The 57,671-nt window shown below is 39.9% G+C and carries 46 protein-coding genes and 4 pseudogenes (2 of these 50 cut by a window edge); 37 read left to right on the top strand and 13 right to left on the bottom strand.

Annotation, left to right across the window (positions count from 1 at the left end; all coding sequences use genetic code 11):
* Together CVD28_RS25700 and CVD28_RS25695 are read left to right on the top strand one after the other, a co-directional pair.
* Window positions 1-30: the 3' portion of a hypothetical protein gene (locus CVD28_RS25700; RefSeq protein WP_101597515.1), read on the top strand. Its footprint begins 372 nt before the window's first position; 30 of the gene's 402 nt are visible here — the last part of the coding sequence; the start codon falls outside the window, past its left edge; the stop codon is at window positions 28-30.
* Between the two features lie 169 nt (window positions 31-199).
* Entirely contained in the window at window positions 200-6,559 is a 6,360-nt protein-coding gene (locus CVD28_RS25695; RefSeq protein ID WP_101597514.1) for an immunoglobulin-like domain-containing protein, read from the top strand.
* Between the two features lie 681 nt (window positions 6,560-7,240).
* Here CVD28_RS25695 and CVD28_RS25690 read toward each other — a convergent pair.
* Both CVD28_RS25690 and CVD28_RS25685 read right to left on the bottom strand, forming a co-directional pair.
* Window positions 7,241-8,476: an IS110 family transposase gene (locus CVD28_RS25690; RefSeq protein WP_101597513.1), complete on the bottom strand. Its 1,236-nt coding sequence runs from the start codon at window positions 8,474-8,476 to the stop codon at window positions 7,241-7,243.
* Window positions 8,477-8,975: 499 nt separating this feature from the next.
* A complete protein-coding gene (locus tag CVD28_RS25685) occupies window positions 8,976-9,176 on the bottom strand; it encodes a cold-shock protein (protein WP_101597512.1) in 201 nt (66 codons plus the stop codon).
* Between the two features lie 803 nt (window positions 9,177-9,979).
* Between CVD28_RS25685 and CVD28_RS25675 the strand changes: the two genes are divergently transcribed.
* Window positions 9,980-10,174, top strand: coding sequence for a hypothetical protein (locus tag CVD28_RS25675; RefSeq protein WP_101597510.1), 195 nt, complete (start codon window positions 9,980-9,982; stop codon window positions 10,172-10,174).
* Window positions 10,175-10,239: 65 nt separating this feature from the next.
* On the opposite strand, the pseudogene CVD28_RS25670 reads toward CVD28_RS25675, so the two are convergent.
* Window positions 10,240-10,757, bottom strand: a pseudogene (locus tag CVD28_RS25670) (IS110 family transposase); the annotation flags it as partial.
* Between the two features lie 662 nt (window positions 10,758-11,419).
* Here CVD28_RS25670 and CVD28_RS25665 point away from each other — a divergent pair.
* The 22 genes and pseudogenes from CVD28_RS25665 to CVD28_RS25550 all read left to right on the top strand — a co-directional run bounded on the left by CVD28_RS25665 (window position 11,420) and on the right by CVD28_RS25550 (window position 33,310).
* On the top strand, window positions 11,420-11,545 hold the full coding sequence (locus CVD28_RS25665) for an FbpB family small basic protein (RefSeq protein ID WP_101597509.1): 126 nt from the start codon (window positions 11,420-11,422) through the stop codon (window positions 11,543-11,545).
* Between the two features lie 280 nt (window positions 11,546-11,825).
* Window positions 11,826-12,434: a transglutaminase-like domain-containing protein gene (locus tag CVD28_RS25660; protein ID WP_101597508.1), complete on the top strand. Its 609-nt coding sequence runs from the start codon at window positions 11,826-11,828 to the stop codon at window positions 12,432-12,434.
* 269 nt (window positions 12,435-12,703) lie between these two features.
* Window positions 12,704-13,186 (top strand): DUF2975 domain-containing protein, encoded by a 483-nt coding sequence (locus CVD28_RS25655; RefSeq protein WP_018392447.1) that lies wholly within the window; start codon window positions 12,704-12,706, stop codon window positions 13,184-13,186.
* An 11-nt stretch (window positions 13,187-13,197) separates the two neighbouring features.
* The gene (locus CVD28_RS25650; RefSeq protein WP_017153334.1) at window positions 13,198-13,413 is read left to right on the top strand and encodes a helix-turn-helix domain-containing protein; all 216 of its coding nucleotides are present in this window, start codon (window positions 13,198-13,200) and stop codon (window positions 13,411-13,413) included.
* 48 nt (window positions 13,414-13,461) lie between these two features.
* Window positions 13,462-14,709 (top strand): DUF4153 domain-containing protein, encoded by a 1,248-nt coding sequence (locus tag CVD28_RS25645; protein ID WP_101597507.1) that lies wholly within the window; start codon window positions 13,462-13,464, stop codon window positions 14,707-14,709.
* 171 nt (window positions 14,710-14,880) lie between these two features.
* Window positions 14,881-15,113 (top strand): annotated as a pseudogene (locus tag CVD28_RS25640) (SDR family oxidoreductase); the annotation flags it as partial.
* Window positions 15,114-15,348: 235 nt separating this feature from the next.
* Window positions 15,349-15,891 (top strand): IseA DL-endopeptidase inhibitor family protein, encoded by a 543-nt coding sequence (locus tag CVD28_RS25635; RefSeq protein WP_101597506.1) that lies wholly within the window; start codon window positions 15,349-15,351, stop codon window positions 15,889-15,891.
* Window positions 15,892-17,031: 1,140 nt separating this feature from the next.
* Window positions 17,032-17,586, top strand: coding sequence for a sigma-70 family RNA polymerase sigma factor (locus tag CVD28_RS25625; protein ID WP_374702569.1), 555 nt, complete (start codon window positions 17,032-17,034; stop codon window positions 17,584-17,586).
* Window positions 17,587-17,591: 5 nt separating this feature from the next.
* Complete coding sequence (locus CVD28_RS28980; protein WP_257985982.1) at window positions 17,592-17,726, top strand: hypothetical protein; 135 nt, start codon at window positions 17,592-17,594, stop codon at window positions 17,724-17,726.
* Between the two features lie 191 nt (window positions 17,727-17,917).
* Window positions 17,918-19,135, top strand: coding sequence for a hypothetical protein (locus tag CVD28_RS25620; protein WP_101597504.1), 1,218 nt, complete (start codon window positions 17,918-17,920; stop codon window positions 19,133-19,135).
* Window positions 19,136-19,590: 455 nt separating this feature from the next.
* Entirely contained in the window at window positions 19,591-19,962 is a 372-nt protein-coding gene (locus CVD28_RS25610) for a VanZ family protein (RefSeq protein WP_101597502.1), read from the top strand.
* A gap of 102 nt (window positions 19,963-20,064) precedes the next feature.
* Window positions 20,065-21,087, top strand: a complete 1,023-nt coding sequence (xerS, locus tag CVD28_RS25605; RefSeq protein ID WP_257985981.1) for a tyrosine recombinase XerS — start codon at window positions 20,065-20,067, stop codon at window positions 21,085-21,087.
* An 843-nt stretch (window positions 21,088-21,930) separates the two neighbouring features.
* A complete protein-coding gene (locus CVD28_RS25595; protein ID WP_101597499.1) occupies window positions 21,931-22,635 on the top strand; it encodes an ABC transporter ATP-binding protein in 705 nt (234 codons plus the stop codon).
* Window positions 22,635-23,774: an ABC transporter permease gene (locus tag CVD28_RS25590; RefSeq protein WP_101597498.1), complete on the top strand. Its 1,140-nt coding sequence runs from the start codon at window positions 22,635-22,637 to the stop codon at window positions 23,772-23,774. Before CVD28_RS25595 ends, CVD28_RS25590 begins: the two co-directional genes overlap by 1 nt.
* Window positions 23,775-23,807: 33 nt before the next feature.
* A complete protein-coding gene (locus tag CVD28_RS25585) occupies window positions 23,808-24,836 on the top strand; it encodes a potassium channel family protein (protein ID WP_308315127.1) in 1,029 nt (342 codons plus the stop codon).
* A gap of 4 nt (window positions 24,837-24,840) precedes the next feature.
* The gene (gene pepV, locus CVD28_RS25580) at window positions 24,841-26,256 is read left to right on the top strand and encodes a dipeptidase PepV (RefSeq protein ID WP_101597496.1); all 1,416 of its coding nucleotides are present in this window, start codon (window positions 24,841-24,843) and stop codon (window positions 26,254-26,256) included.
* 172 nt (window positions 26,257-26,428) lie between these two features.
* Window positions 26,429-27,292, top strand: a complete 864-nt coding sequence (gene dat / locus CVD28_RS25575) for a D-amino-acid transaminase (RefSeq protein ID WP_101597495.1) — start codon at window positions 26,429-26,431, stop codon at window positions 27,290-27,292.
* A gap of 204 nt (window positions 27,293-27,496) precedes the next feature.
* On the top strand, window positions 27,497-28,048 hold the full coding sequence (gene thpR / locus CVD28_RS25570) for an RNA 2',3'-cyclic phosphodiesterase (RefSeq protein WP_101597494.1): 552 nt from the start codon (window positions 27,497-27,499) through the stop codon (window positions 28,046-28,048).
* 93 nt (window positions 28,049-28,141) lie between these two features.
* Window positions 28,142-29,131: an NERD domain-containing protein gene (locus CVD28_RS25565; RefSeq protein WP_101597493.1), complete on the top strand. Its 990-nt coding sequence runs from the start codon at window positions 28,142-28,144 to the stop codon at window positions 29,129-29,131.
* The gene (locus tag CVD28_RS25560; RefSeq protein ID WP_101597492.1) at window positions 29,103-30,101 is read left to right on the top strand and encodes a diacylglycerol/lipid kinase family protein; all 999 of its coding nucleotides are present in this window, start codon (window positions 29,103-29,105) and stop codon (window positions 30,099-30,101) included. The genes CVD28_RS25565 and CVD28_RS25560 overlap by 29 nt, the downstream gene beginning before the upstream one ends.
* A gap of 4 nt (window positions 30,102-30,105) precedes the next feature.
* Window positions 30,106-32,259 carry a type I pullulanase gene (pulA, locus tag CVD28_RS25555; RefSeq protein WP_101597491.1) on the top strand — a complete coding sequence of 718 codons (2,154 nt, stop codon included), beginning with the start codon at window positions 30,106-30,108 and terminating at the stop codon, window positions 32,257-32,259.
* 274 nt (window positions 32,260-32,533) lie between these two features.
* Window positions 32,534-33,310 (top strand): phosphotransferase family protein, encoded by a 777-nt coding sequence (locus tag CVD28_RS25550; protein ID WP_101597490.1) that lies wholly within the window; start codon window positions 32,534-32,536, stop codon window positions 33,308-33,310.
* A gap of 3 nt (window positions 33,311-33,313) precedes the next feature.
* Here CVD28_RS25550 and CVD28_RS25545 read toward each other — a convergent pair whose 3' ends face one another.
* Window positions 33,314-33,592: a YtzH-like family protein gene (locus CVD28_RS25545; RefSeq protein WP_101597489.1), complete on the bottom strand. Its 279-nt coding sequence runs from the start codon at window positions 33,590-33,592 to the stop codon at window positions 33,314-33,316.
* Between the two features lie 450 nt (window positions 33,593-34,042).
* Between CVD28_RS25545 and trmB the strand changes: the two genes are divergently transcribed.
* Together trmB and CVD28_RS25535 are read left to right on the top strand one after the other, a co-directional pair.
* Window positions 34,043-34,681 (top strand): tRNA (guanosine(46)-N7)-methyltransferase TrmB, encoded by a 639-nt coding sequence (gene trmB, locus CVD28_RS25540; protein WP_101597488.1) that lies wholly within the window; start codon window positions 34,043-34,045, stop codon window positions 34,679-34,681.
* 158 nt (window positions 34,682-34,839) lie between these two features.
* Window positions 34,840-35,688: a YtnP family quorum-quenching lactonase gene (locus CVD28_RS25535; RefSeq protein ID WP_101597487.1), complete on the top strand. Its 849-nt coding sequence runs from the start codon at window positions 34,840-34,842 to the stop codon at window positions 35,686-35,688.
* A gap of 126 nt (window positions 35,689-35,814) precedes the next feature.
* Here CVD28_RS25535 and CVD28_RS25530 read toward each other — a convergent pair whose 3' ends face one another.
* Together CVD28_RS25530 and CVD28_RS25525 are read right to left on the bottom strand one after the other, a co-directional pair.
* The gene (locus tag CVD28_RS25530) at window positions 35,815-36,135 is read right to left on the bottom strand and encodes a PepSY domain-containing protein (RefSeq protein ID WP_101597486.1); all 321 of its coding nucleotides are present in this window, start codon (window positions 36,133-36,135) and stop codon (window positions 35,815-35,817) included.
* Window positions 36,136-36,627: 492 nt separating this feature from the next.
* A complete protein-coding gene (locus CVD28_RS25525; RefSeq protein WP_101597485.1) occupies window positions 36,628-37,023 on the bottom strand; it encodes a hypothetical protein in 396 nt (131 codons plus the stop codon).
* A gap of 391 nt (window positions 37,024-37,414) precedes the next feature.
* On the opposite strand from CVD28_RS25525, the gene CVD28_RS25520 reads away from it, so the two are divergent.
* The gene (locus tag CVD28_RS25520; RefSeq protein ID WP_180954313.1) at window positions 37,415-37,888 is read left to right on the top strand and encodes a glycine/sarcosine/betaine reductase selenoprotein B family protein; all 474 of its coding nucleotides are present in this window, start codon (window positions 37,415-37,417) and stop codon (window positions 37,886-37,888) included.
* Between the two features lie 418 nt (window positions 37,889-38,306).
* Here the strand turns inward: CVD28_RS25520 and CVD28_RS25515 are convergent.
* Window positions 38,307-38,495, bottom strand: a pseudogene (locus CVD28_RS25515) (IS3 family transposase); the annotation flags it as partial.
* A 293-nt stretch (window positions 38,496-38,788) separates the two neighbouring features.
* Between CVD28_RS25515 and CVD28_RS25510 the strand changes: the two are divergent.
* From CVD28_RS25510 to CVD28_RS25500, 3 genes are all read left to right on the top strand, one after another.
* Window positions 38,789-39,862 carry a M42 family metallopeptidase gene (locus CVD28_RS25510; RefSeq protein ID WP_101597483.1) on the top strand — a complete coding sequence of 358 codons (1,074 nt, stop codon included), beginning with the start codon at window positions 38,789-38,791 and terminating at the stop codon, window positions 39,860-39,862.
* Entirely contained in the window at window positions 39,855-40,376 is a 522-nt protein-coding gene (locus tag CVD28_RS25505; protein WP_101597482.1) for a DUF84 family protein, read from the top strand. Before CVD28_RS25510 ends, CVD28_RS25505 begins: the two co-directional genes overlap by 8 nt.
* 332 nt (window positions 40,377-40,708) lie before the next feature.
* Window positions 40,709-41,326 carry a CAP domain-containing protein gene (locus tag CVD28_RS25500; protein WP_101597481.1) on the top strand — a complete coding sequence of 206 codons (618 nt, stop codon included), beginning with the start codon at window positions 40,709-40,711 and terminating at the stop codon, window positions 41,324-41,326.
* A 66-nt stretch (window positions 41,327-41,392) separates the two neighbouring features.
* On the opposite strand, the gene CVD28_RS25495 is transcribed toward CVD28_RS25500, so the two are convergent.
* Complete coding sequence (locus tag CVD28_RS25495; protein ID WP_101597480.1) at window positions 41,393-44,008, bottom strand: ABC transporter permease subunit; 2,616 nt, start codon at window positions 44,006-44,008, stop codon at window positions 41,393-41,395.
* On the bottom strand, window positions 44,005-44,898 hold the full coding sequence (locus CVD28_RS25490) for an ABC transporter permease subunit (RefSeq protein WP_101597479.1): 894 nt from the start codon (window positions 44,896-44,898) through the stop codon (window positions 44,005-44,007). The genes CVD28_RS25495 and CVD28_RS25490 overlap by 4 nt, the downstream gene beginning before the upstream one ends.
* A 281-nt stretch (window positions 44,899-45,179) precedes the next feature.
* Between CVD28_RS25490 and CVD28_RS25485 the strand changes: the two genes are divergently transcribed.
* The gene (locus CVD28_RS25485) at window positions 45,180-45,377 is read left to right on the top strand and encodes a ChaB family protein (protein ID WP_101597478.1); all 198 of its coding nucleotides are present in this window, start codon (window positions 45,180-45,182) and stop codon (window positions 45,375-45,377) included.
* A 357-nt stretch (window positions 45,378-45,734) separates the two neighbouring features.
* On the opposite strand, the gene CVD28_RS25480 is transcribed toward CVD28_RS25485, so the two are convergent.
* Both CVD28_RS25480 and CVD28_RS25475 read right to left on the bottom strand, forming a co-directional pair.
* Complete coding sequence (locus tag CVD28_RS25480) at window positions 45,735-46,175, bottom strand: YtoQ family protein (protein WP_101597477.1); 441 nt, start codon at window positions 46,173-46,175, stop codon at window positions 45,735-45,737.
* A 235-nt stretch (window positions 46,176-46,410) separates the two neighbouring features.
* Window positions 46,411-48,525, bottom strand: coding sequence for a methyl-accepting chemotaxis protein (locus CVD28_RS25475; protein ID WP_101597476.1), 2,115 nt, complete (start codon window positions 48,523-48,525; stop codon window positions 46,411-46,413).
* A 358-nt stretch (window positions 48,526-48,883) separates the two neighbouring features.
* On the opposite strand from CVD28_RS25475, the gene CVD28_RS25470 reads away from it, so the two are divergent.
* Together CVD28_RS25470 and CVD28_RS25465 are read left to right on the top strand one after the other, a co-directional pair.
* Window positions 48,884-49,195: a thioredoxin family protein gene (locus tag CVD28_RS25470; protein WP_101597475.1), complete on the top strand. Its 312-nt coding sequence runs from the start codon at window positions 48,884-48,886 to the stop codon at window positions 49,193-49,195.
* A gap of 102 nt (window positions 49,196-49,297) precedes the next feature.
* Window positions 49,298-50,101, top strand: a complete 804-nt coding sequence (locus CVD28_RS25465; RefSeq protein WP_101597569.1) for a DUF1444 domain-containing protein — start codon at window positions 49,298-49,300, stop codon at window positions 50,099-50,101.
* Window positions 50,102-50,195: 94 nt separating this feature from the next.
* Here the strand turns inward: CVD28_RS25465 and CVD28_RS25460 are convergent, their stop codons facing one another.
* Entirely contained in the window at window positions 50,196-50,501 is a 306-nt protein-coding gene (locus CVD28_RS25460) for a chemotaxis protein (RefSeq protein WP_101597474.1), read from the bottom strand.
* A 2,247-nt stretch (window positions 50,502-52,748) separates the two neighbouring features.
* Between CVD28_RS25460 and CVD28_RS29450 the strand changes: the two are divergent.
* The 3 genes and pseudogenes from CVD28_RS29450 to murC all read left to right on the top strand — a co-directional run.
* Window positions 52,749-54,155, top strand: a pseudogene (locus tag CVD28_RS29450) (DNA translocase FtsK); the annotation flags it as partial.
* A gap of 116 nt (window positions 54,156-54,271) precedes the next feature.
* Window positions 54,272-55,369 carry a nicotinate phosphoribosyltransferase gene (locus tag CVD28_RS25450; protein WP_101597472.1) on the top strand — a complete coding sequence of 366 codons (1,098 nt, stop codon included), beginning with the start codon at window positions 54,272-54,274 and terminating at the stop codon, window positions 55,367-55,369.
* A 231-nt stretch (window positions 55,370-55,600) separates the two neighbouring features.
* Window positions 55,601-56,899: a UDP-N-acetylmuramate--L-alanine ligase gene (gene murC / locus CVD28_RS25445; RefSeq protein WP_101597471.1), complete on the top strand. Its 1,299-nt coding sequence runs from the start codon at window positions 55,601-55,603 to the stop codon at window positions 56,897-56,899.
* 220 nt (window positions 56,900-57,119) lie between these two features.
* On the opposite strand, the gene CVD28_RS25440 is transcribed toward murC, so the two are convergent.
* Window positions 57,120-57,671: the 3' end of an aminopeptidase gene (locus tag CVD28_RS25440; protein ID WP_101597470.1), read on the bottom strand. The gene runs 564 nt beyond the window's last position; only the last 552 of its 1,116 coding nucleotides appear in the window; its start codon lies off the right edge, out of view; the stop codon is at window positions 57,120-57,122.

Here is a 57,671-nt window from a genome sequence, read left to right as displayed (position 1 = left end):
AATTCCTACATCAAATTGATCAATAGCTAATCATTGAAAGAGCACCGTTTAGGGTGCTTTTATTTTTTATCGTTAATAATTTAGTTACCTTAAAAAGTGCCAATATTTTACATGAATAACAAAGTATATCCAAATAGATCGGTAGTATTGTATAATTTCTCTATGAAAATAGGAAATTATACCTAATGGAGGAAAATTAATGATTTCTGCAAGAAAAATATTTAATATATGTTTGATACTCTTGCTAGTTGCCTTAAATATTCCGGTGCGAACCATTGCTGCTGTAACGGAATCCACCACAATCGGAGCAGTTGCAGATGGTTCCTGGGATGATTTAGGACCACTCATGGAAGACCAATTAAATTATGCAGGTGTATCAGGGGTAGAGTATGGAATACAAAAATCCGCTATTCAATTTGCGATACCTGCTAAAGGGGCGGATACCTATATATCCCGAGCCGTACTCAGAATTCATATTTCTCAGGTTAATAGCGATGTTTCCGGAGAAGATAATTTGCCCTTTATCCGTTTATTTGGTTCAGAAAATGACTCATGGAGTGAGCAAGACCCTGGTTCATTCCCTCTGGATTCAGAAGAACATCCATTACTTACAGCAGGCCCGCCTTCAATAGGTATAAAGGAGTTCGTTGTCACAGATTTTGTACAAGAACAATATGTGAAAGATCAAAAAGCAACGTTCGCTTTACTTGGTAGAGATGTACCAGTCGATGGTCATCGAAGAGAATACTTCTTTTTATCTAATCAAAGTAATAAAGGACCAGAACTGCTACTTGAATATGGAACTGTCGAGGACCAGCCGGCAGCTACAGCTCCTAGTGTAACCAATACGGAGACAATGGAGGATACACCAAGCAACAGTAATTTAGTTATTACCCCTAATTCCAATGAAGCAGTCACCCATTTTAAGATAAATGGAATTACAGGGGGTAGATTGTATAAAAAGAATGGAACGACTGAAATCACGAATGACCAATTTATTACCAAGGCTGAAGGTTTTGAGGGACTTACATTTACTCCGAATTCAAATGCGCACTCTCCAAATGATACATTTAAGTTCAATGTTTATGCCGCATATGATGAAACAGGAGCAGGGTTAAGTCCAGCAAAGGAAGCCATTATAACCGTGCATGAGGTAAATGATGAACCGGTTCCGGTGAATGATACTTTGTCACCCATAGGAGAATCTTCGGGTGAGCGATCCATTCCATTTGCAGAGATACTTGCTAATGATGATAAGGGAGTTGCCAATGAGAGTTTCCAGAGTCTAACCATTGTGTCAGTTCGTAATGGGAATGGTGGTACAGCACGGATAGAGGGAACAAACGTGGTATTTACTCCCGCTAGTAATTATAGCGGACCCGCTAGTTTTACTTATAAAGTGAAGGATAATGGAACCACCATGGGAACACCTGATACTAAAGTAAGTTCTGCTGAGGGAACGGTCTCATTCCAGATTGACCCAAGAGCTGATGACCCTACTGTAGAAAACGCTGAAACCAATGAAGATACTCAAACAGAAAGAGGGCTGGTAATTACTGCACCTGATATTGCCACAACCCACTATAAAATAACGGAAATTACAGGTGGTCTTCTATATAAAAATGATGGTACCACACCTATAACTGACGGTAGCTTCATCACTAAAAGTGAAGGACAGGCGGGTTTAAAATTCAGTCCAACCCAAGATGCAAATGGAACTGCTGGATTTGGATTTAAAGTGCAAGCAGCCCCTGGAACAGACAATACGCGGTTAAGTAACCCAGTTACATCTTCAATCATTGTAAATGAAGTAAACGATGCACCTGATGCCGTGGATGATACTTTACCAGACCTCATTGAGGATCCAGGAGTTCAAAGAATTCAAATATCCGAATTGTTTCGTAACGATTCCAAAGGACCTGCAAATGAAAGTGGGCAAGATTTAACAATTAAGTCTGTAGAAAATGCAGTTGGAGGCACTGTCACTACTGAAGGAAATGAGATTCTATTTACACCAAACGAGAACTATTCAGGAACAGCAAGTTTTCAGTACACCGTTGAGGACAATGGAACCACAAAGGGTGTTTTGGCACCTAAAACAGATGAAGCGACTGTATCGTTTACAATCAAACCAGTAACTGAAAAGCCGACCGTGACTCCTGCGACAAGTGAAGAAGATGACTGGAATCCAAACGGTCTTAAAATCACCCCGAATGCAGCTGATGGTGCAGGGGTGACGCATTTCAAAATCAGCGGAATCACCGGTGGAGAGCTGTATATGAATGATCAGACTACCCCCATCTCAAATGGTCAATTTATTACCAAGTCAGACGGTGATGCTGGACTGAAATTCAAACCGGAAGAACATGCCAATACACCAGCGGGTGATTCATTTTCATTTCAAGTTCAAGCCTCACTGGATAACGCAGGCACCGGGCTGAGTGAAGCGGCTCAAGCAATCATCACGGTCAGCGAAGTCAACGACAATCCGATAGCGGTTGATGACACGCTGACAGCCGTAGCCGAAAATTCAGGTGAGCGTCAGGTCGATGTGGATAAGCTTCTTGAGAATGACAAGGAAAAACCTGCGAACGAAAACGAACAGACCCGACGAGTCGTTAGTGTTGGAAATCCGCAGGGGGTCACCGTAAGACTGGATGGAAACACAGTCTATGCTACTCCTGAGCAAGACTTTCGAGGTCAGGCGAGTTTCGAGTATACGATTAGAGATAACGGAACCACAAACGGTGCGGCTGATCCTAAGACTGCAACCGGGATTGTCAGTTTTACAGTAAAAGCACGTGCAGACCGACCGAGTGTGACGGACGTGACAACAGAGGAAGATACCGAAAGCAGCGCGTTAATTATTACACCTAGAAGTGCTGGTGGTTCTACTGCTACTCATTTTAAAATCACAGGTATTTCAGGTGGCGAGTTGTATCACACAAACGGCATCACTAAGATTTCAAACGGCGACTTTATCACGGTAACAGAAGGTAAGGACGGGTTGAAGTTCAAGCCGAGCAGCAATATGCATGGTACTACCGGTTTTGGTTTTAAAGTACAGGCAGCACCAAGTCCGGACAATAGCTTGCTAAGTGAGGAGGTTGAAGCGGTGATTACCATCACCGAAGTCAACGACCCGCCGAAAGCGGCAGATGACACTCACCCCGATGTGGCTTTGGGAACAGATAAAGTGATCTTCCCGTTCACTGCATTTACCGGAAACGATAGTGTAGGACCTGAGGATGAACAACAATGGCAGACCCTTACCGTCACAGATGTAGTAGCTATCCAAGGGGGAACGGTCAGTATTATTGATGGGAAGGTGGAGTTCGCTCCCGAACCAGGCTATAAGGGGGACGCTTCCTTCACGTACACCATTCAAGACAATGGCCGGACGAACGGTTCCGATCAACCAAAGAGCGATTCAGCTACCATGAGCTTTACAATCGTTGATAAGACGAAACCGGCTATCACGTTACATGGTGATTCGACTGTCTATGTGTTAAAAGGTTCAGCTTATGTGGAACCAGGATATACGGCAAACGACGAATCAGACGGTGATCTGACTAACCTTGTGACCGTCTCCGGTACGGTGGATACCACTCAGTTGGGGACTTATACGTTGCGGTACAACGTCACTGACAGCAGCAATAATCCAGCTTCTGAAGTCACACGAACAGTACGCGTTGTATCGGCAGACTTAAGTGAGTTAACGGTTTCTGATGGAACTTTAACACCGTCTTTTAACCCGAGCGTAGTGAATTATGATGTAGCCGTTCCATATAACACAACAAATATAAGTTTCACAGCGAGTACTTTGGATCCAGCAGCCAGTGTAACAATTGCTGGGGAGAACAAGGGAAACAGCGGTACGCACACGGAACCTTTAAGTCAAGAAGAGACTACTTTTCCAATCGTAGTAAATGTGGGCGGAATTTCAAAGACATACACGGTGAAAGTTTCTCGTAAGATGACGCCAGCAGAAGCGGTAAGTGATGCGAAAGCGGACTTAACCATAGGGTATGCAAGTGGGGACTCTGCAAATAGTGTAACGCAGAACGTAACGCTTTCATCAACAGGAACCAATGAAACCCAAATTACCTGGTCTTCCAGCAAACCCAACTTGATTGCAGCTGATGGAACCGTTCAGCGTCCAACCTTTACGGAAGGCGACCAAACTGTCACCTTGACTGCGACGATTTCCAAAGGAGATGCTTCCGATACAAAAACATTTACTCTACTTGTGAAAGCAAAATCCCAAACACACCTAGAGGCGGTTACGGAGGCAAAATCTCAATTAGCCATTGGATATTCTGGAAATGATCATGCAGAAAATGTAACATCCAACCTTACACTTCCTATAACAGGAGGCTTTGGCACGCTGGTTAGCTGGTCTTCCAGCCATCCCAACCTGATAGCATCAGATGGGAAGTTAAATCGACCTTCATTTACAGAAGGTGATCAGACAGTTAGCTTGACTGCCAATATTGCAAGAGGTGATATTTCTGATACCAAAACATTCACTGTCACCGTTAAAGCATTGGCTCAAACAGATGCCGAAGCAGTGGATGCTGCTAAGTCAGCTTTAGAAATCGGCTATGCACCTGATGACAGTTCGGATAGAGTCACACAAAATGTAACTCTTCCAACGACTGGTTTGCACGGAACAGAGGTAAGCTGGTCGTCGAACGGCCAAAATGTCATTACAACGGATGGGAAGGTTTCGCGTCCTCCGTATTCAGATGCCGACCAAACCGTGACGTTAATCGCTACCATCACCAAAGGGGGAGCGACGGACGAGAAAACATTTACAGTAAAAGTGCTGAAATTGGCTCCTTCCATCAATGCTGATTTGAGTAATTTAACTTTATCGAATGGCACGTTAACTCCTGCATTCAGTCAAAATAAGATTCAGTATAGGGCTACCGTTTCTGCTTCCGTCAACAAGCTTACCCTTGTGCCAACGGTAGAGGATACAGGAAAAGCCACTGTTCTTATAAACGGGAATTCTCCATCATCACCAGTTTCCTTACAGGTGGGAGAAAACACCATTCATATTGTTGTTACAGCTGAAGATGGTGTTACGAAAAAAACGTATTCCGTGATAGTTACAAGGGATGAGCCCGACACAGGGACAGGGGGAGCCACTCCGCCTTCTAACACGGAAGAAATAAAAGTCGACGTTGATGCTGGGAATGGCACAAATTTAACCCAGACACCCATTACCCGTACAACCGAGCCGAATGGAACCATAAAAGATCATGTAAGAATGACAGATAATATAGCAAAAGAAACAGTAGAAAAAGCTATTCAACAAGGTACGGATACAGCCAGAATCGTCATTCCAGATCCAGCTGATAAAGTCTCTGAAATATTGGTGGAAATTCCAAAAACGGCTTTATCAGAAATTAACAAAGGGAAAATCAATTTAGAAATTACTACTCACAACGTTACTATTTCCATTCCGACGGATTCTTTGGATAGCTTCAGTGACAATTTGTACTTCCGGGTCGTGCCGGTAAAGTCCAATGAACAAAAACAGCAATTAGTGGAGAGAGCCATGAAAGAAGAATTGATAAGGGATATAGCCCAAGACAACACAGTTAAAGTATTGGGACGCCCTATGGAAATCGAGACGAATATGCAAAGCAGGGAAGTCACACTGGTTCTTCCATTAAAGGACAGCTTGCCTGCAGATCCTGCCGAAAGGCAAAAAGTCATTGACAACCTTGGCATTTACATCGAACACAGTGACGGTACGAAAGAATTTATGCAAGGACGCCTTGTGAAGACCAACAAGAGGGAAGAGGGCCTTGAATTTACCGTTAAGAAATTCAGTACCTTTACGATGATCTATATGGAAGGCTGGAAGGAACTGTTTGATAACCAACAGGTACAGTCGCATGTTCCATATATCAGTGGCTTTGATAACCAAACATTCCGTCCGAATGAACAGGTTAAGAGATCCCAGATGGCAGCCATGCTTACGCGTAACTTAGAAAAAGAAGTTAAAATGAATACTAAACAAGGGTATAAAGATGTTCCAAAGAACCATTGGGCATATTCAGCGATCATGAAGGCCAAAAGCACCGGAATCATGCTGGGTGTATCAGGAGAAAAATTCAACCCGGAAGCCACCATCACTCGTGCTCAAATGGCGGCTATATCGTATCGGTGGATCCAACAGGAATGCAAAAAAGACAACACCGCTTTCAATAGTTGTTCTTCCTTAAATAACTTCAAAAAAGTAGTTTTTTCTGATGTTTCATCCCGTCACTGGGCGTCAGAAGCTATACTTTTTATGAGACATTCTGGAGTTATGAGTGGTTTTACAGGCAATGTATTTAAACCGGAAGAATCACTAACAAGAGCCCAAGCGGTTGTCGTGTTAAACAGACTTTTTAAACGGGGACCATTACACAATGTAAAGACTCAAACGTTTAAAGATGTTCCAACATCGCATTGGGCATTCAAAGATATTGAAGAAGCAGCAAGAAACCACCAATATAAAATCAGCCCAAATGGAGAGGAAACGCTAGTAGAAAAACGTTAAAAATAAAAGCATAATGGAAAGGAGGATGGGTCTAAAGCCTATTCCTCCTTTTTTACTTCTCGGAAGTTAATAAAATGTAGCAGATTAGAAAAGAGGGGAAGCTAGCTTAAGTCCTGTATAAAGAAAGGACTGGAGTAAGGCAGTACCTTTCTATAGGGAGCTTTAATTGAAGATCTTTTCATACAATAGTCAGCGATAAGTAGCCAATTGCATTAAGTAAAAAGGAGAAAAAGCCGCCAAATAATGGCGGCTTACTCAGTTCTATAACTTTTAACGATAATTTATACCCTATTTTATCAACTTTAATTATACAGGCAAGCTTTCCAGGTCACGACTGAGTTGTCACTGGACAAAAAAATGTACTGATACAACTAAGTCGTGACCTAAAGGTGGAGAAAATACCAATCAAATACGTTTCCTGAATTTTTATATTACAACTCAGTTTTGACCTGAATTTTTGATTATCAATTAATTCGGTGACAACTTAGTGTGACCTGAGGTTGAAGATCCAGCTGCCGTACCAGGTGGCTTTTTCTTATGGAACTAAACCAGCTAATAGCTTGTCAATATTTTTCATTAAAAACTTAAAATATCTCATGTTATACTAAAAAAGTGCATACCAAATAACCTTCCGTTACTATGTTTTTGGAAGGTTTTGAGCTATTTAGTTTAATTTAGTCTTTAAACTATATCTTGGAAAGTCGTTTTGTTTTTTAAAAGGGCAAATATCCAGTGTAAGAGTTTATTTACACAAGCAATCACAGCTACTTTAAAAGGTTTTCCTTCTTCACGTTTCTTATCATAGAACTCTCGTAATTTCTTATTACGAGGAATAATGTCATCACTTGTTTTGCTTTTACGACAGTCACGTATTGCACAACGAACAGCCATATATAAGGCGTGACGAAGCCTACTGGATCCTCTTTTTGTGATTCGATTCTTGGTGGCTGTAAACTTACCGGATTCAAATACACTGGGGTCAATTCCAGCGAAAGCTACCAGCTTTTTAGGATCAGTAAATCGATCTATCTCACCAATTTCTGAAATGATCGTTGCAGCGATCTTTTCTCCGATACCAGGGATAGATTTGATAATATTATATTCTTCAACTTCTTTTGCGAGGGCATCTATCTCTGACTCTAACTTGGATAGGTGCTCTTTGTATTGAAGAATGATGTTTATATACATACCAAGACTTAAAATATGACTCTGGTACAAAGTCTTTTCAAACGGATTTCGTTTTGCGGCAGCTTTAAGTTGAATAGCTTTTTCATTAGCCCATCTGTATGAACGACTTTTACATAATTTTGCGATTCTGTCAGCTATGGTTTCTTCACTTGCCTCTAATATATCTTCAGATGAGGGAAACTCTGAAAGAGTTAAAAGTGATACTACTGAATATAAGTCACCAAAAACCCCTCTATATTCAGGAAAGATCTGGTCCAGAATGGCTTGAAATTGTAGCTTTGTTTGGATTAATACCCCAGTTATATTCTCGTGCTGTCTTGTTAGATTTCGAAGGTTTAATAGTTGAATTCCTCGCTTTTTACATGGCTCTAGATCCTCTTTATAAAACATTTCGCAGAGAAGGTAAGCATCAACAGCATCTGTCTTTACTTTCCGAAGACTTGAACTTTTAGCCTTATAAGAAATCAATGGATTAATAATAATCATTAAATATCCACGATTCTCTAGGTATTGAACAACAGAGGAATGATAATGTCCGGTTGCTTCTAGAACAACTGGTGGTTTTTTACCTGTTTCTCTCTTAACTTCCTCAAGAAAATCTTCAAGTAAACTAAGACCTTCTAGAGTATGAGAAACTTTAAAACTCTTACGATATGGTTTGCCTTTATCTAAAAATGCTTGAACCTGACTTTCCCCTTTTGAAATATCCAGACCAATGACTGGATTCATTTCTAAATCCTCCTCCTAAACTAGTAATTTGCCAGTACCCCTAATTCCTCCATGCAGTGTCACAGCTTCGCTTGTTATACGAGATCTAAGTCCCAACCAGCCTCAATCATGTTTCTACAAGTAGGGGGCGAACCGTTTAGCTGACGGGGGCGAAGCCCCATGGGCAGTTATGTTCTACCCTGGCTACTGTAATAATAAGACCATATGAAAAATGGTCAACCAGAAATATCTGGTGACCTTATAATACGAACGGGGCAGGTTAGTGAAATATGAAAGTATAAAATGTACGAAAAGAAAAAATAAATAACTGTATACATTCCGCATATTGTCAATCCAGTATGTTATACTGTAAACAAACCTTTGAAGCTTTAAATCTTTTTTTATTACCTGTACTATTTCCCTACTCGAACGTTGAGTAGGGTTTTTTATTGAGTATTATACAGAGAACATAAAAAAACAGGCTCTAAATAAAGAGCCTGTTTGTATAATCGATTTAAGATTAAGCTTTTTGAACGTTAGCAGCTTGAGCTCCACGAGCACCTTGCTCAACGTCAAACGTTACTTTTTGACCTTCGTCTAAAGTTTTGAAGCCTTCACTTTGGATTGCAGAGAAGTGTACGAATACATCGTCTCCATTTTCACGTTCGATAAAACCAAAACCTTTTTCTCCATTAAACCATTTAACTGTACCTTGTTCCATTTTTGTTGCCTCCTAGTGCGTTAAACACAATGTATTACTATCCTTGCCCAAAGTGATTCTCAAGACGAAAAGTCGATATTCATACTATCCCATTACACCGAACAAAAATAATTCTTCCTTATCATAACAGGATACTGAAAAATTTGCAAATCATTGAGGCTTTAACTAAAGTAGTACATTTATATAAGCGTTATAAAGCAAGGTCGTTTTAGTCTTTGTTCTTTAACTACCATGGAACAACGATTTTATTTTCCATCTCTGTGATGCATCTCTGCTGCATGGGTGGTTAACGGGTGATTTACTCCAGTTCCGGCTGCCCTGTGTAAAAAACCATTATTTTTTATGAGTGTGGCTTCTAAATTGTTATTTATCAATTTATCTATGGCTAGGGCAGCTGATTCTACGTCAGTGTAAAGTTCAGAATGCTTACTTTCCAAGAAAGTAATTAGGAAAAACTATGCAATTTTTCCTTTTTAATAGTAACTGAACTAGGCACCGTACTTTTAGAAAATGTTTGAGTGATTTCACAATCACAAAAGTAAATTAAATCCTGTCACAAATTATTAATTTTATCTAAGTCCATTTTAAAAGTCAATCCTACCTATTTATTAGGCATCAAAATCTAAAACTTGTCATTCAACTACTTCTCTAAAGAATATAGAAAGCTTTCCGGCGGGAATGCCTTTCTATATTCCCAAAATAATTTAAGGGAAAGCAACGAAAATAGGATATACATGCCATATATGTTAATATTAAAAAGGTAATATCATTTTCATGATATTAGCAGGAAGGTGTGTGTTAATTTGCATGAAAAGATGATTTTCGCAAATAACCAAAAAGAGTTAGATAACAAAATTGAGCAGATTCAACATGGATACGAGGAAAAGTATCCAGATAAAAAGGTAGAGATTGAATTCCTGAATCCTCAGATACACGATATTGAATTTACTAAAAATTTTACCACTCAAATGATTATTGGTATTAAAATGGTAGGATAAGAATAGAATGAACTTTAGGCATCCATTTACGTTTGCTAGTTTTTCAGGCTCCTTTTCGCATCAGCGATGGCATTAAGCATATTCCGAGCTGAAGCACCCATCACATCAGAAACAACAGAGTCCAGCTTGATGTTGGATCCTCCTAACATCTTTTGGATGCGATTGTGCTGTCGAGCGAGTTCTTCAATGATACTCCGCTGATAGCGTACGAGTTCCCGCAATTCACGCTGATTTCGATCAGGAATATAGCTGGCTTTAAGCAATCCTTGACGAAGAAGTTTGGCAATCCACTCTGCATCTTTCACATCCGTTTTTCGACCGGTAACAGCCTTCATATGCTGGGCGTTTACAACTAAGAACTCCAAATCCTCATCCTCAAGAAGATTTACAATGGGTTTCCAGTAGACACTTGTACTTTCATGGCAACATGTGTACAACCGTGCTGTTTAATCCAATCGACCAATTGTAATAGAAACACAGTTTTAGTAGAAAACGTTTGAATCTCCTTTCCTTCTGGTGTGATAATACACGCAGTGGTGTTGTCCTTGTCGACATCCATACCACACGCTCTTTCAATATCCATTGAAAAACATCCTTTCTAACGGCCAAAAATAGTTGAGGCTGGTGCAGCAACCAGAATGGGATTAATCTACCATGTGTGCTTCCCGTAAGGGAGCGACAGTCAGTAGTGCACCTTGGTGGAGTCAGACTAACGGGTGGGCTCTCACGCACCATGACCCTCCTCTCGAGCCGTAGAAACAGTATTGACGGTATGTAACCATTTTCATTATCGGTGGTGAATCGCTGATCTGTGCGATTCATGGATGGATAACGGGCAGGTTAGTGGATGAAAAAATAAAGGATAATTGATTCCTTGGTAATGTGAAAATGGCCGCTTCAATAAAGCCACTGATTCTGTATATTAAGAAATTTCACAGGAGTTCCTAACAGCTTTAAGAAATGATTAACCCTATACAGAAAGAATCCGATTGGAAATTCAATCGGATTTTTTTCGGTTTGTCGAAAAAGTGATTTCAAAATAACAAAAAACATTCCGACTTATCCTGGGTATATAGACTAATGTGATAATTTTCGATTTTTTTCAACAAAATGTGATATTTTTGATATAATAGTCCTAGGTATTTTACAAATTAATTAAAATAATCAGCAGCTTTATATAAATTCAACATGCGATATATATTTGTTGAATAAATCTAGGTATGTAGAAGATTGGAGTGAGTCTTAATGCGAAAAAATATAAAATCATTTCAAGAACTAATAAAAATAAATAAACAAGAATTACTTAATGACAGTAAAGCTATTGAAAAAATAGAAAAACGAATTGAAAAGCGTCATGAAATAAAAAATTAGCTGAATACTAACTATTTTTATTAGAAGCGATCAGATCAACGTCTGATCGCTTTTTTATAGAAAATATTTGTCAAGGTAAAGAGATGTCTGTGAATTTTGTGAACAAATGTACTTAAACAAACGGGTGCTTATGTTCCAGATCAGCTGCCAAACCAGGCAGCTTTTCTTATTCCACAAAAGGGCAGGATAGTTTAAGAATCAAACTAACAAATTCAATGATTTGTTTTGTATAATAATAAATATATTTATATAATTATGCAAATTGACGGGAGTGGGGATATTGAATTTTATTTGTGAGTCTGACAAATTAGATGATTATTTACTCGAATTAAATGAAGTTAATTATTCTAACCCAATTATAAAAAAGAAAGCAGATGAACTTTTCAATCCATTTCAAACGGAAATTGAAAAAGCAAAAGTAGCTTTTGAATTTGTTCGTGATGAAATTTCTCATTCTTGGGATATTCAATCGAAACGAGTTACTTGCAATGCTTCGGAAGTATTAGATTTTAAAGAGGGAATTTGCTATGCTAAATCGCATCTATTAGCGTCTTTATTGCGTTCACAGGGTATACCAACAGGTTTTTGTTATCAAAGATTGATGTTGTTCGATACTCCAGAAAAAGGCTATTGTATTCACGCCTTAAATGCTATTTTCTTTAAAACACTTAATAAATGGATTAGGGTAGATGCCCGTGGTAATAAAAAGGGAATTGATGCCCAATTTTCAATTGAAGAGGAAAAATTAGCTTTTCCTATTAATGAGAAACTCAACGAAAAGGTTTATCCAGTTATCTACACTAAGCCTCATTTCAAAACAGTGTCTGTTTTAGAAGAACATACGAATGCATTAGAAATGTATAAACATCACTTACCTCAGAGTTTGTAGTTGTTTCACTAACGGGTGCTTATGTTGAAGATCCAGCTGCCGAACCAGGCTGCTTTTTCTTATTGCACTAAAGGGGCAGGTTAGCTGTACAAGTTATAAATTTAATGGTTTAAAGTTATAGAGCATTTCTTTGAATGAGGAATGCTTTTTATTTTTGCTTAAAACAAAAATATACAATAAAAATATTATTTAAATTAATAAAAATTTATTGTAAAACGATAAAATAAATATTAAAATCAAAATCAGAATAAATAAGTGAGGTGCTTTTTATGGAAAAAGTAACAACGTTGTTTTTAAAAATAGCTGTTATTCTTTTAGGAGTCCCAGTTCTTGCTCTGTGCATCTTTTTGGTACCTGAGATGGCGAACCTTGCAGCAAAGTTGCTTCCAGAGTTTGCTTTTATAAAATATCTCGTTTTCATCGCTTTTGATGCATCGGCGATACCTTTTTACTTTGCTTTGTATCAGGCTTTCAAACTCTTACGCTATATTGACAAAAATAAAGCTTTCTCCGATTTATCTGTAAAAGCTTTAAAGAAAATCAAATACTGTGCCATCACAATCAGTATTTTGCATGTGCTAGTTTGGCCGCTCTTCTATATCTTTGCGGAAGTAGACGACGCACCAGGAGTTATCTTTGTCGGATTGGTTGTTCCTTTTGCTTCGATGGTTATCGCAGTCTTTGCGGCTGTTCTCCAAAAACTTTTACAAGAAGCAATTAATATCAAATCAGAAAATGATTTAACGGTCTGAGGTGAATAACAATGGCAATTATAATCAATATTGATGTGATGTTAGCAAAAAGGAAAATGAGCGTAACAGAACTTTCGGAGAAGGTTGGAATAACAATGGCGAACCTTTCTATATTGAAAAATGGAAAGGCAAAAGCGATTCGATTATCCACTTTAGAGGCAATTTGTAAGGCTTTAGAATGTCAGCCTGGAGATATTTTAGAATACAAAAGTGACGAAGACAGTTAAACCTTGTGGAGGAAACTTAGTATAACAATTATTAGGGGAGGTATGTCTATGGACACTAACAATTTGGTTATTGAAAATATTGCTAACCCTCATGAGCTGGAGAGAATGTATAGAAAAGACCCGAAAGCTTTTAAAAAGTCATTCTCACAAGCATGGGAACAAAATCCTGATTCTCAGGTTCTTGGTGTTTGGTATGAAAGATTGCATTTCAAGGAGACGGCAAATACAGAAAAATCTTCCTTTCTTCAAAAAGGTTTCTTATTCATGGGCATTTTAGCCATTTTGGCCGGGATAAGCACCAGGATCATTTTCCATTTTGTCGAACAGGAAGCAATTGCTCCAATTAACCTGGCTTTTGGTATAATTCCCTTTATTGCTGCCTATTTTGTTTACAATAATACTCCGAAAAAAAGTGTTATTTATTCCCTTGCAGCGTTGTTCCTAATTTCCGGGTTTTATCTTAACATGCTGCCATTAAATTATAAAGACAGCATTATCCTTGCTTATTTACACCTTCCCATATTCTTATGGGTATTGGTAGGACTTGCATTTACAGGAAATGAATATTCAAAAGGCAGTACAAGATTAGCCTATATTAAATTTAATTTGGAATATTGCATTCTCTACGCCAGCATGGCAGTTAGCGGAATGGTACTAGCAGCATTAACCATGCAGTTATTTAGCTTTGTTGGCTTGGATATAGAAGACTTCTATTTTAGTAATGTCGTTTTATTTGGTGCTGCCGCTCTCGCGATTGTAGCTGCATACCTGGTTTCAATGAATCTCAAACTTGCAAAGAATATTACACCATATATAGCTAAAATTTTTAGTCCTCTTGTCCTGGTCACATTGTTGGTCTATCTTATAACGGTTATATGGGTCGGAAAAAGCCCATTCTTTGACCGCAATTTCCTGATAGCCTTCAACGGAATACTCCTTGGTGTATTGGCCGTTACCATATTTTCCATTATCGAGAGCGACTCAGACGAGAAAAAGAACATTTCAGATTATATAAATTTTGCCCTAATTGTTCTTGCGCTTATCATTGACAGTGTGGCTTTGTCAGCCATCGTGTTCAGACTTTCTTCTTATGGGATTACGCCTAATAGACTTGCTGTTTTAGGAGTAAACATACTTATCTGGGCAAATCTAATTTGGATTATGCTCTCCTATATGCGTTTTCTACAAAACAAATCCGGACCTTCAACTATCCAAGATGCCATTACTAAGTATTTGCCGGTCTACGGACTTTGGGCAGCTTTCGTTACATTTACCTTTCCTATAATTTTTAATTAGAAAGCCTCTGTTAATGTAATGAAAAGCTAATCTTGTAACGTATAAAATCCTTAGAGCCGATATTATGCAGCTTTTTAGACAAGTTGCATAGTTTTGGCTTATTTTCATTACTAAAGTTAAAAAGAGGGTATTCAAACTAGAAACATAATATATTGTTGCAACTGGATTCTAGAAGGCGGTTCAGCCGATTATAGGATATTGGATGTCACCAAAAGGGGTCAAATGGAGGGAATCATTAACTATGCGAAAAAACATTTGGACAAGTTGATGTTATCGTGAATAACGCAGGTGTCATGCCCCTCTCAAAACTTGAAGCTCTAAAGGTTGACGAATGGGATCGTATGATTGACGTGAATATTCGCGGCGTCCTTCATGGCATTGCAGCAGGGCTTCCGATTATGGAACTGGAACGTTTGCATATGGAAAACGCGTGCTTAAAAAAGTTGAATGCCTGATTTAGTAACTCCCTATAGAAAAACAATAAAGAATTAGGGAATCTAGTAGACCATCGTAGCAGATGGTCTAATTGTATTAGCCCAGTTGTTGGAACGCCTTGGACATAAATATTATGTCTATAAAATTGTAACCTTTAGCGTTTTCGTTCGTCTTATTTGTGAAAACATTTTTGGAGGGATACTTATGAAAAAAATCTTTATTCTTTTAATGACAGCTTTCGCATTATTTACTTTTAGCATTGGTGCTTCAGCACAATCCAGTGGTGATTTATCAAGTAGTAAAGCAAAGCAAATTGCCTTAAGTGCTCATTACCATCATTGGAATGTAATGAATGGACACATTAGCAACGTAAAAAATTCAAAGTGCTATTCTGGAGCAGTTAAGATTAAAGGAACTGATTATCGTTACTTCTGTAGTGAATTAGACACGAAAAAAGAATTAACTACTTACCTAAATGAAGTTTTTACATTGAATTCAATAAACAAGGCAATTAAACAATATTCGTTTATTGAATATAAAGGTAAGCTAATGCAACCGAACGCTGATGGAGGAACTATACTTCAATGGGAAAAGGCCACAAATAAACTTATCTTTTCTAAAAAAGATGTCCGCCAGTTTGAGTTTACAGTTCCTTATGGAAAAACGGTTAAGTATACAAAGAAAAAAGTTACTTTTGTTAAGGTTAATAATAAATGGCAAATAAATGACCTTAGTGCTGTAAGATAGATTGCACCTCCAATTTTTGGAGGTTTTTTTATGTGTGCCAGGCATGGCAACTATCTAGGTGGTGAAAGTCCTCTGTGGGGGTACACATCGACCAACCACTAAGGAAGCGCAAGGTACTTATCGTGAGGTAAGGGCTGGAGAAAGCGTGAAATAAAATCTTAGATCGACGTACAGAAATCTGATACTAAGGCTTTATAAAGGGATGAGCTCCATAACAAGTTAAAGTCCAAAAGATGTGCGTAACTTTGTAGAGTAAATCAGGCGAGTAAAAGAGGAAAAATAGTATCTTACCCTGGGAGGTCTTGTGGATGTACAGTAGTACAGTCGAAAAAGGTTTGTCGCAAGAAGTCAGCAGAAGCCATAGCCCTTTTGCATAGTAAAACACGCAAACTTCCATTTCAAAGGATAAAAATAGATTACATGCAGCTGTAAAACTGGTCAGGGACTTGACCAGTTTATTAATGTGAAAAAATGTATTTATTTACTGGCAAGAGGATAATTCGCCAGTCTTGTCCGTGAAAATAACAAGCGGGAGAAGTGGGTCCCTCATTTATTTAAGTTTAGAAAATTATAAAAAAATTCGGTCACAACATTCTAGGGGGCTGAGAGCTGGAGCTGGAGATAGATACACTGCATTCATTATCAACAACTAGAAGCCTTCACAACATTGGTCATAAGCCAATTGCTTCGCAAGGCAAAAAGCGCCTTCTGTCACCTTTGTCTTATGCTTGTCGGGCAAAACAGGGCGCTTTCACTTTTGTTCATAAGTGATCTGTTTTCTTGGAATACTGGTGCTTCCCCATCTCTGCATTTTGTTCTGCCAAGATATTTTTGACGGTATTTTTCATTATTATTTTCAGGCTTTTTATCAGCATCTTTTGTTTGTAGGGTTGGATTTAACCATGTTTAGCACTCCCTTCACCTTATATTGAGACTAATGTGAGCCTAAGAGTTTGATGTTATGTATGCTTTTAGAGTTACCTGTTGATGTGCAGTCAGGAAGGGTGGGTTTTAAGAAAATCATATTTGTATTTCTTCAATCTTTTAAATGGCTGGATTTTGTGGTTATAAGTTCGGTCGAGTAAATATTTAGAAATTTTTACAACCACACTGCAATCTTATCGTCTAACTAAAGAAAGGATGATTCAATTGATTGAAAGAGAGAGGCCATTAATGGATAGGAACGATGAATTCAGCAATGAAGATAGGCTGGAATGGCTAATGAATGAGTATGGACAAAGTATTACCCGTTTAGCCTTTACCTACACAAAGAATAAGCAGCTATTGGAAGATATAGCCCAGGAAGTCTTTATCAAGTGTTATCAAAAGCTGGATGGGTTTCGGCATGAAGCCTCATATAAAACTTGGCTTTACCGCATAACTGTAAACTTATGTAAAGATAGGCTCAGATATTGGGCATATCGGAATATTGTTTTTACCGACATATTTAATAAATGGAGCAAAACAACGGATTCACCTGAAACAGAATTAATCCAATACGAAAATAGCCGGTTAGTTTCTGAAAAAATACTTACCCTGCCAGTAAAATATCGGGAAGTAATTATTTTATATTACTATGAGGAACTGACCTATAATCAAATTTCTGAACTGTTAAATCTGAACTTGCCAACAATCAAGTCCAGATTGCATCGAGCCCGTCTTTTATTAAGAAAATTGCTTGAAAGGAGTAAGTAAGTAAGATGGATAACATGTTCGATAATTTGAAGGAAAAAATGAATGAAACGGTATTGTTGATATTAGTTTTGATGAGAAGCATAAACAAAAAGTTAGGCGGTCTATCAAGAGTGCAGAAACAAAAAGGCGATTCAAGCTAAAACCGCAATTTGACCTTTTGCTTAGCATCTGCGTTACATGCTCGTTTATTGTCGGGATAAGCTATTTCACCGCAAATAAATTGGGATTTTTTCAGGGAGACTCTGCAAGTGAAGAAAAAGTTCCTGAAATGAACCAACCACAAAATAGTACACAATACATACCTCCAAAACAGGAGGAATCCTACAAGGATATGACGAAAGAACAGATTCAATTGAAGCTATTAAATTCAGTTGACTACTTTCATACGGCAGCCGGGAAATTTGAAACCCTTTATGTGCATGACGATAACTCTGAAAGTACTTCTGTTGTAGAGTATAAGGTAAGCATAAAAAACAAAATAGGCGGATATGACAAAGGTACCGATATTTATCCTGACAATAAAGGGAGAAGAACACATGAAGCCATATTTAATGATCAGAAAGTCTGGCTCCTTCGAGACGATTCTATCATTGGCAAGATATTTCAAGAACATGATCATGAATGTACACCGGACCAGGGTACATTAACCATTAATGATGTTTTTATGACCAATGAGGCAGGAGTAATTGAAACAAGATTAAGGGAAAGGCCACCCGTAGGCGATGCAGGTTTAACATTGTTTCCTTATGAAATGGTCGCAATCTATACAAGAGACAATGATCGTTGGAAAATTGAAAAACAAAATGAAGAAGTTTTAGGCCATAATACAATCGTTTTAACGGGCAAGCCGGATAAAAAGGCCGTAAGAGGAATGAGAGCTGAAACATTCCGTTTTTGGGCAGATAAAGATTCGGGTGTGTTAGTTAAATATGAGACTTACGATATCAATGGAAATATAACAAGCTATCTGCACCCGGAGAGTCTTCACATCAACATTCCGATTGATACAAAAGAGTTTATTCCTAAACTCGAAGGTTATAAAAAGTTAGCAAAAAGAGGAATGGAATATAAAGATCCACGGGAAAAAGACATTAAGGTATTGGCAATTGCGGATGATGAAGCAACGAAAAACGTGTTAAATATACTTAAAAAGCATATTCCGTTCTTTTACGAATTTACTAACAGGGACCTGCAGCTGTTCTCTGCAAGCTATGAAAAATATATAGATGATAAGCATGGCTATGTAAGCTATAGCTATAAAAAGGATCCTGATGAAGTGGGATCAGGTACAAAGCTGCTGTTCACCCGTTGCTATGATAAAGATACTGTTGTCCGTTCGTGGGGGGAATTTGATACTGAAAAAGGGGACCGGATAGATCAGTTTAAAATAAATGATATCGAGTGGGAGAGTTTTAAAATTCACGACAATAAAGATACCCATTTTATTGGAAGAAAAGGCGATTATATTTACGAGATAGTCAGCCAGAATATCAGTTATGAAGAGGTTAGGCTTTTATTGAAGTCATTTAATCTAGCTTTTTTGAATTAAAATGATTGGTAAAAAAGGGGCATTCCGCTGTCCCTTTTCAGTTTGTAGAAGATAAGTAACACAAGGAGGAAACAGGAGAATAAGGGTTTCACTGGAGTGAACATTAAGGGAGAGATTAAATTTTGAAAAAATTTATTGGCATTCCTTTATTATGTATCATCGCGATCGATGTATGCCTGTATCGGCCTTCACATTATTACACATACGACTATTTAGTCCAAAGAATGAACTTTATTATATCAGACCTTTTATTTCTTTTGGCCGTAAGGGGAATCTATAGGAAACTAAAATATCTGCAATTCAGGAATATTCTAGGGCAAATCTTGTTTGCAAGTTTTTTTATCTACTTGTTTTTTGTGTATAGAATGACGATATTCCCTTTTCCGCTACTTATGTTTTTTGGATTTGCGGGAGATGCGGGACAGTTTACTGAAACAACGAGATTCATTAAATAGATGATAGAATCTCACGTCTGGTTCAATTTTATTCCGTTTAAAACAATACGTTTAGACCTTTTTCATAATACATTTCATTTAGCCGGCAATTTGCTGCTGCTTGCCCCATTAACCTTTTATCTATTGATTTTTTATCCGAAAGATAAAATAGGCAAATTATTGTTTATTGTATTTATCACTTCGGTGAGTATAGAAACCATTCAATTCATTTTGACTTGTAGTTCCAGCTTGTTCACCAATACATATTATCGGGGCTTTGATATAGATGACATCATTTTAAACACAGCGGGCGGATTAGGGTTAGGAATGATCATGAAACTCCTTAAGTTGTCAAAGGCAGTTCAAGAGGGACACGATGCACCGGGGAAATAGGAGAAAAAAGGAAGAGGGTAATTTCCTCTTCCTTTTTAATAAAAGTTATTGATGCCCAAGCTGAAATGAAGCAGCTACTTGCTTTAACTTCAGGGACATTTGGTGGAACTCATTATACTCTATGCTATTTGGACGGTACATGACTTTAAAATATTTTTTGAATGGCTTATTGCTGAAGGTATTGCCGAAGTTAAAGATATTAAAGAGATTCCATTAAGTAGCCTGGAGCACCTTAAATTAGATCAGGCAAAGAACTTTTTTAAATATTTACAGAGGCGCGATATTCCGATTAATAAAAAAGAAACAAAAAAACCTGAGAAGGTATCCATTAACCGAAAAATATCCGCTCTCCGTTCTCTCTTCAAATATCTAACAACCCAGACGGAAAATGAGGATGGGGAGCCTTACTTCTACCGAAATGTAATGCAAAAAATTGAAGTAAATAAAATAAAGGAAACACTAGGAGCCCGGGCAAACAAAATATCTACTAAAATCTTTCATGATGAAGATGACCTTAACTTTCTCGATTTTCTAAAAAACGGTTATGCAGCAGAACTGCCTGAGAAATCAAAGGCTCTATCCTACTTTAAACGTGATAAGGAAAGAGATTTCGCTATAATATCCCTATTTCTCGGAAGTGGAATTCGTGTAAATGAGCTAGCCAGCCTTCGTCTAAGGGATTTAGATTTTGTTGAATGCCAGATAAATGTAATTCGAAAAGGAGGAAAAGCGGATACTGTACCCGTTGCCCCCCCTTCTATGAAAGATTTACAGGAATATCTAAAGGTTCGCGCTATACGTTATCATGCCGATACTGATGATCTAGACTATGTATTTGTAACAAAAACACATAATACTGCCTCTCCCCTTTCGGTTCGGGCGATTCAGCAGCTAGTCAAGAAGTATACCAAAGCATATAAAGTAAATAAATCCATGTCGCCTCATAAACTAAGACATACATACGCCACACACTTAATGGAAGAAACCGGAGACATTCATCTTTTAATGCGACAGCTTGGGCACAGCTCGACAACAACAGCAGCTCTATATTCAAATCCGGAACAGGAAAAAGCTAAACAAGCTGCAAGATTAATGGGAAATCGAAGAAATAATACAGAAATATAATAACGGAGTCAGGGTCAGTAAGATTGCAAGTTTGACATTCAAGGATATCGATGTAAGGGAAACAAAGCAGACACAGCCATTTTATTTGCCACCGCTTTAGATGATTTAAAGGAATATTTACGTGTAAGAGAAGTTAAATACCCTGGAACTAAAGACATTCAATATATTTTTCTTTGAAGATATGGGGGTAGCTGCAGCCTCTTATCTGCAGAACGATTCAAGATTTAGTAAACAAATATACCAAGGCTTATAACGTACAAGATGAGTTCTCTTCTGGAAAAGCGTTGAGTTCACATAAATTGCGCCACTCATTTGCCGGTGACTGGATTCGAAATGGTGGCAATATCATTGCTCTACGTGACCAAAAACGACACAAAAATACACCAATCTTTCTACAGAAGAAAGACGAGCGTTTATGGAAGAACTGGAACGGAGTCGGTTAGATTCCGCTGTAAAGTAAATATTCAGACCCAGACGCGTCGGCAGCCCCTCCTCCTTCCGCTCGAGCGACGTTCTATTTGATAGAAAAAGCGATCAGACGTTGATCTGATCGCTTTTTTCGGAAATCGTTACTATTTATGATGCTGCGTTTTTTATTGCACCAAATAGAAAAAAGTGAACCCTATCTGGCCGGATAGGGTTTTCTTTTTCGGATTAGAATGTGTGTCACGGCTTATTCTGGTTGTAATGGGTCCTTAACCGTTTACCATTTAGTTAAATTAATTTGTTTTACTATTTTCTTATTACTATATACGTCTATTTAATTATCTGCTTAACCCTTCTGTTATACTATATATGAAACTTTTTCCATCCTATAGGTGTAGGATAAGCGGGGGGAAGACTATGAATTTACTCGAAATAAAAATCGATCAAGCTGGATATGAGAGCGGGAAACCAGTAATAAATGACTTAAAGTTCGATCTAAAACCCGGGGAAATGGTAGGGGTAATTGGCCCAAATGGGGCGGGGAAAAGTACCACTATTAAAACCATCCTCGGGCTGATTGAAAACTGGAAGGGAACAGTTGCTTTTTCGGAAAATTCCCGATATTCATACATACCGGAACGGCCAATTTTTTATGATGAACTAACCTTTAAGGAGCATATCGATTTTATAGGGGCAGTGGAGGGGATTGAAGATAGCATTCTAGAGGCCAGAGCGGCTGAATATCTAAAAACCTTCAAGATGGAGGACCATATTCATGAGCTTATGACTACCTATTCAAAAGGGATGCAGCAAAAAGCGCTTCTCATCCTGGCATTTATCACTCAACCGGAAGTTTATATTATTGATGAACCTTTTATCGGCCTTGATCCAGATGCCATGAAAATTCTGCTTTCATTTCTTAAGAAAGAACAGGAACGCGGGGCAGGAATCCTGATGTCCACCCATGTGCTTGATACGGCAGAACGTGTATGTGACAGATTTATCATGATCAAAAATGGACAATTAAAGGCAAATGGGACCCTTACCGAAATCAGGGAACAGTGCTCCATGCCGGAGGCGACACTTTATGAGTGTTATCACTCTATTGCAGGTGAACCATAATGGACTTTCATATCTTTTTAGGCCGGCTCATCAGGGAGTGGAAATTTCAGTATGGTGTAATAAAAACAATTGCAGACTGGACGATTCTGCTATATCTATTTATACCTGGCGCTGCTATCGGAACTATGATCTACCGCAGCTGGTGGGTTGACCCTCCGATCTGGAGCCTTGAAATGCCTCTCGAAGTTTACTATATCGTTTTATTGCTGCTTACATTCCTTGGCCAATACCGGACATTTACGGAAGAGGCTGATAAAGTCTTTCTGGCCAAACATAAGCCATTATATACAGGAATGAAGAGGTGGGGATACCTTTACTCTGCGGCTTCTCAGGTGCTGGGTATTACAGCAGCAGTGCTGATTATGCTACCATTACTGCTGAATATCCATAATTTTTCTTTAAGCGATTCAGCTGCGCTGGCAGCCTTTTTCATTGGGATTCGGCTGCTGATATCATCCGTAAAAGTATATATTTCTAATATTGAAAGCGTCTGGAAAAGAAAGCTGGCATCCCTCGCTATGTATAACGCAGCAGCAAATTTTGCTGTTTTAATATTATGGGAGCCGGCATGGCTTATGTTTATTGAGGGTGTTATATTTGGAGCGGCTTCTGTTTTCCTTTATTATCCCCGAACAAAATTGTCAGGATATATTGATCAAGAAGTAGCTATAGAGAGGAAACAGCGGGTAAAATATATTAATCTGATTTTTACAATGGCTAATGAGATAGAAAACTCTAAAGTCGTTACAAAAAAGAAACCGCTTCTTTACAGAAACTCCAAAAGGATGTATAGAAAACGCCATCCATTAAATGGCTTTAAAGAGTTGTTTTTTAAGCTGTTTATCAGGGATTTCGGGACATTAGTAAGCTATTATCAAATCGTTGCTGTCATCGTAACGGCTATTGTCATTCTTCCGCCGCTATGGCTCAAGCTCCCGATATCCCTTGGATTATTGCTTGTTCTCTATTTATGGCTGTTAAACATCTGGGATAAGCTAACGCTGGCTAATCCGCTGACTAAAAAATATCAGTATAATGAGGCTTTTTTGAAGGCAAGAAATCAGGCAGCCGGAATATTAATGGTACCTGCTGTTCTAGTGGCTGGAGCTGTCTTTTGCGCTGTGCTGGTTTATTTCTAGTCTTGGTCTAACAATTCTTGAAACGGAGGAGGAATCCATATTTTATTTCAAAAATTGTTCAGGAAATTACTAAATTTGAATAATTGGTTTTTGTTTTTTGCGAGCATTATTCTGATAGGTGCCAGCACAGTTCTGATGAAGCTGCTTGAACCTAAAACCTTTCCTTTTCTATTCGATTCCTTCTGGTGGGTCATGACCACAGTGACAACGGTTGGATATGGGGATTTTTATCCGGTTACAGTAGCAGGCAGGATATATGCGATCTTTTTATATTTTTTTGGCATTGGCCTGATTGGGGTTGTTATTGGTAAGCTGGTCGAAAGCCTTTCGTTTTTTCGATTGCTTAAAGAGGAGGGTAAGATGCAATATTTAGGGGTAAATCATATAGTGATGATCGGATGGTCAGGGAAGGTGCAGCATGCGATTGCCGAATTGCTGGATTCAGATAGTCGTATTGAAATTGTTTTGATTGCTTCTCTTGAAAAAACGCCAGTTAATAATGAACGGATCCATTACATACAGGGAGAGCCTGCAGATGAAGAAATTTTGCAGAAGGCCAATGTGAAAAAATGCCGCAGCATTATCATTTTTGTTGATGAAACAATTAAAGAGCCAAAACTCGCTGATGCAAAGTCACTAATGGCTGCCACTGCAATTAGCAAGTATGCAGGAGATCTGCATATTACCGTAGAAGTGTTAGAAGAAAAGCATATCGAGCTGTTCCGCCATGTATCAGTGGATGAATTTGTTGTTTCTGATGAAACCATTTCCCATTTAGCCGTCCAGGCTGCCTTGTCTGCAGGGGCTTCAAAGCTGTTTAGTCAAATGCTCAGCAGGAGTGTCGGGGATGATGTATGTCAAATACCGATTCGTCCAGAATGGAAAACGTATAGGGATGCATTTACTTACCTTGCTGAACAAGGTGCGACACTAATTGGCGATAAAGAAAGCCTGAATATTGCCTCCAAGCTTGACGAGGCTCTTCCTGAAAAAGGAGAACTCTTTGTCATTTGCAACGATGAATGTTATGAGCACCTAGTAAAAAACAATAGCAGGAGATGAAGACATGAGTAATATTAATTGGCTTAAAGAGGCAGAAAACCGCCGTGAGGATTATTTACGGGATACGGTTAAATTGCTGCAGATCAAAAGTGTACTGGATGAGGAAAATGGCACCCCGGACGCACCTCTAGGCAAAGGGATTCAAGAGGCGCTGGAATACATGCTGAACTTGGGAGAGAAAGATGGGTTTAAGGTCAAAAACACAGATAACCTTGCGGGGCACATTGAAATGGGTGAGGGGGATGATCTGGTCGGAATCCTTTGCCACCTGGATGTTGTACCTGAGGGGGATGGCTGGTCCTCTGACCCGTTTGCTGCTGAAATAAGGGATGGGAAAATTTTTGCGCGTGGAGCCATTGATGATAAGGGGCCGACAATGGCTGCTTATTATGCAATGAAAATAGTTAAAGAGTTGGGCGTCCCTTTAAACAAAAGGGTGAGGATGATACTTGGAACGGATGAAGAGACCGACTGGAGATGTGTAGATCGGTATTTTGAAACTGAAGAAATGCCGACGCTCGGCTTTGCTCCAGATGCAGATTTTCCAATCATTAATGCAGAAAAAGGAATTTGGGATCTGAAAATGAAGCAAAATCCGGCTGGGAACGATCACAACGAAGGGGAACTGCAGGTAGAGGAGTTCACTTCCGGCAGAAGAGTAAACATGGTGCCTGACCATGCTAAAGCAAGGTTAAAAGGATCTTCAGACATTCGGGAACTGCAATTATCATTCAATCTATTTCTGCAGGAGCATTCGCTGCAAGGGGAAAGTTCTATTGAGAATGACGAAATAACCCTTCAATTGAAAGGGAAATCCGCACATGGAATGGAGCCGGATAACGGTATCAACGCCGGTTTATTGTTATCCCAATTTCTTTCAGGGCTAGAACTGTCCGGCCAAGCAAAAGAATACTTTCATTTTGTCGCGGATTACATTGCCGGGGACTCAAGAGGCAGAAAAATGAATCTGGACTTTTCTGACAGTGTCACTGGAGAACTAACAATGAATGCCGGCATTTTCAGCTATTCAAAACAAGATGGCGGCAGCATTAGTTTTACCGTTCGTTACCCTGTAACATTTGAATGGGAAAACGGGAGAAAGCAGCTGGAGGCATTGCTTAAGGAAAAAAAGTTTAGCCTTGAAACCTTAGGCAATTCAGCGCCGCACCATGTAGATAAAGAGAGTTTCTTAATCCAGACTCTCCAAAAGGTTTATGAAGAACATACGGGAGAAAAGGCAGAGCTATTAAGCATTGGCGGCGGAACGTATGCCCGTTCTCTTGAGGCGGGGGTAGCATTTGGCCCGCTATTTCCTGGCAGTATGGATAATGCCCATCAAAAGGATGAATTTGTTGCAATTGATGATATTATTAAAGCAACAGCAATTTATGCTCAGGCCATTTATCAATTAGCTAAATAAAAGGATATGTTAAGTGTTTTTTCAAGCAGCTACTTCAATGTCCTGCGGGAGAGCGGACCAGGGGAGACCCCACTTGCAGTAACGCCGGGGAGGGTCCCGGACCGCCAATAGAGCAGAAATCAACAGGCAAGGTTAACAGAGCTAAAAAAAGGGAAAAAGGGAGCGGAGCACAATGGGGAAAATGATATTGAATGGAGCCATAAAAGAACGGACAGAAATAAGAATTGATCTGGAAGACCGCGGCTATCAATTCGGAGATGGTGTCTATGAGGTTATCCGAGTATATAACGGCATCCTTTTTACAGCAGATGAACACTTGAGCCGGCTGGAGGAAAGCGCCAGAAGCATCCATTTGACTATGCCGTTTAGCCCTAAAGAGATAAAAGAACAGCTATTAGAGCTTGTCAAAGAAAGTAAACTTGATACAGGCATCATTTATCTTCAGTTGACAAGGGGGGTATCGCCGAGAAATCATTTATTTCCTGGGGCAGAGGTAGGACCTGTATATATTGCGTATACACGGGAGCTGGCAAGCCCTGCCCAAGCAATGGAAAATGGTGTTAAAGCCATGACTGTTGAGGATATTCGCTGGCTCCGCTGCGATATAAAAAGCCTAAACTTATTGCCCAATCTGCTTGCAAAGCAAAAGGCATCGGAAAACGGCTGCTTTGAGGCTCTTCAGCACCGGAATGGAACCGTTACGGAAGGAAGTTCTTCAAACGTTTCGATCGTTGTAAATGGCGAGGTAAAGACCCATCCGGCAAACAATTTAATTCTAAACGGAATCTCGCGGCAGGTTATGCTTAGACTATGCACGGAAAATCAGATTACTGTAAAAGAAGAATGCTATACCGTTGAAGACCTGCTAAGCGCAGATGAAGTATTTTTAACTGGAACAACAACTGAGGTTATGCCTATCGTTGAAATTGATGGCAAAAAGATTGGCAATGGAGCACCAGGACCTGTCACCCGCCAGCTGCAGTCTCTTTTCAAAGCAGAAATCGAAAAACAATGCGGTCAAACCGCTGCTATTTAAGGAATCATCCTCCCGGCCATTTTGATGTTTTGGCCGGGATTTTTCAGTTAAATGCAGCTGTTACAGCTTCAGGAAGCGGCATTGTGCGTTTTATAGAGATCGAGAATTTAGTTTTTGAATATAAAAAATAAAAAAGGTCATCATAAAGTGAAACTTCCATTAGGTATTCAATCTGCGATAAAATAAGGAAAAGGAAGGAAAAAAATGAATCAGGCCCATTTCTTTTTTGCGGCGACATTGCCGCCCGAGGCAAAAGCATATATACATCAGCTGAAGGAAAGCATTGAAGGCAAATTCCCTTTTAAACGCTGGGTACATCCTGAAGAATATCATATTACTCTCGCATTTTTAGGGAATGCACCTGAACAATTGAGGGAACAGGCCATTTCCTTTACAGATGAGGCGCTGAGAGGCATGAAGAGCTTTTCGCTAAGTCTTTCCCACCTGGGAACCTTCGGCAAGAAGGATGAACCAAGAATTTTCTGGTGCGGTCTGGAACCTAATCCGGAGCTGGCTGCCGTCCAAAAAGAAGTATATCACTCATGTATTCAAGCCGGTTTCACCCTCGAGAAACGGCCGTTTAAACCGCATATTACGCTGGCTAGAAAATATGCTGGCAGCCGGTTTTCTCCTGATGAACTGGAGCAGGTATCAATCGGGGGAACAGAATACACAATTGACACAGTTACACTTTATCAAACCCATTCCAGCTTAACACCAAAATATAAAGCTGTGCATACGATTAAATTACAATAAAAAACGCAAGCTCCCTTATCAGGGGAAGGAACAGCAGCTGCTGTCCCAACCCCTTTCTTAGGGACTGTAAATATAGAGACAGGTTGTGTGTACATGGGACAACTAATAAAATTGCAGGATTATATATCACGCTATGAACAGGATATCTATCGTTATCCTGCACAATTTGTCCGCCTGAAAAAACAGCAGTGGACAAAACTAAGCAATGCATATGAGGCAGGCGAACTGGAAAGCATTATTTCAAGGCAATCTGAGGCTGGGGAATCCAGTTGGCTTACCGAAGAAAAAACGGGGCTGATATCCCGTATGAAGGAGCTTTTTAAAAAAAATGCCGCGAATGAAGATACAGTACAGCCTGAAAATGACATAAATGAAATCCAAGAAAACGAGCTTACCGTACATATTCCCTTTCAGCCTGAAACCATTGAGGAACTCAAACAGGCTTTTCTTAACCAATTATTCCGTTTTCAAATGAAGTGGGGAAGCTCGACCATACAGGAAAGGTCCCTAATTGATCAATCATACTATTTTGATGAAAAACTGCGTTTCTTTTTACAGCGGTTCCCTGATACATTCCTGCTTCTCTATAAGCCTATTTTTCTATTAAAAAACGCGCCAGTGGAAGTAGATGTTATATTACTCAGCCCCACAGAGGCATGGTGCATTACCTTTCTGGAGGCAGAGGAAGACGCTGTTTTCATAGGTGATAAGGAAAGATTCTGGATAAAAAAGCATCATAAACGTTCAGATAAAAAAGTGCTCAGTCCACTGCTTTCGGTTAACCGCACGGAGAAAATCGTAAAGCAGCTATTTGCTCTTTATGACGTTCAAATCCCAATCAAAAAAGCTATTATTTCGCGCAATGGCTATATTGATTACCCGCTAGTTCCATATGATATTAGTTTGCTGGATAAACGCAATTTTTCCGATTGGTTCCAAAGAATGAGATCTTTATCCTCGCCGCTAAAGCATCAGCAATTAAAAGCTGCCCAGGCCTTGCTGGATTACTGCCAGACTACATCGAGCTTAAGAGTAGAATGGGGTGTGGAGTCTGATGAGCAGGATGATGAGCCACAAAAATGAGGATGCAGCAAGTCACTTTAAAGAGGTAAATAAAGCAGAAAAGATTTACTTTATCGTCAACCCATTAGCACAAAATGGCGGAAGTATGAAAGTCTGGAAGAGTATTGAAGTTCTATTGCAGCAGGACAGCCTGTCATATGAAGTATATTTCACTGAGTATAAGGGACATGCAAAGATTCTTGCAACGGAGATTCTTTCTTCTAGCAGCTTCCCCTCTTTGTTAATTGCAGTCGGGGGTGATGGCACTGTCCACGAAGTGATGAATGGAGCTGCCGGCTTCCCGCAGGCAATGGTTGGCAGCATCCCTGCCGGTTCAGGAAATGATTTTGTCCGAGGGCTGCAAAAGTCTAAAAATATGAAGGAAGCTATTAAATTGCTTCTTCGGCCCGCCAGCCGTAAGTCAAAAGCCATAGACCTGGGCAAGGCTGTAACTGGCGGAAAAACTTTTTATTTTGTCAATAGCATCGGAATAGGGGTTGACGCCGAAATCACGGCTGAGGTGAATCAATCTCCCTGGAAAAAAAGATTCAACGTTCTGAAAATGGGTAAGCTGATATATATCTATTTTTTTATTAAAAAAATACTTTCCTACAAACGAACAGATATGCAAGTTGACTTGGACGGAGAAATACATCTCTTTCCTAAGGTATGGTTTATTGTTGTTTCCAACCAGCCTTACTTTGGAGGGGGCATTAATATATCACCGGAAGCAAAACCGGATGACGGGCTTTTAAATGTGCTGGCTGTCCATCAGCTCTCACCAGTTCAATTGCTGTTCATGTTTGTAACCGTCTTTTGGGGCGGGCACCTAAAATTGAAACATGTTAGCTCGTTTAAGTGCCGCTCTGTTTCGATCAGTTCCTCACAGATGGCCTTGATTCAGGCAGATGGAGAAATTGCGGGCAATACAGAGGTATCCGTTTCTGTAATTGCTCATAAAATGAAAATAGCAACTCATCAGGGGGATTGAATCAGTGAGTGAGATACACCGTTTATTTTATGCCTATTTAGATGACATGAAGCTAATAACGATTCTTCTGCCTTATTCCTACCATTCCGGTGAGTCAGCCCATTTTTCTATACTTCAAGAGGGCAAAGAGGCTATTAGCCTGCCGATAAAATATATTTTTGGCTTAAATAATTTTAAAAAGTACGAATGTGAGCTGACAGGGCCTTTGGAATTTGGGGTTACTTATGAAATTCAGGATGAGCACGGGAATAAAACAGACCTCCAGATTGGAGCTGTGATCCGCTCATCTGAATTCGACAGGCAGTTTTATTATGAAGGTAATGATCTTGGTGCTTTATACACGAAGGAGAAAACCGATTTTACTGTCTGGGCGCCAAGTGCCTCTAAGGTTAAGCTGAATTTAATTGCACCGGAAGAAGACACGCCGGCAGCGATAGAAATGGAACGTGGTGCAAAGGGTATCTGGAAGGCTACGGTAAATACAGATCTGGAGGGCTTTCGCTACAGTTACCTGGTATGCGTAAATTTACAGTGGACGGAGGCTGTGGACCCTTATGCCCATGCCGTTACGGTTAATGGAGAAATGGGTGTTGTTGTCGATTTGGAGAAAACCCGAAAGCCGATGCCTGTGCTGACTTCCTTTGAATCCCCGGTTGATGCCATTATTTATGAAGCCCATATCCGTGATTTCACAATCCATCCGAATAGCGGGGTAAAAGCAAAAGGCAAATATCTCGGATTGGCTGAAGAGTATTCGTCCGATCAGAGTGGTTTATCGACAGGACTTAGCTACTTAAAAGAGCTGGGAATTACACATCTTGAGCTTCTGCCATTTAATGATTTCCATGGTGTCGACGAATTAAAGGAGGGCGCTGAATACAACTGGGGATACAATCCTCTTCATTATAATGCCCCCGATGGAAGCTACAGCAGCGATCCAACAGATCCGTACACACGCATTACAGAATTAAGGACTATGATTGATGCCGTACAAAAACAGGGTATCCGGGTGATCATGGATTGCGTTTATAACCATGTATATGATAGAGAAAGCTCGCATTTTGAAAAAATTGTACCCGGCTATTATTTCCGGCATGATGATAACGGTATGCCATCTAATGGAACTGGAGTAGGGAACGATATTGCATCCGAACGGCTGATGGCCCGAAAATTTATAGTTGATTCTATTGTATTCTGGATGAAGGAATACAACATAAATGGGTTCCGTTTTGATTTAATGGGTATTCTCGACGTTGAAACGATGAATGCAGTACGGATTGCGGCCGATAAAGTGGACAAAAGTGCAATCATCCTCGGTGAGGGATGGGATTTAAATACACCCCTTGCCCCTGGAAAAAAAGCGAATCTCCGCAACTCAGGAAAGCTGCCGCGAATAGCTCAGTTTAATGATTGGTTCAGGGATTCTGTAAAAGGAAGTACATTTAATTTATATGATAGAGGCTATGCGTTGGGGAGCGGCCAAAAAAGCGAAGACCTCCGGCAGATTATTGCAGGCAGTGTCGGTTTTGGCCAAGGAAAAGAGGGGTTATTTTCCTCGCCTGAACACTCAGTTAACTATGTGGAATCGCATGATAATCATACCCTTTGGGATAAAATATGTCATATCGATCATGAAGAAACCGAAGAAACAAAACAGAAACGCCATCTTCTTGCCACATCGATCGTTATGCTTTCGCAAGGAATCCCGTTCATTCACAGCGGCCAGGAATTTTTTCGTACAAAGCAGGGTGTGGAGAATAGCTATAGATCTCCCGATGATATTAACCAGCTTAACTGGGATTTGAGAGCAATGCATTGGAAAAGTGTAGAATATATTAAAGGACTTATTTTAATCAGAAAAGCCCATGGAGCTTTCAGGCTGCGTGATAAAGCTTCATTGCAAAAACATCTATCATTTATTGATACAGGCGGGTCCTCGGTCATGTATTCATTAAATAATGTAAAAGCAATTGGCCCGTGGTCCAATATTCTTGTTCTGTTCCACCATATCGACCGGAGCGCGGATATAAAGCTTCCAAAGGGTGTTTGGAATCTTCTTTGTGATGGTAAACAGGCAGACATAAGCCCAATCGCGGACCCGATTGAGGGGACACTAAATACGGAACCCTTAAGTACGTATATCCTAGTACAAGAATAATTATCCCCCGCACTTGACTTCAGAACAGCTTTTCAACTAAAATTTATAAAGATAGCTATTGTGAAAAATATCAATAGCTGTCTTTTTTATTGATATGATAGCAGAATTTTTTCAGCATAGATAATAAGTGCCAGTGCTTGCTGAATGTACGGAAAGTATTTCTCAATGCAGAAACTTTCTGGCTTTTAGCGCCGAGTCCCGTGACGTTTTTGACTATTTAACCAGGACTTACAGGGCGCTTGCGCTTTCTAATAAGAATCGAAGGTGAACCATTTTGGAACATTTATTAGGTCATGAATGGGAAATTGTTCCTGCAGGAGGAGCTACAGGAGAAGCGTTCATTGCGTTGAACGACGAACAAAAGCTTTTCCTAAAACGCAATTCTTCCCCTTTTTTGGCAGTTTTATCTGCAGAGGGTATTGTGCCAAAGCTTGTCTGGACCAAACGCATGGAAAATGGAGATGTGATTACGGCCCAGCATTGGCTAAATGGCAGAGAATTGTCCCAAAGGGAGATGAATGGTGCCCAGGTTGCAAAGCTGCTTCGAAAAATCCATCAGTCCAAGCCGCTCTTAAATATGCTTGAAAGATTAGGAAAGTTCCCTTTAATGCCTGAAAATATCCTGGATCATCTTGAGAAAACTATTGATCAAGAGACTCGCAGCCTTTCAACGATTCAAATGGCTTTGGAATTTCTGCACCGGAATGTTTCTGAAATTGATTGTGATGAAAAGGTTGTTTGCCATTGCGATGTAAATCATAACAACTGGCTTATATCAAATACGGATGAATTGTATCTAATTGATTGGGACGGACCGATGATTGCGGATCCTGCGATTGATCTTGGTATGCTCCTTTACTCTTATGTCCCTAAAGAGGATTGGCAGCCGTGGCTGAAGCGCTATGGCGTAAACCTTGATGACCATCTAGAACAGCGGATGAAATGGCATATGATTTCACAGACGATACTTTCGATACAATGGCATAAAACAAAGAATCGGTTCCAGGAAATGAATGAGTGGATCCAAAATCTCGGATCAATTCTCAAGTAGTTCTTATGAGAAATTATCTATATCGTCAACCCACTGTGACAGCCGTCCCTGATGGGAAGTTATGTACTGATTCAGGTCTGATGAATTAATTCCATTTTGGCTATAGGAATAAATCTCCTGTAAGACAGCTTTCACATTTTGTTTTACGCTGGAGTTGACCATAAGAGATTTTACAAGCCGTTCCACTTGTTCGCATTCAGCAACTGATCCACAGCAATCGGTTTGGTGATTGTTTAAAATATCCTTTAACAATTCAACTTGGTTCTCTTGCGAAAGAGGCATATTTAGACATCCTTTCGTGATGAAATAAAGGGAGTTAATCACTACATAGGTTGTGAATTGTTCAACAGATTATACAGTGTTTTTACAAACAGCCATCTAAAGCAACTCCCATGCTTATTAGACTGCATCTCGCAGTCTCTTTTTATTTGTATGGAAAAGGGGCGGAACTGCGCCGATTGTTCGGCATGAGAAAACTAATGAAGTTAAAATGTAAAGTCACTTTGGGATTTGCCGCCATTTAGCTCACTTACACCTCCTTAGTATGTTAGCATGTGTTAACCGCCAAATTCTTTTTTCCAAGCATGGGCTGCAAGAATAAACTCATGGATTGTTTTCTGAAATGATAAGCTGTCGCTTTTGTTCTGCGGGTGAATGGACTGATCTTGCCTTGCATAGAAGGCGTTCACATGTTATGGTTTGAACGATAGAAAAATTTATAGGGGTGTCAGCATGCGTTTAAGAAATAAGCCCTGGGCTGAAGAGAGATTAAATGAATTCCCGCAATATGTTATAAGGGAACCAGAACAGCAAAAAGGCAAATGGCAAGAGGTTTTTGGGAATAATAATCCACTGTATATAGAGGTTGGGACTGGCAAAGGCCGTTTTATTACAGAGATGGCAAAAGCATATCCCGATGTGAACTTTTTGGGAATTGAATTGCATAAGAGCGTAATTATATCTGCTTTGGATTTGCTGATTGAGGTTGATCTGCCGAATGTAAAGCTGTTGAACGTGAATGCAAATGATTTAAGAAACTTTTTTAATAAAGGTGAAGTTAGCCGGGTTTATTTAAACTTTTCCGACCCCTGGCCGAAAACGAGGCATGAAAAAAGGCGCTTGACATATAAAACTTTTTTAAGTACCTACCAAGATATTTTGCCGGGAAACGGGGAAATTCACTTTAAGACAGATAATCAGGGTTTATTCGAGTACTCGCTGATGAGCATGTCTCAGTATGGCATGCAGTTCAAATTTATTAGCCTTGATCTTCATAATAGTGAATATGAAGGTAATATCATGACTGAATATGAGGAAAAATTTTCACAAAAAGGTAATAGAATTTATAGAATGGAAGCTAGCTTTTCCTAAGAAAAAAGGCTGTCTCAAATTCAGTATGCTGAATTTGGGGCAGCCTTTTTGAATAGCATCAGCATTCCTAAATTTGTTAATTTATCAATGTATTCATAACTCCCATAACCAAAAAATCCCTATGTGATGATAGAATAGAATAGAAAGGAGGAGAAGGAATGGAGAAATTAAGGATTGGCAACATAAATGTAACATGGCTGAACGGCGGGGTAACACATCTGGATGGGGGGGCAATGTTTGGCGTTGTTCCAAAGGCCCTTTGGTCGAAGAAATACCCGCATAATGAACAGAATCAGATTGAATTGCGGACAGACCCGATGTTAATCGAGGCAAGCGGGCTAAATATCCTGGTTGAATCCGGGATCGGCCAGGGGAAAATGAATGATAAACAAAAGCGGAACTTTGGGGTAACAGAGGAATCACAATTGAAAGAGGATCTGTATTCACTAGGTTTAAAACCGGAAGATATTGATTTTGTTCTAATGACACATTTTCATTTTGACCATGCAAGCGGCCTAACATACCAGAAAGCTGGGGAATGGAAATCCACCTTTGTTAATGCAAAGATCGTTTCATCCCAAGTAGAGTGGGATGAAATGCGGAATCCTAACATTCGTTCCAAAAATACATATTGGACTGAAAACTGGGAAGCAATCGAAGGTCAGGTTGTTCCATTTACCGGTGAGACTGTAATCACTGAAGGGGTAAAAATGGTTCATACCGGGGGGCATAGTGACGGCCATGCAATCATAATCATTGAGCAAGGGGATGAAACATTAATCCATATGGCGGATATAATGCCAACACATGCCCATGCAAATGTACTTTGGGTCATGGCTTATGATGATTATCCGATGGCATCCATATCTGCCAAAGAAAAATGGATGCAATATGGATTGAGCCGAAACGCCTGGTACAGCTTTTATCATGATGCATATTATCGCGCAGTAAAGTGGGATGCTGCAGGGAAAGAAATTGAAGCAGACATCAAACGGAATAGAGAATAAGAAAAGTGCAGGCAGTCTGTCAAAAGGAGTATCTTCTAAAGTCTGGCAGGACTGCAGACTAAAGACGTAAAAACCTTGTCACAGGCAGATCCCATGACAAGGTTTTTTGCAGTAATCTGCTTAAATTCAAGAGCTGGTTACTGCATTTAAATCCAATAAAGCGCCTGTTGCGGCATCTGCAATAAATTCATACTGCTCCTGGTTTCCATTGATAATCCGAGTGATCCCGCCTTTATAAACCTTATAATCCAGATTGAACTTTTGGTAGGGCTCCGGCTTCATAATGATCCAGGAACCATTAACTTTTCCTTCTTTTCTTAGCGCATTTTTAACGTTTGAGAGGATGCTTTCGGGTGTAATGTTTACGGTTTGATCTATTACTTGCTTTGCCACATAGCCAGCTGCAATCCCAGCAGCGGCACCGGCTAAAAATGTTTTCCAGTTCATCATTATTCCCTCCAACATTCAAGGCTGTTCTAACTTCTTTAACGAATGCCCATATAAAATAGTATATAAAAAAAGATGCTGATTGGCGAGTTTGGAAAAGCTATGTTTGGTGTAATTCATTTTTACAAATGGCTACCCTTAAGATAACCTCTAAAAAAGGCATTACCAAACTACGGGATTCTAATTTGTATGTTTTTAAAAATCCCTAACATGCCTTTTAATTTTCGTAATGTAAAACCGACTTAATGCGATGCAACTAATTGTGACATAGAAACAAATTACCTTGAAAGTACTATTTCAAGTTTTGACTGCCTGTTGGCAGCTTTTTATCCCACTAAAGGGGCAGTTAATTTAAGTGTAATTATTCGCAATCTGTATTTTTAAATGTCCTTCTCCTCCACACAAAAAGACTCCCACTGCATGAAAAAGGAGAATGAATTCATTATGAAATCATCCCCTCAAATAGTTTGAAAATGCTTATACTGATATTATTCAACAATGACTCGCTAAACGTTTTTCAAAATCCGCCTTAAACAACAGAATAGCATCAATATTTACAGCAAAATCGTGGTCACTGATATTAAAATTAGTTATAAACTCGTCAGATCTCTCCCGAACCATAATTGTCGGACGGATATTGTCTCCAATAGCGTCCTGAGTTACAGCACTTCCATAGAAATACCAGTTAGTTTCAGTAGGTGCATTTGCTGCATTCCTAGATAAGTCATTTTTTATTATTTCGCATAAATTATCCATAAAATCTTCATTAAGCTTAATGGTTTTTCCATACTCACCATCAACAGATATATCAGCATATCCATACCAAATATTCCTGCTTTTTCGCTTTCCATCATTTGAAGTGAATGTTTCATCAAACAAAATCTTCATTTTCCTTACCCTCCGTTAATATAAAATTTCTTCCACTATTATACACCAATTAGAAATTGTAAAATAACTTGCTGTTAGTCTCACTAACTAGTAAGAGTTAGGCAAGCTTCGTGTTTGTATAGACAGCGAGCTCGCTGCCATACAAACAAAACCTGTCGAGGAAATCCCCTAACCCCTACCAGGAAGTCAGTAGCCTCTTTACCCTGCACTTTTGAGCCAATCCAAAGATAGATCTAGAACTTTTTTTATCAAGGTCATTGGTCAGAGGATCGGAGTCTGCTAATTTGCTATCAGCGTTCGTTAAACTTACACCTGATCTCCTTTTCTGTTTCACATTATTTGTGCCGATGAGCTAACATTGTTATGATGTCATGTAAAGGTGGGATATCAATTGATTGAAAAAGTAGAAAAAGCAGTGCAAGAGCGATGGGTTCCATCTTTTCGTTTTGAACGAAACGAGGCAGCACCCTTCACACCCTTTAAGAAAAAAACCACAGAGGCCAAAATTGCTCTCATTACAACCGGTGGAGTATATATAAAAGGAATGACACCGTTTAACGATAACTATGGTCTAGGTGATGTTTCTTATCGGGAAATTCCAGTTGATACTAATTTATCCACCGTATCATTTGCTCATGAACATTATGATCAAACCAATGCACGGAAAGATCCTAATGTTGTATTCCCTTTGGATGTATTAAAAGAATTGCTGTCAGAAGGAAAAATAGGTGAATTAGCGGAAACCCATTATAGTTTTATGGGCTATATTCCTGTTCCCCATTCCTTAAAAAATGTTACTGCCCCTGAAGTTGCAAAAAAGTTAAAGAAAGCGAAAGTGGATGCTGTCATATTGGTTCCTTCCTGACCACTTTGCCAGCAGTCGGCCGGTCTGGTCGCACGAACCATTGAATCTCATGGAATTCCAACTGTAGCACTTACGTTAGCCAAAGAAATTTCTGAAATTGTTAATGTTCCCCGATCTCTTTATAATCGCTTCCCTTTTGGTAGCCCCGTGGGTGGACCCGGAGCCAAAGAACAGCAAAAACAAGTACTCAGCTTAGCATTAGGAATATTAGAAAAGTCTACAGAGCCGGGTAGGATTATCGATTCAAACTTAAAGTATGAACGTTAACGTCCTTCCGTCTTTTAAAAAGGGGAAGTATTCTGAGTAATATGTAAAAAGGAGTATCAGTATTGAAAATACTCATTCCCTGACATGCAGAAACAAATAATCCCCTTGGCTAAAATGAAGTGACCCCTAAAAGTTAGACACGGTTATTTCATTAGGCAGCTAGCTGGGCATGAGATCGGTATTGTACCGGGCTCATGCCTTTTAATTTTGCCTTAATCCGTTTGTTGTTATAGTAAATGATATATTTCTCTAGTTCTACTTTAAAATGTTTGACACTTTCAAATTCCTTTAGGTAGAGGAACTCTGATTTCATAATACCGAAGAAATTCTCCATCACAGAAGTGCCCTCGCTTTCCGCCTACGGGGTCTCCCTGACCCGTTAATCCCGCAGGACATTGAATTGGCTTCCTTGAAAAAACACCGCACGAAGGAAACGCGAAGCATTTTCGAGGAGTCTCGCACCTTGCGCTCCACTCAACATAATGCCAAAGTCAACAATGAACTTTAATATAGCCTTACAAATAAAGAAAACAAATCAGGAAAAGTTCATTGTTTCTGCATACTGGAAAGAGATTACATGTTTCTGTAAAATAGAGGATGTAAATAATCCATGATTAATTAAGGAGCAAAAAGATGAACGAGGAAACTTTATCACTGTTTAAAACATTAACAGAGCTGCCAGGTGTTCCTGGGAATGAACATAGTGTGCGTAAATTTATGAGGCAGGAGCTTGAAAAATACTCTGATGAAATCATTCAGGATGGACTGGGCAGTATTTTTGGTGTCAAGAAGGGTGATGATACTGGCCCAAGAGTAATGGTCGCCGGCCATATGGATGAGGTTGGTTTTATGGTAACGTCCATTACTGACAATGGCATGATTCGCTTTCAGACGCTGGGCGGATGGTGGAGCCAGGTGCTTCTTGCCCAGCGAGTAGAAGTGATTACAGACAATGGGCCGATCATCGGGGTAGTTGGTTCAATTCCGCCGCATTTGCTTGATGAAGCAATGCGCAGTAAGCCGATGGATATTAAAAATATGCTGATCGATGTTGGGGCAGATGATAAAGAAGATGTAAAGCGGATGGGCATCCGGCCTGGTCAGTCAATTGTCCCTGTTTGCCCGTTTACACCAATGGCAAACGAGAAAAAAATACTCGCGAAAGCATGGGATAACCGTTATGGATGCGGCCTTTCAATTGAGCTTTTAAAGGATTTAAAAGACACAGCGCTTCCAAATATTTTGTTCTCAGGTGCAACTGTACAGGAGGAAGTCGGGTTAAGAGGAGCTCAAACGGCAGCTAATATGATTAAACCAGATATTTTCTTTGCCCTTGATGCAAGCCCGGCCAACGATATGTCTGGAAGCAAGAATGAGTTCGGCCAGCTCGGAAAAGGAGCATTGCTCCGGATTCTCGACAGGTCCATGGTAACTCATAGAGGAATGAGGGAATTTATCCTGGATACAGCCGAAACGCATAATATCCCTTATCAATACTATGTTTCTCAGGGCGGAACCGATGCTGGAAGGGTTCATACATCCAATGAAGGTATTCCAAGTGGTGTTATTGGCTTATGTTCCCGCTACATTCATACACATGCTTCAATTATCCATATAGATGATTATGCAGCAGCCAGGGAATTGATTGGAAAGCTTGTAAAAGCATGTGATAAAGCAACAGTGGAGTCAATCAGGCAAAATGGATAAAGTCAAAATTGCGATCGGCAGTAAAAATCCGGCAAAGGCAGAAGCTGTGAAAGCTGCCATAGGGAGAGATTTGGCAGTATACCTTGAAGTTGACGCAGAATCCGGGGTTTCCAGTCAGCCATTTTCTGATGAAGAAACCATTAAGGGTGCGATCAACAGGGCGAAAAATAGCCTGGCCTCTGTCTCAGCAGAAGTTGGTATTGGCCTTGAAGGCGGGGTTGTTGAAACAGAATATGGGCTGTTTTTATGCAACTGGGGCGCACTGGTGACACAAAAAGGTAAAACGTTTATAGGTGGCGGCGCCCGGATTCCCCTTCCGCCTGAAGTGGCCGAGCAGCTCCAGGCGGGGAGGGAGCTTGGCCCTGTGATGGCAGAGTACACCAAGAAAAAAGATGTTCGGAAAAAAGAAGGGGCCATCGGCGTTTTTACCAATGAACGGATTACTCGTTTCGAAATGTTCCAGCATATTGTCTACATGCTGATCGGGCAATATGAATATCACAAAAACTCTTAATAGGATATATGTAAGCCCTAGCCTCAGAAAATGAGGATAGGGCTTATTTTATTATTTGAAAGAGTAAGAAACTATTTTATAACTGCACCTAGTTTTATGTTTTTAAAAAAAATCCATATAAAAATGCAGTTTTTACTAAATTACTAAGCCCCTTTTTGAGTCGTTGAATACTATCAACTCATCGATCCAAAAAACATTCATTTTACCCTTTGTAACAGAAGGTTAAACAAAAAACGCCCAATTACTAAAAATTGGCTTCACACCCATTTGCCTTTTTATAGGATAATAGCTTTGAGCCAATTCTACATAAGAACACTAGGAGGAGACAAAACATGAAAAAAATTATCATATCGTTTGCTTTATCTCTTGCCCTGCTATTTCCAACGGCGGCTTTGGGTGCTGGAACATATAAAGTTGTGAGCGGAGATACTTTTGTAAAAATCGCTGCAAAAAATCATGTAACATTAACAGAGCTTATTAAAGCGAATCCGCAAATTAAGAATCCAAATGTGATTAAAGTGGGACAAGCTATTAATATACCGGCTAAAGCTATTGCAGCAGCTTCCGCAGGAATTGATGCCCAAGTCGTTAAGCTCGTAAACATGGAACGGGCAAAATATAGCCTGCCAGCTTTAAAATCAGACTCATCACTAGCCAAAGTCGCCCGGGTAAAGTCTGAGGATATGCGAAACAGAAATTATTTCAGCCATACAAGCCCTACGTACGGCTCTCCTTTTCAAATGATGAAGTCATTTGGCATTTCCTATCGCTATGCAGGTGAAAACATCGCTGCCGGCCAAACAACAGCGCAGGCTGTTATGGCTGCCTGGATGAAGAGTCCCGGTCACAAAGCCAATATCCTAAGCAAGAATTACACTTTTATTGGAGTGGGTTATGCTAAGGGCGGTTCTTACGGCCACTATTGGACACAGCAGTTTATCAGCAAGTAATATAAGATTTACGGCTGGAGCGGATCGCCAGCCATACGAAAAAGGCAGCCAGCCGGCTGCCTTCTTCTATTCTTCTTCATTTTTTCCTTCGAGCCATTTTTTGATTAAATCTCCAGTTTCCTTGCCGGCTGTGTCAGAAAAAACCTTTATGAAGTCTTTTCCTGAAGCGTTTTTATTCCCATATTCTTTCTGATATGCTTTTAAGGCTTCCAGCATTTTTTGTTCACCTATTTTTTCTTCCAGCTGAGAGAACATGTCAGGTCCCTTAAATCCAATTAACATGCTATAGGCCTCTTCTGATTGAAAATCCGCCAAAGAGCTTCCAAGATACTGATTGGCTTCCTCTGCTTGTTTTATCTTTATTTTTATATCACCAGGGACTCCTTTTTTTTCGGTGCTTATTTTTTCATTAATAAATTTTCTTGCCCAGTATGTGTTTAAACTATCAGAAAGCCATGGCTCACTTACATTATTATTCCCAACCAGTCCGGACCACCATTGGCTTGTAAGCCCATTGGCTATCAAGTGTGACCCAAAGTCGGATTTAAATGCATAGCCTGGAATAAAAGACATACCTGGATAGTTCATCGGTACAGTACCTTCTCCAACTCTTACGAGGTCATATTCCGGGTAAGGGAAATCCCCAAATTTGCTGGTGTAATAGGACATTGCCTGATTCATAATGGTTTTGTTTCTTGCTGCAAAAGTATTATCTGTCGAAGAGTGCCAAATGTTTACGAATGTATTGCCAGCTTTAATGGTCAGTTTACTATAGTAGTATGCATCCATTAATACGAGGGAGAAGTCTCTGATATTTTCAGCCTTCACCTGGTACTTCATAGTGTCCTTTTCATGCTTTAACACACCTTTCGTATCATCTGCGTTCGTTGCAATCGTATACTTGGCAGGGGCGGTAACCGTGACATCATAATTGGCGGTTTCACTGTAAAACGGGTTGCCAATTGGGTAAAACGGATCTTTGTTCCAGCCATTCTTATCGTATACAGCCTGAATAGGCAGCCAATTCCCGAGCCATACCGCTGCGTAATCATAGCTTGAATAGCTAAAGTTTTGCGGAAGTTTAATAATAAAATCCATTTCTATATTTGCGGTTTCATTCTTGCCCCAACTTTTCACAGGTACGTCGAGAATTGTATCTTTCACTCTCACATTTGTGCTTACTTTATTAACCAGAAGCTTAGAAATTTCCACAGATCCTGGTGTAGAAGTTTCGTTAATAAAGTACTGCCATTTATCTGCAGGCAGATCTTTGCTGAATTGGTTCGGGTAGAGATGAAAATATATGTGGTCCTGTTTTTTTCCTGTGTAATTGGTTGTTTCAACGAACAGCTTTCCGCTTACGGTATGTTCGTCCTCATTATAAGTAAGGTCTGCTTTATAGTTAACTGGAATGTGATCACGGTTCGTATAGCTGACTTTGGCGATTTGGTCAGTTTTAGGTTGTTCGGGCTCCTTTATACTGCTGCTGACCGTTGTTGTGTTCTTTGCAGAGAATAAATACAGTGCAATAACCAGAACGGCTAAAACAGTACCGGAGATCTTTACAAACCTGTTAAATCTGTTGGAAGACAGCCCTCTAAGTAGTTGCATCAGCTTAAATTTTAGGATTTCACTCATTCCTATTGCCGGTGTATAACTCCCTTCCCGTACAGTATTTGTGAATCCGATAAGTGCAAAGCTGCCGGAACTGATATTCGGTTCTGTTTTGGACACTGAATTATGTATACGTTTGAAGCTCCATTTCCGTTTTGATAGGGAAGGGACGAGAGTTAGGTTTGATTCTATTTCTTTCTTGATACTGTTAACGATTAACGCTATCACAGCGACTCCCCCAATCGCTGACAGGGCCATCCATGGGGCCCTGCGGAACAGCCAATAATTTTGGCCTGTCATTCCTGCAAGTTCGCTGGTTATTGAACGGTAACGGACGGGATCAGGGGCGGAAGTAATCGCACTCGGGTGCGGACCGCCCCAATAAAGACTGAATATCCCAAGGAACGTTAATAACTGTAGTATTTGCAGAATTTGCTGAGCGGACAAAAGGACGAGGTGTGATTTTAAATTCGGCAATATATGCTTCCATATGATGTGCAGCTTGCTCGCTCCCAGCAAAGAAGAACTCATAACATAAGGCTGCTGTTTTATTTCTTCCGCCATGGAGGTGATGAAAAAAAACACCGGTGGAAGACCAATTATGAGCAGAATCAATACCTCATATTCCATAAGAATCGACGGAGGGATACTTCTTGGGAAAAGGGCTACAGGCGATAATAGGATGATGCCGATAAGCAAGGCAGGAATATATTGGAACGGCAGGAAAAAGGCCTTAAAGTAGAGTTTAAATGCCGGAAACCAGACAGCTGAAACAAGCCCCAGAAGACTTCCTGCCAGGACTGTAAGCAGTCCTATCCCCAAGGATGCTGCGATTGAATATTTAAAACCCTCCAGCACTAAATGAAGCATACTTCTTGATCCTTTATCTGTTCCAAGCGGAAAATCCGATGAGGGCCCAACTGGCGGTGCACCTAAAACATTACCTTCTTTATCATATAGCAGAAGCTTGTTGCTTTCTGGGTGAGGTTCTGTAAACCAGCTAATGGTAAAAAGGGCAATCAGAATAAGCAGGCCGATAATAGTTTTTTTGTAACGAAGCCATTTCATATAACAACCCCCCTTTTCTTTGTGATAGCCCTCGCACTAACATTTCCGATGATTTCAAGAAGAAAAACAGGAACCATAAACATGAACAGGTAGAATAGGACGGAAAGAACCGATCTGGCAGGACTTGTAATTATTTCATGCAGTTCTTTTGTATATCCATTGAGGAGCAGCATATTCTCAACCAAAACCAGACTTGTTAGAAGCATAAAAACGATTGACCTGAATTGAATAATAACAATTGGATAAATGTTACGGAACAGATGTCGTCCGAGCAGGCTGGCCCGCGGGACACCCTTGGCTCTCGCCAACAGTATGTACTGGTTCTCATATTCCTCTTCCATTGCCTTAACAAGAAACTGGGCAAAAAATAACGCAGTCACAATTGTGATGAAGATGACTGGCAAAATCAGCGGTTTCGCACCAAAAATACCGTACATTTTGAATAGCTGGATTCCATAGTCTCTATATAGAGCGAACAGCCCCATTTGAATTAGGAAAATAATGAGAAGGTCGGGAATGCCTTCTATAAAATTAAGTGCCGATTTGAAAGGTGACCTTAGTTTAAGTGGAAACATCATATATGCAAATGCAAACAAGAATCCCAGAATAATAGTAAAAATTAACGACAGACCAAATATTTTTAAAGAGTAAAAATAGCTTTCCATTACTTCAGGCTTTGTCCAAGTCTCAATGACAGGTGAAATATTAAACTCTAGAAGTTTAGCAGTAATATCTTTATAAGCGGTTAAGAAGGAAGTGGTATCCATTTGAAGGTGCTCCGTGTTCTTATCCAGATTCTGAAAAACAAAAAGTGCTGGGAGAGAAAGAAAAAAGATAAAGCCAATTAAGGATGTGAGGATTAAGAATTGGTAATGAAATAATTTTTTCATGCAATACTCCTTTTTTAGATAATAAAAAGACAACAAAATGCTTTTTTATTTTATCAAATTAATTTTAATTATTTGAAATCTTTTTTTCCTTAGAATTTAGACGAATGAGTTGTCCATAAGTTACACAGAAATGTTAATAAGTTATTATTTTTTTTATGGATATCTATAAAAAATAGCGGGTTGCTATCATGACTAATAGCTGCTGCCTTCCTTCCTCAAGTTTAGAAGCAACCATGACAGGAAATAGACTAATATAAGAAGATTGAATGGAGGAATGTAAAATGCCATATGAATCATTAAACGAACTTCCGGATGCAGTAAAGGACAATTTGCCGCATCATGCCCAAGAAATTTTTAAAGAAGCATTTAATTCAGCCAGTGAAGAATATAAAGAAGAAGATACCGCCTTTAAAGTTGCGTGGAGCGCTGTGAAAAAGAAATACAAAAAAGATGACCAGGATAACTGGGTTGAAAAATAGCACAACAGGATATTCTAGCACAAATAGTAAACAAGTAAGCGTACATCAATTATGAAGAGCAAAGTGGAAAAATGACGATATCTAAATTCGAAGAAATAAATTGGAAGTATAAATAACCCCTTGCCAAATCAAGGGGTTTTCGAGTGGGAGAATCGCGGCTGTGATCGGACACTATTAATAAAAAAGAATTAAAATGCTGCTGACACTATCTGCTTTGACTGATAGAAAGCAGTTTTAGCAACGGTTAATTTTAGTTTCTGAGGTTTTCGTTATATGGAGGAAACCGCTTCAAATTTATAAACTGCACTAAAACTGCTGCCGTTTCCATTCGGAAACGGCATTTATTAATTCCAAAACTTATTCAAAAACATATGCAAGAACCTTTAATGCTTGGTTCACTGTTTCAACGGTAATGCTGGCTTTTTCTGAAAGCTCTTTTAACGGATGGTGAAGATTTTCAGGACGGATTAATATAAGCGGTTTGCCAAGTGCGATGGCAGTGCTGGCATCCATTGCTGTATTCCATTGCTTATACTGTTCCCCAAACAGAGCAATAACCAGGTCTGCGCGTTTGAGCAATAACTCAGTTCTTAAATTATTGATGCTTGAAGCGGCGGCATCTTTCAAAATAGCGGACGGCTGCTTGCCAAGAATTTCTTCACCAATGCTGTCAGAGCGTTCATGATTCTCCATTGGACCTGAAAACTCAGCTGGAAGCTTAAGTGCTAAAGCTTTTTCTTTTATTTCTGCTCGCCAGTTACTATGGATTTCTCCTGCTAAATATACTTTCAAGGTCATATTAAATTTTCCTCCAATGATAAGGGCTTTTCTCCATTATGCGTTATCAGAGCTATGCTTTCAAATGAAGAGGGTGAATTTTTTGAAAACTATTATTCTGAAATTTCCGTAAGCAGGAAGAAGGGAAAGTAAACAGCCAGGGACTAACAAATTTTCCAAACGAAAGCAGTATAGCCATTTGGAAAGCCCCCGCCGTTAACCGGCAGGGGCTCTGAAATTCCGAAAGAAATTCATCCTAGCTTACTTTCTTACCAGGTCTTTTCTTGAAAATCGTTGACAGATTTACAGTTTTTATCTGTTTTAGCCATCTGTCTGTTTTTTTTCCGCCACGCGATTTGCTGCTTGATTCTAAATTGGAAGAAATTTTGTTCCCCTCATCAAGAGTGAATTGGGAAACAACGGTCTGCAGGTCGTTTGCAATAAAGCTTAGCTCAGAAGCGGCTTCATTAACCTGATTAATGGCCACCAATTGACTCTCGCTTGATGCACTGACTTCCTGGGCTGTTCCTGCAGACTGCTCTGAAATTAAGTGTATGCCTTCCATCTTTTCTACTAATGTGCTGTTGGAAAGCTGCACATCATGGATTGCTTGCCGGATTCCGGATACTTTAATACTGATCCTGGAAACATGGTTTACGATATTTTCAAATGCATTCTTTGTGAGTACCACCGAATTACTTTGAATCGTTTTGTATTCATTGAATTTGTCAGCTTCATTCATAAGTTTTTCCATCTGGTAATTCATTGTCTTGACCAGATCCTGAATGTTTTGGGCTTCTTTCTTGGAACGCTCGGCTAACTTACGGACCTCTTGTGCGACTACAGCAAAGCCGCGGCCAGCGTCTCCGGCTCTTGCTGACTCGATGGCAGCGTTTAAGGCGAGCAGATCCGTATTCTCCGCAATTTCCTGAATTGTACCGACGATACTTGAAATTTCATGTGATTTATTGCTTGCATTCTGAACCTGCATTGTCAGATGGTTGGCAAGCTCCAAAAATTGCTCGGACGTTTTTTGAAGGCTTCCTATCGTTTTAAGACCAACTTGGCCTTCTTTTTCTGTCTGGAGAGCTTCAGCAGCAATTTCATCACTCGCTTTTTCTGTATCAAGAATAGAGGAAGAGACTGTCTTCAGTATGCTGTTGCTTTCCTCCAGCTCTGCTGTTTGCTCACTAGCCCCGGCTGCCACCAGTTTAATTGCAGCGTTTACCTGATTGGATTGTGCTGAAGTTTCTTCAGAGATTGCTGCCAAATGCTGTGATGAAGAATTAAGTTTGTCTGCAGAGTTCCTTACGCCAAGAAGTGAGGATTGAACCTTGTCTGCCATCAAATTGAAAGTGTCAGCAAGCAGCTGCATCTCATCCTTTGATTTCATGGCAACCCGGTGTGTTAAATTGCCGTTCCCAATTTTCTCTGCCCCATATTTTAGTGTATTAACGGAAGAATTGATTGCCTTTAGCAATACATATCCTGTTCCCAGCAGCAGAAGCAAAATAAGGGCACTTACAACAAGAAGGATGGTTGCCAAGCCATTTTGCTTTTCAGTCAAGGCTTCGTTCAAGTTTTTTTGTTCCTTGGATACTTTTTGTTCCACTTCTGTTGCTGCAGACTCAATGTAGCGGCCGCCGGCATCAAAAGCGATGTTGTAAGTATTTGTATCTAAATCGGAAGAGATTATAGTTTTTACTGAATCGGTATATGTCTTAAATTTTTCCTTTAACGACGCTTGCTGTGCAGTATTTAAACCAGGGGCGTTCATTTTTTCCTGAAAGGAGAGAACAAGGTTGTTGTATTGGGTGTAGGGTTCTTGTTCACCTGTTGCCCTGTATTGCTTTTCATATAAACGGATAAGAGTGTACTGTTCAGCGAAGCTCTTATCTGCCAAGCCTGATGTATAGGTTTCAATATCAGCAGCTGATGTATTTATTTTTCCCTTTAGTCCGTCTTTTTCAGTGTAGCCGATAGCTTCATACTTTTTTTTCAGGATTTCAAACTGGTTAGCATATGCTGTTGCACTTTTGTTAATGGATTCAAATTGGGTGCTTATCTCTTTATAATTTTTGTATTTCTTGGTTAAGGATTCAGCATCCTGTGTAACCTGCTCAATGTTTTTAAAAACCAGGTTTGCACTGGACAATTGGGGATTTCCTAAATATTGACGCTCAAACTTTCGGGTCTGAGACATTTTATATTTTAAATCCTTGCTTTCAATTACAGCTTGATATAGGATTTTATCCTCTTCCCGGACATTTTTTTGCATGGCTGCTGTAAAGACATTAAATGATATTAAAATAACAACAGCAGCAATTGACATGAAAAGGATGAGGCGAATCTTTGCTTTAATCGTCTTCATGAAATGCCTCCTTCATTTTTAGTTAGCTAAGGGTATACCCTTCTTTGAATCAAATCTATTAAGTCTTAAGTTGGATATTGGTAGTGGAAAATGATTAAAAAGATATGAAAATATGATAAATTTATGAAATATTTACTATATTATAGAATTTATTTCCTGGTAAAACAATATTGTTTCAATATTTAAAAGAAATTGTCTAATAGATTTAGCCGTTATATCTAAAAAGGATCTCCTTAAACAGTACAAAACCAATTGCTTGTAATGAAGGTCAATTATTGTATATTATTGGGGGCAAGTAAGTGAAAATGCCAAATTACTGGGCAGTATAATAATAAGAAGAAAAAGGGGAGACACTGAGATGAAAAAGTTAGAATCAGCTGATCAGTTTAATGAGCTAAAAAACAATGGAAAGCATTTGTTTTTGTTTTCAGCGGATTGGTGCCCGGACTGTAAATTTATTGAGCCCTTTCTGCCAGAGCTAGAAGAAAAATACGATGATTTTACTTTTGTTTATATTGATCGGGATGAATTTATCGATCTGTGTGCAGAAAATGATATTTATGGAATTCCGAGCTTTATCGCCTATAGCCATGGCTCGGAATTAGGCCGTTTCGTCAGCAAGGACCGCAAAACACGCGAAGAAATTGAAGCTTTTATTGAATCCTTTTAAAGTAAGAATCATTCAGTGGGGATAGCTATAGATGTAGCGGTGCAGTACAACATCTGAGTCTCACTGTAAACTCGATAAAACAGTGAGGGAAAAAGCATGAAAATGACCAGCAGAAAAATGGTAGACACCCTGAAAGAAAGAATTGGCATAAAAAACAGGGAGTATACCTTTGACAGCAAGAAAGACACGCTGAGAATTGTCAACAGTGAATCGGGCAAGGGGATTACCGTTGAATTGCCAGGGATTATAGCCCGTTGGGAAAATAAGAAGGAAGAAGCTGTGGATGAAGTCGTTTATTACGTTGAAGAAGCCCTTTCTGTTATGGGAGGGGAGCATTCTTTGGAGGGAAGTGAAAAAAGGATCTTCCCTGTTATCCGTTCAGCTTCTTTCCCTTCCGAAGCTGCTGAAGGAAATCCGTTCCTCTTTGACGAGCACACAGCCGAAACAAGAGTGTATTATGCATTGGATTTAGGCAATACTTATCGGCTTATTGATTCAGTTATGATGAAAAAAGAGGGCTGGGCAGCTGACCGGATCCGGCATATTGCACGATTTAATGTCCGCTCCCTTTCAACAGATGTAAAAACAGACATCGTTGCAGGCAATACCTTTTACTTTCTAAACACGAATGACGGCTATGACGCAAGCAGAATCCTTAATGATGCCTGGCTAAAGGCAATGAAGGAAAGAATGGCTGGCACAATGGCTTTGGCCATTCCTCATCAGGATGTCATTATCATTGCGGATGTGCTCAATGATACCGGTTATGATATTCTTGCACAAATGGCGATGAGCTTTTTTGCAAGTGGAAAAGTACCTGTTACTGCATTATCATTTTTGTATGAAGACGGAGAACTGGAGCCGGTCTTTATTCTTGGCAAAAATAAAACGCGGGAAGATTTCTAAAGTAAGAATTTATCAGGATTAAACTTAGAAGCAGAATTATCCTAAAAAATGCAAAGAAAAATCCTATCAGCCAGTTACAGGCGGATAGGATTTTTTAATTACAATTATACTCGGAAACTGCAATTGCCTGCTGCAGCTCATCAGCCATGTTTGAAAGGGCGTTTGCTGAAGCTAAAATCTCTTCCATCGACGCGAGCTGTTCTTCGATTGCTGCGGATACATTTTGTGCACCGGCAGCAGCTGTTTCTGCTATTGCAAAAACGTCATTAACAGAGTATACAACATCTTCTGTAATGGATGAAATTTTTTCTACAGAGGCTGAAATTTGATGAATTTGAACAGTTACTAAATTAACGGATTCCTTAATAAGATTGAAGGACTCACCGGCCATATTCACCACACCAATTCCTTCTTTTACCTCATTTGATGCATTGCCCCATTGAGCTGATTGTTTTATTTTCTAATTTCCGGTACTGGAAAACGGTCAAGTGTGTTGTTTAGCAGTTTTGCCGCTTCTGCAGCTGACAATGTAATGTGATCTTCCAATGTGTTTTTTGAGAATTGATGTGAAAACAATCCGATAGTAATACTAGGGAACAGCAAGATAATCGCAAATGAAATGATTAATCTTGCCTTGATCTTTAGTTTGAAAAAAACTATTCATGGCGCTATTTCCTCACTTTTATGACTGGTTTTTTATGCAAACACTATAAAAGATTGATACTTTTCCTCCAGCAGGAATATATACCCTGTACAATATAACCGTAAAGTAAATAAAGAGTCTATCAATTAATGATAATAATATAGTGTTTAGCTATTTAATCGACAAAAACAAGATTAATGAGGGTGGAGTTGTTTTTCAAACGAATTACCAAATTGTATTTCTATCTAAATTCAGAAATAATATTTTCGCAATCAAATGGTAACATAGAAGGTTTATAATAGTCGGATAAAGGGGTAATTAGCTTTGTTGACCCAATTTGGACATAGGTTCTGTTGTTTAACAGCTGCCGAAAATCTATTATTTTCCTACATATTTCGCGAAATACTGGTAAAATAAAGTGAAACTTCAAATTGGGTTTGAATGAAGAAAAATCTAATAAACCCTGCCTGAAAGGGTTACGCCGATTAATCAAAACTTGCTTGATAACGAGGATTAGAAAGAGTGATTTAGTTGAAATGGTTTAACAAAATTAAACAATGGTTTCAGGAAGAGGAAATTATTGAAATAGAAGAGATTATCATTGATGAATCCAATGAGGAGACAATTACGAGGAAACTCGATCTCAACAGGCCCCGAAATAACGATGAGAGAGCCGCCGTCCATAAGCATGTCTCTTCTCAGAAAAGCGCAGACGTTGATGCGAAAATTTTATACCAATACCCAAAGGGGAAATTCAAGTTTCCGGTAATCCCGGACGATGAACAGAACAGAGATTCAGCATCTAGATTACGGAAGCAGGGCAAATCGGCCGGCCAGAGCCGTGAACGAAACCGAGGCTTTGAAACAAAAAAACAGCAAACCAGCATTCAGCGGCACGAAAAAACAGTTAAATCGCAAACAAACAAAATAAAGCCTTCCTCCCAACCATTTAGGCCGACGGAAATTCCATCACCTATTTACGGCTTTAAAAAGCCTCAGCGGGCTGCAGAGGAGGTTGTTGAATTTGAACTAAACAGCAAGGATACTGCCGCAGGACATATTACAGAAATCCCTGCCATACTTAGAAAAGAGGGTGCCAAAGAGCAGCTTAAAGTAAATACTAGTACATTAAATACGGCTGCGTCCTTGGACGTTCCTGACCCAAAAAATACAGCAGCCTTAAATCTTTTAAGTGTCGCACAGACAGCATTTCTGGCAGAACAGGCTGAAGTACCAGTACCAAGGGCAGAACAGGCTGAAGTAACAGTACCAAGGGCAGAACAGGCCGAAGTACCAGTACCAAGAGCAGAACAGGCTGAAGTAACAGTACCAAGAGCAGAACAGGCTGAGGTACCAGCACCAAGAGCAGAACATACTGAGGTACCAGCACCAAGAGCAGAACAGGCCGAAAACACAGCGGAATTGCAAGTGGATTCAGCGGAGACAACTGCTTTGCAAATTAGCTCAGCGGAGCCGCCCGCTGACGATGTGATCAATCACAATCTAATTAAAGGCACTTTTCAGCTGGCTGGGAATGTACCGGATGCAAAACCGGAAGAACAGCAGAAAGATAGATATGAAGGTGTCAGAGCTTTAGCCTCCGGGCTGTATTATGGAGAGCAAAAGAAAGACATCCAATACAAAGGTAATGATTCTGAAGAGACCAATAGTATGGTGTACTCTGAAAAAGAATTTTTGACGGGTGCCGCTGAAACTGAACCCGTTAATGAAGTAAACACAGAGGCTAATACTGAACCGGAGGAGTCTCTGCCTGAAGGCAAGCCTGACGTATCATTTTCCGGGACAGAATCTAAACCAAAAAAGCATATTCCTTTCAATGTTGTTATGTTAAAACAGGATAGAGAACGTATGGCAGCCCAAGGCTATTCACAGCGTCCGCAAGCGGTGCCGGCTATAAAGCAGGCGGAGGTTCAAAGTTCTGTGCCAGCTATTGGACAAAACATACAGAAGGATGAAGAAGAACCCTATTACATCCTTCCAAAGATTGATTTGCTTACTCCTCCAGTCCGGACGGAATATGATGATGAATGGCTTGACCAGCAAGCGGAATTGCTGAACGAAACATTATTGAATTTTAACGTCAGGGCTCGGGTGGTCAATGTGACACAAGGGCCATCTGTTACTAGGTTTGAAGTTCAGCCTGAAGCAGGTGTGAAAGTTAATAAAGTGACAAATCTTCAGGATGATATTAAACTGAGCCTTGCTGCTGAAGATATCAGGATGGAAGCCCCGATCCCAGGGAAGCATACGATCGGAATTGAAATTCCCAATCGGAAAAGCAAGCCAGTTTTTCTAAGGGAAGTGTTACAGAGCGAAGCATTTCAATCGGATCAATCTCCGCTTACAGTCGCATTAGGCCTTGATATTTCTGGTCAGCCAGTTGTAACGGATCTTAAAAAAATGCCTCATGGATTGATTGCCGGTGCAACAGGTTCGGGTAAAAGCGTATGCATCAATACAATGCTCGTCAGCCTTTTGTATAAAGCGAGCCCCCAAGACCTGAAACTGCTGCTGATAGATCCTAAAATGGTTGAATTGGCGCCTTATAACCGGATACCGCACCTGGTCAGCCCGGTGATTACAGATGTAAAAGCGGCTACAGCTGCATTAAAATGGACTGTCGATGAGATGGAGCGCCGCTATGAATTATTCGCCCATGCTGGGGTCCGGGATATAACACGGTTCAACAGTTTGGCGGAAAGCTCAGGACAACATTCGGATAAATTGCCGTATATCGTCGTAATCATTGATGAGCTTGCCGATCTAATGATGATGTCTCCAGCGGAAGTGGAAGAGGCTATTTGCCGGATCGCCCAAAAGGCCCGTGCTTGTGGAATCCACTTGATTGTAGCGACCCAGCGGCCATCAGTTGATGTTATTACCGGGTTAATTAAAGCAAATATACCGACGAGAATTGCGTTTTCGGTTTCCTCGCAGGTTGATTCAAGGACGATCATTGATAGCAGCGGTGCAGAAAAGCTTCTTGGAAAAGGAGATATGCTTTTTGCCGAAAATGGTTCATCCAAAACGGTAAGGCTTCAAGGCACGTTTGTAAATGATGATGAAATTGACCTGGTTGTCAGCCATGTAAGGAGGGAGCAGGAGCCGCAATATCTCTTCCAGCAAGAAGAATTATTAAACAAAGCCCAGGCATTGGAGGAGTCAGATGAGCTGTTTTTTGAAGCGTGCGAGTTTGTCGTCAGCCAAAATGCAGCCTCGACCTCGAGTCTGCAAAGGCGATTCCATGTTGGCTATAACCGGGCAGCTAGATTAATTGATATGATGGAAAAACAGGGAATCATTTCGGAATCCAGGGGAAGCCGTCCACGCGATGTGCTTATTTCAGTGGATGAACTAGAGTTTCTTGCTGAGGCTAATCCAGTAAATTAATAGTGGTATTCTTTTGAGATAAGTATAAAATACTAAGCATAGAATTTTTAATATTCGGATGCGGCATGCAGGCTTATTATTGTCTGCATGCTTAATGAAGTAAGGAGTACATAAGTATGAAGGAAATTGAGTTAAAACTGCAGGGAAAAATTAAGCGTTTGACTAATCAAACCTTTAAATTTGATGAAAGGATTCGGGAAGGGTGGTTCTCCGCTGTTTATTTTTTGAAAACAGGAGAAATTGTAAAAGACTTCTGCCCGGATAACATTGTCACTATGCAGTTTTTTCAAAAGCAGCATGCTGTCTTGTGCGGTGCAGACGAAGTGATCGCGCTCATTAAAACGTTTGCTGATGACCCTGAAACGCTGGAAATCCATTCGCTGAAGGACGGAGACAAAATAAAGCCATTTGAAACAGTCCTGACAATTACCGGACCCTATCAAAACTTTGGTTATCTAGAGGGTGTAATTGATGGGATTCTTGCAAGGAGAACATCGGTTTCCACAAATGTGTACAATGTAGTCAAGGCGGCAGCCCTGTCCGGAAAGCAGAAACCTGTCATTTTTATGGGTGACCGTGATGACCACTTTACTCAGCAAGCTGGAGACGGTTATGCAGCTTATATAGGCGGAGCTACAGCACAGGCTACACATGCCATGAGCGAATGGTGGGGAAAAAAGGGAATGGGCACTATGCCGCACGCTCTGATTCAGCTTTTTAATGGAGATGTTGTAGCAGCCTGTGAAGCTTACCATACTAAATATCCAGAAGATGAATTAATTGCATTGGTTGATTATAATAATGATGCAATTACAGACTCTTTGAAGGTTGCACGCGCTTTCGGAGACAAACTGCGGGGAGTACGAGTCGATACATCAAGAACGATGATTGATAAATATTTTGTAAGGAATCAGCATCTGCTTGGAACATTCGACCCGCGGGGTGTGAATGCCGAGCTTATTTTCGCGCTTAGGGAGGCCCTTGATAAGGAAGGGTATCAGCATGTACAGATTGTTGTAAGCGGCGGTTTTAATGAAAAGCGGATTATGGAATTTGAAGAGGGGCGGGTACCTGTCGATATGTACGGCATAGGTGGCAGCCTCCTGAAAATCAATATTGGCTTTACCGGGGATAATGTTATGCTCAACGGTGCACACCAGGCAAAGGAAGGCCGTAAGTACCGCCCAAATCCGCGTCTTGAAAAAGTAGACTAAGCCAAGCACCGCTGCATATACTGCAGGAAAAACACCTAAAACAATTTAGCCCGCATGGTCTAAACCTTTGAATAATGATATAATGAAAACTTAATTATTAAAAGTCAGGATAGAAGGCACAGTTCCGGCTTTAGGTCGCTTGTACTTTCTTATCATCCTGCAACAGAACGCAAATAAAAAGATAACGTCATATACTGTCATACAGATAGACGATTGTTGGAGGTTCTATTTATGACCGTTTACCATTTTGTAGGCATTAAAGGTTCCGGCATGAGTGCGCTTGCTCAAGTGCTTCATGATATGAATTATCAAGTACAGGGATCCGATTATGAAAAAAGATTTTTCACCCAAATTGCTTTAGAGAAATCCGGAATTAAAATTCTGCCATTCACCAAGGACAATATACAGCCAGGTATGACTGTCATCGCTGGAAACGCATTTCCAGACACCCATGAAGAAATCGTTCGAGCAATGGAGCTAGGACTGCCAATCATTCGCTATCCGCATTTCTTGGGCGACTTTATGAAAAACTTTATTTCAGTGGCGATTACAGGGGCTCATGGGAAGACATCGACTACTGGCTTGATGGCACATGTAATGAGGGGCGCAAAACCAACCTCTTTCCTAATTGGAGATGGCACTGGTAAGGGAGAGAAGGGCGCGGAGTATTTCGTTTTTGAAGCATGCGAATACCGCAGACACTTTCTCTCGTATTATCCCGATTATGCCATAATGACAAATATTGATTTTGATCATCCCGATTATTTTGCAAACATTGACGATGTTTTTGAAGCATTTCAAAAGATGGCTTTACAAGTGAACAAAGGAATCATTGCTTGCGGGGATGACGAGCAGCTTCAGCGTATCCAGGCGAAGGTACCTGTTATTTTTTATGGCTTTGCCGAGGAAAATGATTTTCAGGCAAGAAATCTTTCGACATCTGAAAAAGGCACCACCTTTGAGGTATATGTTAGAAATACATTTTTCGATACATTTACTATTCCTGCTTTTGGCAGCCATAATGTGCTGAATGCTCTTGCTGTCATTGCGTTATGCAAGTATGAAGGAGTTGAAGCGGAAATTGTAAAAAAACAGCTGATGACCTTCACAGGTGTTAAACGCCGTTTTACCGAAAAACAAGTAGGTTCCCAAATGATTATTGATGACTATGCACATCATCCAACAGAAATTAAAGCTACTATTGATTCAGCGCGGCAGAAATATCCTGACAGAGAGATTGTGGCTGTTTTTCAGCCGCATACCTTTACCCGGACCCAGACCTTCCTGGCTGAATTTGCAGAAAGCCTTAATTTAGCTGATAAAGTATACTTATGTGAAATATTCGGATCAGCCAGAGAGCATCAGGGCAAACTTTCCATTGAAGATTTGCAGGGGAAAATACCGGGTGCAGAACTGCTTTCCGAAGAAAATACCACATCTCTTCAAAAACACGAAAACAGTGTGCTTTTATTCATGGGAGCAGGAGACATTCAAAAGTTTCAAGAAGCATATGAAAAAACACTTGTTTAATAAACAGAAAAAGAGGCGGATTTCTCGATTATGAGAAGCCGTCTCTTTTTAATTTTTGCCCTTCAAGCAAATTCTGTGAAAAATAAGCTTACTTCCGTGAAAATGACCTGGAATTCCTTGAAAATGAAATTATTTCCGTGAAAATAACATTCATTCGTGAAAACTAAATAATTTCCGTGAAACGTGAATATCCTTTGTACGGGAAGAAGGGTGATCCCACTTATTTAAGGTTTTCAGGATTCAGCTTTTCCAGCTCCGGAAGTACGAAGCGTCCGTCTTTGCGGATCAGGATGCCGTCAAAATAAATCTCTCCGCCGCCATATTCAGGGCGCTGGATATTGACCATATCCCAGTGGATATTTGAGTCATTTCCATTTGATGCTTCATCATAGCACTGGCCTGGTGTAAAGTGAAAGCTGCCATCGATTTTCTCATCAAACAGAATGTCCTGCATTGGGTTAAGGATATAAGGGTTTACGCCAATTGCAAATTCACCGATGTAGCGTGCACCTTCATCTGTATCAAAAACTTTATTAATCCGCTCAGTATCATTTGCTGTTGCCTCAATAATTTTTCCGTCTTTAAACGTAAGTTTAACATTTTCAAACGTAAAGCCTTGATACGGTGATGGTGTGTTGTATGTAATAACGCCGTTAACAGAGTCCTTTACAGGGGCAGTGTACACTTCACCATCCGGGATATTCAGTTCGCCAGCACATTTTATAGCCTTAATGTCTTTGATAGAAAAAGATAAGTCAGTTCCAGGTCCCGT

The organism is Bacillus sp. M6-12, assembly GCF_002860285.1.
Lineage (GTDB): Bacteria > Bacillota > Bacilli > Bacillales > DSM-1321 > Peribacillus.
Note: the sequence above shows the minus strand (reverse complement) of the source record. Positions and strands in the feature narration are given on the sequence as shown.

Bases quoted from the DNA above. Each gene is read 5' to 3' on its own strand.
- CVD28_RS25695 (WP_101597514.1), top strand. From the start codon at position 200: ATGATTTCTGCAAGAAAAATATTTAATATATGTTTGATACTCTTGCTA.
- CVD28_RS25690 (WP_101597513.1), bottom strand. From the start codon at position 8,476: ATGAATCCAGTCATTGGTCTGGATATTTCAAAAGGGGAAAGTCAGGTT.
- CVD28_RS25685 (WP_101597512.1), bottom strand. From the start codon at position 9,176: ATGGAACAAGGTACAGTTAAATGGTTTAATGGAGAAAAAGGTTTTGGT.
- CVD28_RS25665 (WP_101597509.1), top strand. From the start codon at position 11,420: ATGCGAAAAAATATAAAATCATTTCAAGAACTAATAAAAATAAATAAA.
- CVD28_RS25655 (WP_018392447.1), top strand. From the start codon at position 12,704: ATGGAAAAAGTAACAACGTTGTTTTTAAAAATAGCTGTTATTCTTTTA.
- CVD28_RS25650 (WP_017153334.1), top strand. From the start codon at position 13,198: ATGGCAATTATAATCAATATTGATGTGATGTTAGCAAAAAGGAAAATG.
- CVD28_RS25645 (WP_101597507.1), top strand. From the start codon at position 13,462: ATGGACACTAACAATTTGGTTATTGAAAATATTGCTAACCCTCATGAG.
- CVD28_RS25635 (WP_101597506.1), top strand. From the start codon at position 15,349: ATGAAAAAAATCTTTATTCTTTTAATGACAGCTTTCGCATTATTTACT.
- CVD28_RS25625 (WP_374702569.1), top strand. From the start codon at position 17,032: ATGATTCAATTGATTGAAAGAGAGAGGCCATTAATGGATAGGAACGAT.
- CVD28_RS28980 (WP_257985982.1), top strand. From the start codon at position 17,592: ATGGATAACATGTTCGATAATTTGAAGGAAAAAATGAATGAAACGGTA.
- CVD28_RS25620 (WP_101597504.1), top strand. From the start codon at position 17,918: ATGACGAAAGAACAGATTCAATTGAAGCTATTAAATTCAGTTGACTAC.
- CVD28_RS25610 (WP_101597502.1), top strand. From the start codon at position 19,591: ATGATAGAATCTCACGTCTGGTTCAATTTTATTCCGTTTAAAACAATA.
- CVD28_RS25595 (WP_101597499.1), top strand. From the start codon at position 21,931: ATGAATTTACTCGAAATAAAAATCGATCAAGCTGGATATGAGAGCGGG.
- CVD28_RS25590 (WP_101597498.1), top strand. From the start codon at position 22,635: ATGGACTTTCATATCTTTTTAGGCCGGCTCATCAGGGAGTGGAAATTT.
- pepV (WP_101597496.1), top strand. From the start codon at position 24,841: ATGAGTAATATTAATTGGCTTAAAGAGGCAGAAAACCGCCGTGAGGAT.
- dat (WP_101597495.1), top strand. From the start codon at position 26,429: ATGGGGAAAATGATATTGAATGGAGCCATAAAAGAACGGACAGAAATA.
- thpR (WP_101597494.1), top strand. From the start codon at position 27,497: ATGAATCAGGCCCATTTCTTTTTTGCGGCGACATTGCCGCCCGAGGCA.
- CVD28_RS25565 (WP_101597493.1), top strand. From the start codon at position 28,142: ATGGGACAACTAATAAAATTGCAGGATTATATATCACGCTATGAACAG.
- CVD28_RS25560 (WP_101597492.1), top strand. From the start codon at position 29,103: ATGAGCAGGATGATGAGCCACAAAAATGAGGATGCAGCAAGTCACTTT.
- CVD28_RS25545 (WP_101597489.1), bottom strand. From the start codon at position 33,592: ATGCCTCTTTCGCAAGAGAACCAAGTTGAATTGTTAAAGGATATTTTA.
- trmB (WP_101597488.1), top strand. From the start codon at position 34,043: ATGCGTTTAAGAAATAAGCCCTGGGCTGAAGAGAGATTAAATGAATTC.
- CVD28_RS25535 (WP_101597487.1), top strand. From the start codon at position 34,840: ATGGAGAAATTAAGGATTGGCAACATAAATGTAACATGGCTGAACGGC.
- CVD28_RS25530 (WP_101597486.1), bottom strand. From the start codon at position 36,135: ATGAACTGGAAAACATTTTTAGCCGGTGCCGCTGCTGGGATTGCAGCT.
- CVD28_RS25525 (WP_101597485.1), bottom strand. From the start codon at position 37,023: ATGAAGATTTTGTTTGATGAAACATTCACTTCAAATGATGGAAAGCGA.
- CVD28_RS25510 (WP_101597483.1), top strand. From the start codon at position 38,789: ATGAACGAGGAAACTTTATCACTGTTTAAAACATTAACAGAGCTGCCA.
- CVD28_RS25505 (WP_101597482.1), top strand. From the start codon at position 39,855: ATGGATAAAGTCAAAATTGCGATCGGCAGTAAAAATCCGGCAAAGGCA.
- CVD28_RS25500 (WP_101597481.1), top strand. From the start codon at position 40,709: ATGAAAAAAATTATCATATCGTTTGCTTTATCTCTTGCCCTGCTATTT.
- CVD28_RS25495 (WP_101597480.1), bottom strand. From the start codon at position 44,008: ATGAAATGGCTTCGTTACAAAAAAACTATTATCGGCCTGCTTATTCTG.
- CVD28_RS25490 (WP_101597479.1), bottom strand. From the start codon at position 44,898: ATGAAAAAATTATTTCATTACCAATTCTTAATCCTCACATCCTTAATT.
- CVD28_RS25485 (WP_101597478.1), top strand. From the start codon at position 45,180: ATGCCATATGAATCATTAAACGAACTTCCGGATGCAGTAAAGGACAAT.
- CVD28_RS25480 (WP_101597477.1), bottom strand. From the start codon at position 46,175: ATGACCTTGAAAGTATATTTAGCAGGAGAAATCCATAGTAACTGGCGA.
- CVD28_RS25475 (WP_101597476.1), bottom strand. From the start codon at position 48,525: ATGAAGACGATTAAAGCAAAGATTCGCCTCATCCTTTTCATGTCAATT.
- CVD28_RS25470 (WP_101597475.1), top strand. From the start codon at position 48,884: ATGAAAAAGTTAGAATCAGCTGATCAGTTTAATGAGCTAAAAAACAAT.
- CVD28_RS25465 (WP_101597569.1), top strand. From the start codon at position 49,298: ATGACCAGCAGAAAAATGGTAGACACCCTGAAAGAAAGAATTGGCATA.
- CVD28_RS25450 (WP_101597472.1), top strand. From the start codon at position 54,272: ATGAAGGAAATTGAGTTAAAACTGCAGGGAAAAATTAAGCGTTTGACT.
- murC (WP_101597471.1), top strand. From the start codon at position 55,601: ATGACCGTTTACCATTTTGTAGGCATTAAAGGTTCCGGCATGAGTGCG.